At 67.9% G+C, this 56,341-nt stretch carries 51 protein-coding genes (1 of these 51 only partly in view); 32 read left to right on the forward strand and 19 right to left on the reverse strand.

Going from position 1 to position 56,341, the window contains the following annotated elements; all coding sequences use genetic code 11:
- The 3 genes in view from tamA to msrA are tightly spaced (at most 52 nt apart) and all read left to right on the forward strand, a layout consistent with a single transcriptional unit that may run on beyond the window.
- Positions 1 to 1,839, forward strand: partial view of an autotransporter assembly complex protein TamA gene (gene tamA, locus QLQ86_RS07000; protein WP_282816349.1) — the 3' portion only. It extends 15 nt beyond the left edge of the window; 1,839 of the gene's 1,854 nt are visible here — the last part of the coding sequence; the start codon falls outside the window, past its left edge; the stop codon is at positions 1,837 to 1,839.
- Positions 1,840 to 1,850: 11 nt separating this feature from the next.
- A complete protein-coding gene (tamB, locus tag QLQ86_RS07005) occupies positions 1,851 to 5,915 on the forward strand; it encodes an autotransporter assembly complex protein TamB (RefSeq protein ID WP_282735962.1) in 4,065 nt (1,354 codons plus the stop codon).
- Between the two features lie 52 nt (positions 5,916 to 5,967).
- Complete coding sequence (gene msrA / locus QLQ86_RS07010; RefSeq protein ID WP_282816350.1) at positions 5,968 to 6,582, forward strand: peptide-methionine (S)-S-oxide reductase MsrA; 615 nt, start codon at positions 5,968 to 5,970, stop codon at positions 6,580 to 6,582.
- Here msrA and QLQ86_RS07015 read toward each other — a convergent pair.
- The 9 genes from QLQ86_RS07015 to can all read right to left on the reverse strand — a co-directional run bounded on the left by QLQ86_RS07015 (position 6,563) and on the right by can (position 16,480).
- Positions 6,563 to 7,603: a hydrolase gene (locus QLQ86_RS07015; RefSeq protein WP_282816351.1), complete on the reverse strand. Its 1,041-nt coding sequence runs from the start codon at positions 7,601 to 7,603 to the stop codon at positions 6,563 to 6,565. The genes msrA and QLQ86_RS07015 overlap by 20 nt on opposite strands.
- A 7-nt stretch (positions 7,604 to 7,610) precedes the next feature.
- On the reverse strand, positions 7,611 to 8,930 hold the full coding sequence (gene pepQ, locus QLQ86_RS07020; protein WP_326521269.1) for a Xaa-Pro dipeptidase: 1,320 nt from the start codon (positions 8,928 to 8,930) through the stop codon (positions 7,611 to 7,613).
- The gene (locus QLQ86_RS07025) at positions 8,927 to 9,877 is read right to left on the reverse strand and encodes a LysR family transcriptional regulator (protein ID WP_282816352.1); all 951 of its coding nucleotides are present in this window, start codon (positions 9,875 to 9,877) and stop codon (positions 8,927 to 8,929) included. The genes pepQ and QLQ86_RS07025 overlap by 4 nt, the downstream gene beginning before the upstream one ends.
- A 64-nt stretch (positions 9,878 to 9,941) precedes the next feature.
- Positions 9,942 to 10,994, reverse strand: coding sequence for an ABC transporter ATP-binding protein (locus QLQ86_RS07030; protein WP_282816353.1), 1,053 nt, complete (start codon positions 10,992 to 10,994; stop codon positions 9,942 to 9,944).
- On the reverse strand, positions 10,994 to 12,013 hold the full coding sequence (locus tag QLQ86_RS07035; protein ID WP_282816354.1) for an ABC transporter ATP-binding protein: 1,020 nt from the start codon (positions 12,011 to 12,013) through the stop codon (positions 10,994 to 10,996). Before QLQ86_RS07035 ends, QLQ86_RS07030 begins: the two co-directional genes overlap by 1 nt.
- Positions 12,014 to 12,016: 3 nt before the next feature.
- On the reverse strand, positions 12,017 to 12,958 hold the full coding sequence (locus QLQ86_RS07040; protein WP_282816355.1) for an ABC transporter permease: 942 nt from the start codon (positions 12,956 to 12,958) through the stop codon (positions 12,017 to 12,019).
- On the reverse strand, positions 12,955 to 14,001 hold the full coding sequence (locus QLQ86_RS07045; RefSeq protein ID WP_282735955.1) for an ABC transporter permease: 1,047 nt from the start codon (positions 13,999 to 14,001) through the stop codon (positions 12,955 to 12,957). The genes QLQ86_RS07040 and QLQ86_RS07045 overlap by 4 nt, the downstream gene beginning before the upstream one ends.
- 105 nt (positions 14,002 to 14,106) lie before the next feature.
- Entirely contained in the window at positions 14,107 to 15,681 is a 1,575-nt protein-coding gene (locus QLQ86_RS07050) for an ABC transporter substrate-binding protein (RefSeq protein ID WP_282816356.1), read from the reverse strand.
- Between the two features lie 148 nt (positions 15,682 to 15,829).
- Positions 15,830 to 16,480: a carbonate dehydratase gene (gene can, locus QLQ86_RS07055; RefSeq protein WP_282735953.1), complete on the reverse strand. Its 651-nt coding sequence runs from the start codon at positions 16,478 to 16,480 to the stop codon at positions 15,830 to 15,832.
- Between the two features lie 163 nt (positions 16,481 to 16,643).
- Between can and gorA the strand changes: the two genes are divergently transcribed.
- From gorA to QLQ86_RS07075, 4 genes are all read left to right on the forward strand, one after another.
- Complete coding sequence (gorA, locus tag QLQ86_RS07060) at positions 16,644 to 18,005, forward strand: glutathione-disulfide reductase (protein WP_282816357.1); 1,362 nt, start codon at positions 16,644 to 16,646, stop codon at positions 18,003 to 18,005.
- Positions 18,006 to 18,246: 241 nt separating this feature from the next.
- Complete coding sequence (gene ectA / locus QLQ86_RS07065) at positions 18,247 to 18,825, forward strand: diaminobutyrate acetyltransferase (protein WP_282735951.1); 579 nt, start codon at positions 18,247 to 18,249, stop codon at positions 18,823 to 18,825.
- A 105-nt stretch (positions 18,826 to 18,930) separates the two neighbouring features.
- The gene (gene ectB, locus QLQ86_RS07070) at positions 18,931 to 20,196 is read left to right on the forward strand and encodes a diaminobutyrate--2-oxoglutarate transaminase (RefSeq protein WP_282816358.1); all 1,266 of its coding nucleotides are present in this window, start codon (positions 18,931 to 18,933) and stop codon (positions 20,194 to 20,196) included.
- Between the two features lie 91 nt (positions 20,197 to 20,287).
- The gene (locus QLQ86_RS07075; protein ID WP_282735949.1) at positions 20,288 to 20,698 is read left to right on the forward strand and encodes an ectoine synthase; all 411 of its coding nucleotides are present in this window, start codon (positions 20,288 to 20,290) and stop codon (positions 20,696 to 20,698) included.
- A gap of 65 nt (positions 20,699 to 20,763) precedes the next feature.
- On the opposite strand, the gene QLQ86_RS07080 is transcribed toward QLQ86_RS07075, so the two are convergent.
- From QLQ86_RS07080 to QLQ86_RS07095, 4 genes are all read right to left on the reverse strand, one after another.
- The gene (locus tag QLQ86_RS07080) at positions 20,764 to 21,306 is read right to left on the reverse strand and encodes a DUF3833 domain-containing protein (RefSeq protein ID WP_282816359.1); all 543 of its coding nucleotides are present in this window, start codon (positions 21,304 to 21,306) and stop codon (positions 20,764 to 20,766) included.
- A 162-nt stretch (positions 21,307 to 21,468) separates the two neighbouring features.
- A complete protein-coding gene (locus QLQ86_RS07085) occupies positions 21,469 to 21,930 on the reverse strand; it encodes a hypothetical protein (RefSeq protein ID WP_282816360.1) in 462 nt (153 codons plus the stop codon).
- A 72-nt stretch (positions 21,931 to 22,002) separates the two neighbouring features.
- A complete protein-coding gene (locus tag QLQ86_RS07090) occupies positions 22,003 to 23,253 on the reverse strand; it encodes a hypothetical protein (protein ID WP_282816361.1) in 1,251 nt (416 codons plus the stop codon).
- Between the two features lie 200 nt (positions 23,254 to 23,453).
- Positions 23,454 to 25,889 carry an outer membrane beta-barrel protein gene (locus tag QLQ86_RS07095; protein WP_282816362.1) on the reverse strand — a complete coding sequence of 812 codons (2,436 nt, stop codon included), beginning with the start codon at positions 25,887 to 25,889 and terminating at the stop codon, positions 23,454 to 23,456.
- Positions 25,890 to 26,200: 311 nt separating this feature from the next.
- On the opposite strand from QLQ86_RS07095, the gene QLQ86_RS07100 reads away from it, so the two are divergent.
- The 6 genes from QLQ86_RS07100 to yidD all read left to right on the forward strand — a co-directional run bounded on the left by QLQ86_RS07100 (position 26,201) and on the right by yidD (position 31,075).
- Complete coding sequence (locus QLQ86_RS07100; protein ID WP_282735946.1) at positions 26,201 to 27,058, forward strand: ATP-dependent zinc protease family protein; 858 nt, start codon at positions 26,201 to 26,203, stop codon at positions 27,056 to 27,058.
- 202 nt (positions 27,059 to 27,260) lie between these two features.
- Positions 27,261 to 28,766 carry a UUP1 family membrane protein gene (locus QLQ86_RS07105; RefSeq protein WP_282735945.1) on the forward strand — a complete coding sequence of 502 codons (1,506 nt, stop codon included), beginning with the start codon at positions 27,261 to 27,263 and terminating at the stop codon, positions 28,764 to 28,766.
- A 4-nt stretch (positions 28,767 to 28,770) separates the two neighbouring features.
- A complete protein-coding gene (locus QLQ86_RS07110) occupies positions 28,771 to 29,733 on the forward strand; it encodes an alpha-L-glutamate ligase-like protein (RefSeq protein WP_282816363.1) in 963 nt (320 codons plus the stop codon).
- 74 nt (positions 29,734 to 29,807) lie between these two features.
- Entirely contained in the window at positions 29,808 to 30,281 is a 474-nt protein-coding gene (locus QLQ86_RS07115) for a transcriptional repressor (protein WP_282816364.1), read from the forward strand.
- Complete coding sequence (gene hisI, locus QLQ86_RS07120) at positions 30,278 to 30,718, forward strand: phosphoribosyl-AMP cyclohydrolase (protein WP_282816365.1); 441 nt, start codon at positions 30,278 to 30,280, stop codon at positions 30,716 to 30,718. Before QLQ86_RS07115 ends, hisI begins: the two co-directional genes overlap by 4 nt.
- A gap of 69 nt (positions 30,719 to 30,787) precedes the next feature.
- Positions 30,788 to 31,075: a membrane protein insertion efficiency factor YidD gene (yidD, locus tag QLQ86_RS07125; protein ID WP_282816430.1), complete on the forward strand. Its 288-nt coding sequence runs from the start codon at positions 30,788 to 30,790 to the stop codon at positions 31,073 to 31,075.
- On the opposite strand, the gene QLQ86_RS07130 is transcribed toward yidD, so the two are convergent.
- Both QLQ86_RS07130 and QLQ86_RS07135 read right to left on the reverse strand, forming a co-directional pair.
- A complete protein-coding gene (locus tag QLQ86_RS07130; RefSeq protein ID WP_282816366.1) occupies positions 31,076 to 31,504 on the reverse strand; it encodes a SufE family protein in 429 nt (142 codons plus the stop codon).
- 27 nt (positions 31,505 to 31,531) lie between these two features.
- Positions 31,532 to 32,749, reverse strand: coding sequence for a tyrosine-type recombinase/integrase (locus QLQ86_RS07135; protein ID WP_282816367.1), 1,218 nt, complete (start codon positions 32,747 to 32,749; stop codon positions 31,532 to 31,534).
- A 343-nt stretch (positions 32,750 to 33,092) separates the two neighbouring features.
- On the opposite strand from QLQ86_RS07135, the gene QLQ86_RS07140 reads away from it, so the two are divergent.
- Entirely contained in the window at positions 33,093 to 34,133 is a 1,041-nt protein-coding gene (locus QLQ86_RS07140) for a DNA-binding protein (protein ID WP_282816368.1), read from the forward strand.
- Positions 34,134 to 34,183: 50 nt separating this feature from the next.
- Here QLQ86_RS07140 and nfuA read toward each other — a convergent pair whose 3' ends face one another.
- Positions 34,184 to 34,774, reverse strand: a complete 591-nt coding sequence (gene nfuA, locus QLQ86_RS07145) for a Fe-S biogenesis protein NfuA (RefSeq protein WP_282816369.1) — start codon at positions 34,772 to 34,774, stop codon at positions 34,184 to 34,186.
- A gap of 307 nt (positions 34,775 to 35,081) precedes the next feature.
- Between nfuA and metH the strand changes: the two genes are divergently transcribed.
- The 4 genes from metH (at position 35,082) to QLQ86_RS07165 (ending at position 42,457) form a co-directional block, all read left to right on the forward strand.
- Positions 35,082 to 38,783: a methionine synthase gene (gene metH / locus QLQ86_RS07150; RefSeq protein ID WP_282816370.1), complete on the forward strand. Its 3,702-nt coding sequence runs from the start codon at positions 35,082 to 35,084 to the stop codon at positions 38,781 to 38,783.
- A gap of 52 nt (positions 38,784 to 38,835) precedes the next feature.
- Entirely contained in the window at positions 38,836 to 40,164 is a 1,329-nt protein-coding gene (locus tag QLQ86_RS07155; RefSeq protein ID WP_282816371.1) for an MATE family efflux transporter, read from the forward strand.
- Positions 40,165 to 40,281: 117 nt separating this feature from the next.
- A complete protein-coding gene (locus QLQ86_RS07160) occupies positions 40,282 to 41,934 on the forward strand; it encodes a nitrite/sulfite reductase (RefSeq protein WP_282816372.1) in 1,653 nt (550 codons plus the stop codon).
- Complete coding sequence (locus QLQ86_RS07165) at positions 41,927 to 42,457, forward strand: DUF934 domain-containing protein (RefSeq protein ID WP_282816373.1); 531 nt, start codon at positions 41,927 to 41,929, stop codon at positions 42,455 to 42,457. Before QLQ86_RS07160 ends, QLQ86_RS07165 begins: the two co-directional genes overlap by 8 nt.
- Positions 42,458 to 42,522: 65 nt before the next feature.
- Here the strand turns inward: QLQ86_RS07165 and smrA are convergent, their stop codons facing one another.
- On the reverse strand, positions 42,523 to 43,116 hold the full coding sequence (gene smrA / locus QLQ86_RS07170) for a DNA endonuclease SmrA (protein ID WP_282735933.1): 594 nt from the start codon (positions 43,114 to 43,116) through the stop codon (positions 42,523 to 42,525).
- Between the two features lie 115 nt (positions 43,117 to 43,231).
- Here smrA and QLQ86_RS07175 point away from each other — a divergent pair, with 115 nt between their 5' ends.
- The 7 genes from QLQ86_RS07175 (at position 43,232) to pdxH (ending at position 46,975) form a co-directional block, all read left to right on the forward strand.
- Positions 43,232 to 43,675: a gamma-glutamylcyclotransferase family protein gene (locus QLQ86_RS07175; RefSeq protein ID WP_282816374.1), complete on the forward strand. Its 444-nt coding sequence runs from the start codon at positions 43,232 to 43,234 to the stop codon at positions 43,673 to 43,675.
- A gap of 69 nt (positions 43,676 to 43,744) precedes the next feature.
- Positions 43,745 to 44,092 carry an arsenate reductase family protein gene (locus QLQ86_RS07180; protein ID WP_282735931.1) on the forward strand — a complete coding sequence of 116 codons (348 nt, stop codon included), beginning with the start codon at positions 43,745 to 43,747 and terminating at the stop codon, positions 44,090 to 44,092.
- Positions 44,093 to 44,138: 46 nt separating this feature from the next.
- Positions 44,139 to 44,762 carry an NAD(P)H:quinone oxidoreductase gene (gene wrbA, locus QLQ86_RS07185; RefSeq protein ID WP_282816375.1) on the forward strand — a complete coding sequence of 208 codons (624 nt, stop codon included), beginning with the start codon at positions 44,139 to 44,141 and terminating at the stop codon, positions 44,760 to 44,762.
- On the forward strand, positions 44,759 to 45,151 hold the full coding sequence (locus tag QLQ86_RS07190; protein ID WP_282735929.1) for a DUF2069 domain-containing protein: 393 nt from the start codon (positions 44,759 to 44,761) through the stop codon (positions 45,149 to 45,151). Before wrbA ends, QLQ86_RS07190 begins: the two co-directional genes overlap by 4 nt.
- Before the next feature lie 43 nt (positions 45,152 to 45,194).
- On the forward strand, positions 45,195 to 45,896 hold the full coding sequence (locus tag QLQ86_RS07195; protein ID WP_282816376.1) for an AzlC family ABC transporter permease: 702 nt from the start codon (positions 45,195 to 45,197) through the stop codon (positions 45,894 to 45,896).
- Positions 45,893 to 46,240 (forward strand): branched-chain amino acid transporter permease, encoded by a 348-nt coding sequence (locus tag QLQ86_RS07200; protein ID WP_282816377.1) that lies wholly within the window; start codon positions 45,893 to 45,895, stop codon positions 46,238 to 46,240. The genes QLQ86_RS07195 and QLQ86_RS07200 overlap by 4 nt, the downstream gene beginning before the upstream one ends.
- A 93-nt stretch (positions 46,241 to 46,333) precedes the next feature.
- Entirely contained in the window at positions 46,334 to 46,975 is a 642-nt protein-coding gene (pdxH, locus tag QLQ86_RS07205) for a pyridoxamine 5'-phosphate oxidase (protein WP_282816378.1), read from the forward strand.
- 72 nt (positions 46,976 to 47,047) lie between these two features.
- Here the strand turns inward: pdxH and QLQ86_RS07210 are convergent, their stop codons facing one another.
- Entirely contained in the window at positions 47,048 to 49,795 is a 2,748-nt protein-coding gene (locus tag QLQ86_RS07210; protein ID WP_282816379.1) for a bifunctional acetate--CoA ligase family protein/GNAT family N-acetyltransferase, read from the reverse strand.
- A 110-nt stretch (positions 49,796 to 49,905) separates the two neighbouring features.
- Here QLQ86_RS07210 and QLQ86_RS07215 point away from each other — a divergent pair, with 110 nt between their 5' ends.
- Both QLQ86_RS07215 and QLQ86_RS07220 read left to right on the forward strand, forming a co-directional pair.
- Positions 49,906 to 50,841 (forward strand): histone deacetylase family protein, encoded by a 936-nt coding sequence (locus tag QLQ86_RS07215; RefSeq protein ID WP_282735924.1) that lies wholly within the window; start codon positions 49,906 to 49,908, stop codon positions 50,839 to 50,841.
- A 164-nt stretch (positions 50,842 to 51,005) separates the two neighbouring features.
- A complete protein-coding gene (locus QLQ86_RS07220; protein ID WP_282735923.1) occupies positions 51,006 to 51,641 on the forward strand; it encodes a helix-turn-helix domain-containing protein in 636 nt (211 codons plus the stop codon).
- Positions 51,642 to 51,644: 3 nt separating this feature from the next.
- Here the strand turns inward: QLQ86_RS07220 and QLQ86_RS07225 are convergent, their stop codons facing one another.
- Positions 51,645 to 52,490, reverse strand: a complete 846-nt coding sequence (locus tag QLQ86_RS07225; RefSeq protein WP_282816380.1) for a formate dehydrogenase accessory sulfurtransferase FdhD — start codon at positions 52,488 to 52,490, stop codon at positions 51,645 to 51,647.
- Between the two features lie 95 nt (positions 52,491 to 52,585).
- On the opposite strand from QLQ86_RS07225, the gene QLQ86_RS07230 reads away from it, so the two are divergent.
- The 5 genes from QLQ86_RS07230 (at position 52,586) to QLQ86_RS07250 (ending at position 56,325) form a co-directional block, all read left to right on the forward strand.
- Complete coding sequence (locus QLQ86_RS07230) at positions 52,586 to 53,017, forward strand: DUF3305 domain-containing protein (RefSeq protein ID WP_282816381.1); 432 nt, start codon at positions 52,586 to 52,588, stop codon at positions 53,015 to 53,017.
- Entirely contained in the window at positions 53,014 to 53,616 is a 603-nt protein-coding gene (locus tag QLQ86_RS07235; RefSeq protein WP_282735920.1) for a DUF3306 domain-containing protein, read from the forward strand. Before QLQ86_RS07230 ends, QLQ86_RS07235 begins: the two co-directional genes overlap by 4 nt.
- Before the next feature lie 103 nt (positions 53,617 to 53,719).
- Entirely contained in the window at positions 53,720 to 55,432 is a 1,713-nt protein-coding gene (locus QLQ86_RS07240; protein WP_282816382.1) for a 4Fe-4S binding protein, read from the forward strand.
- 4 nt (positions 55,433 to 55,436) lie between these two features.
- The gene (locus tag QLQ86_RS07245; protein WP_282816383.1) at positions 55,437 to 56,039 is read left to right on the forward strand and encodes a TorD/DmsD family molecular chaperone; all 603 of its coding nucleotides are present in this window, start codon (positions 55,437 to 55,439) and stop codon (positions 56,037 to 56,039) included.
- A gap of 82 nt (positions 56,040 to 56,121) precedes the next feature.
- Positions 56,122 to 56,325 (forward strand): twin-arginine translocation signal domain-containing protein, encoded by a 204-nt coding sequence (locus QLQ86_RS07250; protein WP_282735917.1) that lies wholly within the window; start codon positions 56,122 to 56,124, stop codon positions 56,323 to 56,325.
- Positions 56,326 to 56,341: the final 16 nt, after the last annotated feature.

A 56,341-nucleotide genomic window follows, 5' to 3' on the forward strand; every position in this document is an offset into this window, starting at 1 on the left:
TTCACACGCCTGGGGACGGCGGCATTCTGCCTGGGCCTGGCGCCCGGCGCCCTGGCCCTCGAGGCGACCATCGAGGGCATCGAGGACCCGCTGGCGGAGAACGTCCGCCTCTACCTCGACGGGCTTGAGGCCGAGCAGTACAGCCCCGAGCGCCTGGAGAGCGAGGTGCTGCGGCGCAGCAGCGAGGCGCTGCGGGTCTACGGCTACTACTCGCCCCGGATCGAGCCGCGTTTCGACGACCCCATGGACCCGACTCGGGTGACCCTGGCCATCAGCCCGGGGGAGCCGGTGCGGATCGAGGTCCTGGCACTCTCCGTGACCGGCGATGCTGCCGAGGATGCCCCCTTCACCGAGGCCATCGAGGCCTTCCCCCTGTCGGAAGGCGACCGCCTGCGCCATGCCCCCTTCGACAGCCTGCGCAGCCGGCTGGCAAATCTCGCCCTCGAACGCGGCTACTTCGACTGGCGCTTCGCCGACCGCCGGATGGAGGTCAGGCCCCATGCCAACAGCGCCCGGCTCTACCTGGCACTGGACAGCGGCCGGCGCCATCGCTTCGGCGACGTGACCTTCCAGGGCCATCATATCGAGACCTCGCGGCTGGAGGCCCTGGCTCCCTTCGCCAGCGGGGAGCCCTACCTGGCGAGCGAGGTGGCCAGGTTCAACCAGCGCCTGGGCCAGACCGAGTGGTTCGCCTCGGTGAACGTGCGGCCGCGCCTGGACCGGGAGCTGGCCCGACTGGCGCTGCCGGACGTCGAACCGGGCTGGTGGCAGTCCCTCGAGGTCGAGGGCGTGGAGTCCGTCGACCGTGGGCCGCGCATCGCTTCCGGGGCGCTGGTGGCGGCCGCCGGCCTGCAGCGTCCCGACGCTCCCGAGGTGCCCATCGACGTGGTGGTGACCCCCGCCGACCGCCACCAGTTCGAGGTGGGGGTCGGCTATGCCACCGACGTGGGCCCCCGGTTGCGCTTCTCGTGGGACCAGCCCTGGATCAACCGCTATGGCCACGGCCTGGATCACGACCTCTACATCTCGGGGCCCGAGCAGCAGTTCACCGGGGTCTACACCATGCCGCTGGAGGACCCGCTGCGTGACAGCTATCGCTTCCAGTATGGCCTTCGCAACAAGGACAACGAGGACACACGGACCCTGGAGAGCACGGTGGAGGCGGCCCGTCGCTGGACGTTCGACAACGACTGGGAGCAGACCCTCTACGTGCGCGGCACCTACGAGGACTTCACCCAGGCCGGTGTCTCCAACCAAGTGCTGCTGCTCTATCCCGGCATCAGCTGGTCGCGCACCCGTACCCGCAATCCCACCTTTCCCACCTGGGGCGATCGCCAGCGCCTGGCCGTGGAGTATTCCAGTGACTGGTGGGGCTCGTCCGCCGAGTTCCTGCGTCTCACCGGCGACAGCGAATGGATCCGTATGCTCGGCGACGACAACCGCTTCGTGGGCCGGGTCGGCGTCGGCAGCATCACCACCGACGACTTCGAGGATATCCCCCCCTCGCTGCGCTTCTTCACCGGTGGCGATCGCAGCGTGCGCGGCTACGGCTACGAGAGCCTCGCCCCCGAGGACGACGAGGGCCGGCTGGTCGGCGGCGAGCAGCTACTCACCGCCAGCCTCGAGGCCCAGCGTCGCATCACCGGCAAGTGGTGGGCGGCGAGCTTCATCGACACCGGCGATGCCTTCAGCGACTGGGGCCCGAGCGACCTGAAGACCGGTGCCGGCCTGGGGGTGCGCTGGATCTCGCCGGTCGGCCCGATTCGCCTCGATGTCGCCCATCCCTTCGACGACGATGATGCCTTCCGCATCCACTTCGCCATCGGTCCGGAATTCTGAGAGTCCACATTTTGAGAACCCGTGCATTGACCTGGGCCCTGGCCCGACTGCTGATCGTCCTGCCCCTCTGGCTGCTGGGTCTGGTGCTGCTGCTGCTGGGCCTGGCGCTCTCGCCCTGGGGGACCGGCGTGCTGCTCGAGCAGGGTGCCAAGCGCGGCTTCTACGAACTGGGCGCCGTGGAGGGCGCCCCGCTGGATCGCCTGGTGCTGCATGACCTTCGCCTGGAGGTCGGCGCGGCCCGCATTGCCCTGACGCGGTTCGAACTGGCCTGGTCCGAGGAGTGCGTCCTGCAGGGCCGGCTGTGTCTCGACCGGCTGGCCGTGGAAGGTGCCGATATCCGCCTGGCAGAAGCCGACGCCGGGCCGGAGGCCGAGTCGGAGGAGGGGGCCGGCGCGTCCCTCGAGGAGATCCGCCTGCCGTTCCCGGTGGAGCTGCGTGAGCTATCGCTGAGTGATGTGACCCTGCAACTCGCCGACGGGACCCGGCTGACCTGGGCTTCCTTCACCACCGGTGTCCAGGCCGAGGAGAGCACCTTGACCCTGCTGCCCACCCGGCTGGCCGGCACGCGCCTGACCCTGCCGCTCTCGGCGGGCACCCGCCTGGCCCTGAGCGAGGCCGAGCAGGACGGCCCCCGGCTCTCCGCGGCCGCCATCGACGCGGCCATCGCCGTGCGCTCGCCGCTGCCGGCCGGAGCCGCCGCTGAACTGGAAGGACTCGCCGACCTGCCCCTCGACGAGCGGCCGCGCCGCGTGCTCCCCGAGGTGACCCTGCCCATGGCGGTGGAGGTCCCGGAGCTCGCCATCGAGGATGTCGCGATCGACGGTTCGGTCGAGTATGGCGTGGAGCAGCTGCTGCTGCGCCTCAGCGCCCGCGGGCAGGAGGTCGAGATCGACACCTTGGCGGTCGCCACCGCCGATGCGGATGCCGAACTGATGGCTCGCGTGGCGCTTCGCGACGACTATCCCCTGGAGGCCCGGCTGGCCGCCGACCTCTACCTGCCGGAGCGGATGCCGGCGCTGGAGGGGGAGCGCGTCGAGCTCGCCTTGGCCGGCAGCCTGGCCGACCTCGAGGTCGACCTGGTCACCCGGGGGCCGGTCGAGGCCCACCTGGTGGCCCGACTCGACGCCCTCGACCCGACCCTGCCGTTCACTGCCTCGCTTCAGAGCGATGCCCTCCAGTGGCCGCTGCCCGGGGCAGAGGAGCCGCCGGTCGGCGAGGGGAAAGAAGCGCCGGCCGAGGCAGGAGATGAGGCGGACGAGGCGGGAGAAGACACGAGCGAAGCGCCCGCCGAGCCCTGGCAGGTCGAGGCGCTCGCGGTGCACCTGGAGGGTAGCCTGGTCGACTATCGCAGCCGAGTGTCGCTCAATGTCCAGGGCCCGTCGCTGCCGCCCACCGACCTGCTGGTCAGTGGCAGCGGTGACCTCGAGCACTTCCGCTGGTCACCACTGACGGTCAACCAGCAGGGCGCCGTGCTCCTCAGCCGAGGGCAGGCCGCCTGGCGCGACGGCCTCGACGTCGCGGCCACGCTCACGCTTGACAACCTGGACCCCGGCCGCTTCGTCGAGGGCCTCGACGGTCGCCTGGGCGGCGGCGCCGAGCTGGCCTTCGTCCAGGGCGACGCGGGCTGGCGACTCGAGGTGCCGGGCCTGGATATCCAGGGCGTGCTGGACGACCGGCCGCTGAGTCTCGAGGCCGTCCTCGCCGGGGACAGCGAGATGCGCTGGGACATCGAGACCCTCGACTTTCGCCAGGGCGCCAACCGGGTCAGCCTGGCCGGGCGTGTGACCCGCGAGGCCCTGGACCTGGCCGGCGACCTGGACATGCCCACCCTGGACACCCTCTATCCCGATCTCGGCGGCACCCTGGCCGGACGATTCACCACGGCCGGCAGCCTCGAGGCACCGGAGCTCGATCTCGCGCTGACCGGCCGCTCACTGGCCTTCGCCGGCAACGCCGTGGAGGCGCTCGACCTGACGGCCCGCGTCGCCGGCCTGGAGGACCCCGACCTGGCACTGGCCCTCGAGGTCAGCCGCCTCGAGGCCGGCGGACAGCGTCTCGATGCCCTCACCCTGGACCTCGACGGCCGCCTCTCGGAGCACCGCCTGCGTCTGGCCGCCGAGGGCGGCGACGAGATGCCGCTGTCGCGGCTGGTCCTGGCCCTGGAGGGCGGGCTCGACGGTGCCCGGGAGCGCTATCGCGGGGTCCTCTCACCGCTCGAGATCGACAGCGAGTTCGGTGATATCCGCCTCGCCGAGGCGCTGACCTTCGACGCCGACCTTCCCGCGGGGTCGGCCCGGGTGGCGCCCTTCTGCCTGACCCGCCGCCAGGGGGGCGAGGTGTGCCTGACCGATCCGTTGGAGGCCTCGGCAGAGGCCGGTCGGGCGGCGCTCGCGATCCGCGACCTGCCCATGGACCTGGCCGACGCCGCCATGCCGCCGGGGTGGCGTATCAGCGGCGAGAGCGGCGGCAACCTCGAGGCCGGCTGGTCCGCCGGCGGGACGCGCTGGCAGCTGGCCGCCGACCTCGACAGCCGCGCCGAGGTCACCGGCGAGGACGCCTATGGCCGGCCCTGGTCGGTCCCCGGCACCAGCCTGGGCCTGCAGGTCGATGCCAGCGAGACGCGAGCGGATCTCGACCTGCTGCTGGGGCTGGCGGACAGCGGTGAGCTACGCCTGGCCCTGGGCATCGACGAGCCGCTGGGAGAGGGGGGGCTCGACGGCCGGTTGCGCATCGAGGACCTGCGCCTGGCCCCCTATCGCCCCCTGGCCGCCGGTCTGGAGACGCTGGAAGGGGGGCTCGACGGCGATATCCGCATCGGCGGCACCCGCGAGACGCCCCGGCTCGACGGCCGGCTCGCCCTGTCGGGGCTGAGGGCCGGCGGCCTGGATCTGCCGCTGGACGTTCGCGACGGGGAACTGGTCGTGGAACTGGCCGGCGACCGGGCCGACATCGACGGTTTCCTGGCCGCCGACGAGGGGCGCCTGGAGATCGGGGGCAATGCCCGCTGGCCGGCATCGGGCAGCTGGCAGGCCGCCGTCGACCTGCAGGCCGTCGATGATCCCCTGCTGGCAGTACTGCCAGAGTTCGGGCGTCTGCGCCTGGCCCCCGACCTGAGAATCCGTGCCACCCCCGAGCGGCTGCAGGTACGCGGCACGGTCGACATCCCCTGGGCGAGGCTCGAGGCCGGGGAGGTGCCGGACTCGGCCATGGCGCCGAGCCCGGACGAGGTGATCATCACCGAGGAGCAGGACCGTCGCGCCGAAGAGGCCGCGGCCGAGCAGCGCGACGCCACGCAGGACGGGGAGACCGGCGAGTCCACCGCCGAGGCCATGGCCCGGGCCGGGATGGCCACCGATGTCCTGATTACCCTCTCCCTGGGGCCGGACATGCAGCTCGAAGCCTATGGCCTGGAGTCCGGACTCTCGGGCAACCTCGAGGTCCGACAGCAGAACGGGCCGGTCCAGCTGTTCGGCGACGTCAGCCTGGTCGATGGCCGCTTCCGGGCCTTCGGCCAGGACCTGCTGATCCGTGAGGGGATCATCTTCTTCAGCGGTCCCCCCGGGCAGCCGCTGCTCGACTTCGAGGCGATCCGCAACCCCGCGACCACCCAGGACGGGGTGATCGCCGGCATGCGCGTCACTGGCTCGGCGGATTCGCCGAGCCTGGAGATCTTCTCGGAGCCGGCCATGGACGAGGCCAGTGCGCTCTCCTACCTGCTGCGCGGGCGCGCTCCGGGCGGCAGCGGTGGCGCCGACGGCGCCCTGACTTCCGCGCTGATCGGCATTACCCTGGGACAGACCGGCGGCGCCGTGGGCGCCATCGGCGAGGCCTTCGGCATCGACGACCTGAGCCTCGACACCGCCGGGGCCGGGGAGGAGAGCCAGGTGGTGGTCACCGGCAACCTCACCGAGCGCCTGAGCATCGGCTACGGGGTGGGCGTCTTCTCGCCCATCGCCGAGCTCACCCTGCGCTACCAGCTGTGGCGCAGCCTCTATCTCGAGGCGGTCTCGGGGGCGGCCCAGGCGGTCGACCTGGTCTACAGTTTCAGCCTGCCGGGCGATCCCCCGAGCCCATGAGGCGACCCTGCCATGCCAGGCGAACATTCCACCGGACAATGGAGCCCATGCCATGCCACTGCATCCCGACCATGCGCCCGAGGGGCGCGACACGCCGCTGCCGATCAGCGGGACCCACCTGGTCAACGGCCACGCCATGCACCCCCCCTGGCCCGAGGGCATGGAAGAGATCGTGCTCGGGCTTGGCTGCTTCTGGGGGGCCGAGCGGCTCTTCTGGCAACTGCCCGGCGTGCACGTCACCGCGGTGGGCTATGCCGGCGGCGTGACCCCGAACCCCACCTATGAGCAGACCTGCAGCGGCCGGACCGGCCATGCCGAGGTGGTGCGGGTGGTCTTCGACCCCCGCCGGGTCGACCTGGAGTCCCTGCTGCGGGTGTTCTGGGAGGCCCATGACCCGACCCAGGGACACCGCCAGGGCAATGACGTCGGCAGCCAGTACCGCTCGATCATCCTCACCACCACCCCTGGCCAGCGTGAGCTGGCCGAGCGCAGCCGCGAGGCCTATGCCGCGGCGCTGGCGCGCAGCGGCAGGGGCCCCGTGACCACCGAGGTCGAGCCCCTCGAGGCCTTCTACTACGCCGAGGAGTACCACCAGCAGTACCTGGCGAAGAACCCCGGGGGCTACTGTGGCCTCAAGGGGACCGGCGTCAGCTGCCCGATCGGCTGATCACCCGCACGGGAGACCAGCCCGTCAGCCCGCCGGGGCGCCCCCAGGCGTCGAGCTGATGGGCGACTCGGCGGGCCAGCCAGGACTGCAGACGCCCCTCGCGCCACTCCACGAAGCCCACGTGGCCCCCCTGGCGGGCGAGTTCCACCCGCACCGACGGGGAGGGCGCCGGCAGCCTCGCGAACAGCGCCGGCGGCATGAAGGGGTCGTCGTCGGCATGCAGGATGAGCATCGGCAGCTCGACCTCGCCCAGCAGGGGGCCGGCGGAGGCACGGCGGTAGTAGTCCTCCGCGCCGACGAAGCCGTGCAGGGGGGCCGTCACGGCCTCGTCGTAGTCACGCAGGCTCTCCAGCGCGTGGAGATCTCGCGTCGTGAGCGTCAGTGGCAGCTCGCCGCGCGCGAGACGCGCGGTCATCTTGCGCTTGAGCGAGCCGAGCAGGTGGCGTTCATAGACCCGGGCAAAGCCGTGGCGCAGGGTATCGGCACAGGCCGAGAGCTCCAGCGGTGCGCTGATGACGATGGCGCCGGCCAGGTCGAGCCCGTCGCCACCCTGTTCCGCGACCAGCTTGACCAGCATGTTGCCCCCCAGGGAGACCCCGGCGGCGACCTTGAGGGCGCGGGGATAGCGATGGGCCAGCTGGCCGATCAGCCAGTAGGCATCCGCGGTGTCGCCGCTGTGGTAGGCCCGAGGCAGGCGATTGGGCATGGCCCCGCAGCCGCGGAAGTGCATGAGCAGGGCGCGCCAGCCGAGGCGGGCGGCGGCGTGCAGCAGGTGGCGGGCATAGGGCGATGCCAGCGAGCCCTCGAGCCCGTGTAAGAGCAGCAGGATGGGCGCGTCGGCCCGCTCGGGCTGCGGTCGCGCCCAGGCCAGCTCGACGAAGTCCCCGTCCGGCAGCTCGAGGATCTCGGTCTCGGCATCGACGGCCGGCCGAGGCAGGCAGCGGGGTAGCAGGGTCTGGACGTGCCGGTTGCCAAGCCCGGGCGGCGGTCGGAAGTCGGCAGCGTGCCAGGTCGCGTCCATCGGGGTGTCACTCCGCGGGGGTGAGGTTGCCGTGGCCGCTGGGCGTGATCACCAGGTTGTCCTCGATGCGGATGCCGCCGTGGTCGGCCAGGCGCTCGACGAGCGGCCAGTCGATGTCGCGGCCCGCCACGCGCTCCTTCAGCGGTGCCAGCAGCATGGGGATCACGTAGAGCCCGGGTTCCATGGTGACCACCATGCCGGTCTCCAGTTCCCGGGTCAGGCGCAGCGCGGGGTCGCTCTCGGGGGGCGGCAGGGGCCGGCCCGCCCCGTCCACCCGGCCGGCCACGTCGTGGACCTGCAGGCCCAGCGAATGGCCCAGGCCATGGGGGCAGAAGGCCCGGGTGATGCCCTGGTTGACCGCGGCCTCTGGCGTGCAGTGGACCAGCCCCTGCTCGGCCAGCAGCTGCCCCAGGGCCCGGTGCATGCGCTGGTGCAGTTCGACATAGTCGACCCCCGGCGCCAGCGCGTCGATGAGACGGCGCTGCAGCGCCGTGACGCCCTCGATCAGCGCCGCGAAGGTGGGATCGGCATCGGACCCGGCCCAGGTACGGGTGATATCGGCGCAATAGCCCCGGTGGCGATGGCCGGCGTCGAGCAGCAGACTGCGCCGCCTGGCGGGCGCGACGCTGTCGTAGTGCTGGTAGTGCAACACGCCGCCGTGGGCATTGCGCCCCACGATGCTGGCGTAGGGCAGGGCCGTCTCGCGCTGGCGGGAGGCGCCCAGGTAGGCGAGCTGGATATCGAGCTCGGCGCCACCCGCCAGGAACGCCTCGCGGGCGGCGCGATGGCCGGCCATGGCCTGTTGGTTGGCATCGCGCAGGCAGGCGATCTCGTAGTCGCTCTTGTGGACCCGGCACTCGTCCAGGGCCCCCACCAGAGCCGCCGGGTTGCCGTCGGCACCAAGCGACTCGGCGAGCGCCGCCGACACGTCGCCGAGCACGGCGAAGCGACCGGCCGGCAGGATGGGCGGGGCGTCGTCGTGGGCCATCTCGATGTCGAAGGCGTCCACCCAGGGCTCGTCGGGCAGGTGGGCCGGCAGGTGCCAGAAGTCATCCGGGGCATGGACCTTGAGCCTGGGTCGCTGGCCCGGGCGGATCAGCAGCCAGCTGCGCGCGAGGTCGGCCTGGCCGGTCCAGTGCATGAAGTGGCCATAGGCGGCGAAGCTCGCTTCCTGGTCATCGGCGAAGTGGAGGCGTGGCTGGCCGCTGTAGAGCAGCACCCCATCGAGACCCAGGCGTGTCAGCACCTCGCCGTAGGCCTGTTGCAGGGTCTCCAGATGGCGCAATTGCAGGGGGGCGAGCGGCGAGGGCATGGCAGGGACGGTCATGGGGACTCCGGTGAAGGGATCGGTGTGGGGCGACGGGGCACGGCGGGGTCGGGCAGGGCCTCCCAGAGGGCCTCGAGGGCGGGCTGGCCGCGATCGCGACGGCGATAGAGGCGGATTTCCAGGGGGACCTCCCAGCGCGCATCGCCGGCCCGCACCAGCCGGCCGGTGGCCAGGTCGCCACGCACGGTGCGTTCGGGCAGCCAGCCGAGGCCATAGCCCAGGCCGACCAGCTCGCGGATGTTGCCGCTCTGGATGCTCTCGTGGAGCACCCGGAAGCGCGGTGCCCCGGGCAACGCATCCAGGTGGCTGCGCAGGGCCAGGTCGATCAGCCCGCGGGGGTGGTAGGCGATCAGGGGCAGGGTGAAGCGGGCCCCGGCCTCAAGCGAGAAGCGGGGGCGGCCATCGGTCTCGGGCAGCGAGGTCGGGATCATCCGCTCGCTGCCCAGGCAGCGGTGCACCAGTCCTTCGGTCTCCGGCATCTGGGGGCAGGCGTCGGGCGGCCAGTAGCAGAGCACCAGGTCGCACTCGTCGCGGGCCAGGGCCTCGAAGAAGTCGCCGGCGAGCCAGCCGGTGGCGCGCAGGTAGGGCGTCAGCGGGGGGGGCGAGGCCCAGTTGGCCAGCCATGCGGGGAGGAAGTGCGCCAGCAGGCTCTGCGGTGCCGCAAGCCGCAGCTGTCCGGCCTGCTCCTCGGCCAGGTGGGCCAGTCGCTGCCGGGTCGCCGCCACCCGGCGGGTGACCTCCTGGCAGAGGCCAAGGAACTCCTCCCCGGCCGGGGTCAGCGACAGCGGGAGGGTCTGGCGGTTGATCAGGGTCGCGCCCATCTCCTCCTCGAGCAGCTTGATGCGTCGCGAGAAGGTCGGCTGGGTGACGTTCTGCTCCTCCGCCGCCCGGGAGAAGTGCTGGGTCCGGGCCAGGGCGATGAAGTCTTCCAGCCAGCGCAGTTCCATGTCGATCCTCGTGCGTGCCGCGGCCGTGTCTCGGCCCCGGCATTGTGCCATAGCGTGACGGGCCTCAGGCGATGCGCCCTTCCTCCACGGCGTGACAGGCCACCTGGCCGCCGTCGGCGGTGGCGATCAGGCCCGGGATCTCGCGCCGGCAGCGATCATTGGCGTGGGGGCAGCGGCCGTGGAAGACGCACCCCGAGGGCAGGTTGACCGGCGTGGGCACCTCGCCCTCCAGGCGGATGTGCTGTGGCCGGTCGTCCTCGAGGCGCGGGATCGCCGACATCAGGGCCTGGGTGTAGGGGTGTCGCGGCCGGGCGAAGAGCGTCGCCGTCGGGGCCACCTCGCAGACCCGGCCCAGGTACATCACCGCCACCCGGGTACCGAAGTGCTCGACCACGGCGAGGTCATGGGTGATGAAGAGGTAGGTCAGGTTGCGCTGCTGCTGTGCCTCCATCAGCAGGTTCAGCACCTGGGCCTGGATCGACACGTCCAGCGCCGAGATCGGCTCGTCGGCGACGATGAACTCGGGGTCCACCGCCAGGGCGCGGGCGATGGCGATGCGCTGACGCTGGCCGCCGGAGAACTCGTGGCCATAGCGGCCGCCCCAGTCGGCCGCGATGCCCACCGAGGTCATCACCTCGGCCACCTGCTCCTTGATGCGCTGCACCGACCACTCCGGGTGGTGCAGGCGGATCGGCTCCTCCAGGGTCTGCTGGATGGTCATCCGCGGATTGAGCGAGGCATAGGGGTTCTGGAAGATCATCTGCATGCGACGACGATAGGGCATCAGCGCCTTGTGGGAGAGGTCGTCGATGCGCTGGCCGTCATAGTGGATCTCGCCGGCACTGGGATGGAGCAGGCCCATCACGGTGCGGGCCACCGTGGACTTGCCGCAGCCGGACTCACCGACCACGCAGAGCGCCTCGCCACGCCGGATATCCAGGTCGACGCCGTTGATGGCATGCACGTGCTTCTGCTCGCGGACGATCCTGCCCTTCTTGAACTTCAGCTGCTCGAGGAAATCCCCGGAGAGCGAGAAGTGCTTCTCCAGTCCGCGGATCTCCAGCAGGGGGGAGGCCGTCTCTGGCGAAAGGGCCTGGGCCTGGGCGGTGGCACTCATCAGCGAATCTCCTCGGCCGGGATGCGTTCGCGCTCGAGCATCTCGGCGACCATGTGGCAGGCGACCCGGCAGTTGCCGGAGGTCACGAAGCCGGGGACCTCATCGATGCAGGCGCGTCGGGTGGTGCCGTCGGCGCGCTCGACGAAGCCGCAGCGGGGGTGGAAGGCGCAGCCGCTCGGCAGGTTGTCCAGCGACGGCATGCTGCCGGGGATCTGGTTCAGCCGGCTGCCCGGCGTGGCCATCTGGGGCAGGGCGTTGATCAGGCCCTGGGTGTAGGGATGCTGGGGATCGTTGATGATCTCCCGGGTCGGGCCCTGCTCGATCACCCGTCCGGCATACATCACCAGCATGCGCTGGGTGACCTGGCTGACCACGCCCAGGTCGTGGGTGATCAGGATCAGGCCGACGTTGTGCTTCTCGCAGAGCTCCAGCAGCAGCGCCATGATCTCGGCCTGGATGGTCACGTCCAGCGCGGTGGTGGGCTCGTCGGCGATGATGATGTCGGGGTCGAGCAGCAGCGCGATGGCGATGATCACCCGTTGGCGCATGCCGCCGGAGAGCTCGTGGGGATACTGGTCCAGGCGCGCGGTGGGCGAGGGGATCTGCACCTGCTCGAGCTTGCGCAGGGCGATCGCCCGGGCCTCGCGGGTCGAGATGCGCCGGTGGGCCTTGAGGCATTCGACCATCTGTTCGCCGATGGAGAGCACCGGGTTCAGGGTCATCATCGGATCCTGGAAGATCATCGACATGCGGTGGCCGCGGACATGGCGCAGCGCCCGGTCGCTCATCTGGGTCAGGTCGCGACCGTCGAAGTGGATGCTGCCGCCGGCGATATAGCCCGGCTTGGCGATCAGGTTGAGCAGGCTGAAGGCCGCCACCGACTTGCCGGCGCCGGACTCGCCCACGATCCCCAGGCGCTCGCCGCGCTCGAGGCTGAAGCTGACATCGCGCAGCGCCTGGACATCGCCGCGGCGAAGGGCGAAGCGCACGTCGAGATGGTTTACGTCGAGGAGTGCCATGGTTCAGCCCTTGTAGAGTCGCGGGTTGAGGACGTCACGCAGCCAGTCGCCGAGCAGGTTGATCACCAGCACCAGCAGCACCAGCACCAGGCCGGGGATCAGGGTGATCCACCAGGAGCCCGATTGCAGGTAGTCGAAGCCGGACTTGATCAGCGAGCCCAGCGACGGCTGCGTCTCGGGCATGCCCAGGCCGAGGAAGGAGAGCGCCGCCTCGGAGATGATGGCGTTGGCCACCTGGACCGTGGAGATGACGAAGATCGGCGACAGGGTATTGGGCAGGATATGGCGGAACATGATGCGTCGGCTGGTAAAGCCCATCACCCGGGCGGCATCGACATATTCCTTGTGGCGCTCGGCCAGCACCGAGGCGCGCACCGTGCGCGCGTACTGGGGCCATTCGGCCAGGCCGATGATCAGCACGAGCAGCGGCACCGCATAGGCGCTGAAGGTGGCGCCACCGAAGATCGCCTTGACCAGGGCGCCCACCACGATGGCCACCATCAGAGTGGAGAACGACAGCTGGATGTCGGCCAGGCGCATCAGGAAGGCATCCACGCGACCGCCCAGGTAGCCGGCGAGCAGCCCGAAGCTGACGCCCAGCAGCGCCTGGAGGGCCACCGCGCCGAAGCCGATGATCAGCGACACCCGGGCGCCATAGAGGATGGTGGAGAGCAGGTCGCGGCCCTGGGCGTCGGTGCCCATCAGGTAGGTCGGGTCGCTGCCCTCGACCCAGAAGGGCGGCAGTTCCGAGGCCATGATATCGATCTGCGCCAGATCATAGGGGTTCATGGGCGCCAGCCACGGGGCCAGCACCGCCACGGCGACCAGGGCGATGAAGACCACCAGGCTCAGCTGGGCGATCAGGTCACGCTTGAAGCTGTAGAGCAGGTAGGAGCCGCGAAAGCGTGACCAGCGGCTCGCCACCCGGGGTGTCGTGGTTGTCATGCGGGTTTCCCTGTCAGCTTGACGGTGGGGTTGACCAGGCCATAGATCAGGTCGACCAGGGTGTTGGTGATCACGAAGATCAGTCCCACGATCATCAGGTAGGTGATGATCAGCGGCACGTCGGAGCGCTGGATGGCGTTGAGGAACATCAGTCCCATGCCCGGCCACTGGAAGACCGTCTCGGTGAGGATGGTGTAGGCCACCAGGGTGCCGATCTGCACCCCGCCCATGGTGATCACCGGCAGCATGGTGTTCTTCAGGGCGTGCACGAAGTAGATGCGGCGCAGCGAGATGCCCTTGGCGCGGGCGAACTTCACGTACTCGGACTGCAGCACCTCGAGCATCTCGGCGCGGATCAGGCGGATGAACAGCGGCAGCATGATCGAGGCCAGCGAGATAGCCGGCAGCACCAGGTAGGTGAGGCCCTCCAGGGAGGCGAAGTTGGTGGCCCAGGTACCGAACACGGGCACCGGGTTGCCGCGGCCGTAGGCCGGCATGCCCCCCTCGGTGGTGATCAGGTCGTTGAGCCAGGCGCCCCAGCCGGTATCAGCGGGGAAGGGCGACCAGGAAACGCCGATGGCGAACAGCTGGATCAGCATGATGGCGGTGAGGAAGACCGGGATGGAGATGCCGATGATCGACACCCCCATGAAGAAGCGCGACAGCCACGCCCGTGGCCGGATCGCGCTATACACGCCGATCGGCACCGAGAACAGCACGATCAGCAGGGTCGTGGCGAAGACCAGCTCGAGGGTCGCCGGCAGGTGGCGCAGGATCACCTCGGTGGTGGGCTGGTTGAAGATGTAGGAGTAGCCGAAGTCCAGCTGCAGGGCATTGCCCGCGAAGCGCAGGTACTGGACCAGGAAGGGGTCGTTGAGGCCCAGCTGCTCGCGCAGGGCCTCGCGCTCGCTCTCAGGGACCGACTGGCCGACCATCTGCTGGATCGGGTCGCCCAGGTTGTCCTGGATCGCGAAGGCGATGATGCTGATGACGAACATCACCAGCAGGGCATGGAAGAGGCGCTTGATCAGGAAGGCGATCATGGCTGGCGTCCCGTGTGCAACACGCGGCGACGCACTCGGCTGGCGAGCGCGTCACAGGGGTCAGGTTTCGGATGGCCGGCCCGCGAGGGCCGGCGCGAGGGAGGCTTACTCGTCCTCGATGACCAGATCCCCGAGGTAGGGGAAGTTCATCACGTTGAGGATCGGCTCGATATCGACGTTGGCCGCCGAGGCCCAGGCCAGGTCCTGCCAGTGCAGGGGCACGACGGCCGCCTCGTCGTGCAGGGTCTGTTCGACCTGCTGCAGCATCTCGGCCCGTTTCTCGAGGTCGACCTCCAGGTTGGCCTCGGCCACCAGCTTGTCGAGCTCCGGGTTGCAGTAGTTGCCGGCGTTGTACTGGCCGGCACCGCTGTCGGCATCCGGGCAGGCCGTCAGGTACTCGTGGAAGTTGGCGCTGTCCTCGGTGTCGGCGTGCCAGCCGATCAGCATCATGTCGGCGGCGCGGTCGTCGTACTCGCCCCAGTACTGGGCCTTGGGCAGCGTCTTGAGGTCCACCGTGACGTTGATGCGTGCCAGCATGGCGGCCACCGCCTGGGCGATCTTGGCATCGTTCACGTAGCGGTTGTTGGGCGCCATCATGGAGATCTCGAAGCCGTCGGCGTAGCCGGCCTCTTCCATCAGCTGCTTGGCCTTCTCCAGGTCGTAGCGCGGCTCGAGGTCCGCCACGTGGCCGGCATAGCCCTCCGGCGAGAATTGCGCCGCCGGGGTGGCGAAGCCCTTCATCAGGCGGTCGGCGATGCCCTCCTGGTTGACGGCATAGGCGAAGGCCTGGCGGACCCGAGGGTCCTGGAAGGCCTCGACGCGCTCCTGGTTCATGTGGAAGAAGATGATACGGGTGCCGGACATGGTGACCAGCTGGACGTCCTCGTCCTCGCGCACGCGGTCCAGGTCGTTGGGCGGCACCGGGGCGATGAAGTCCACGTCCCCGGAGAGCAGGGCGGCCACACGGGTGGCGTTCTCGCTGATCGGGGTGAGCACGATGCGGTCCACGTTGCCCGGGGAGTCTTCATCCCAGTAGTCGTCGAAGCGGTCGAACTCCATGCGGTTGCCCTTCTGGTGTTCGACCACGGTGAAGGGACCGGTACCGGAGAGGTTGGCCGAGGCGAAGGAGTTGCCGTTCTTGACGATCTTGTCCTTGGGGTCGCCGTCCTCGTCGGTGCCGCTGTAGAACGCGCTGTCCAGCGGGAAGATGTAGGTGGCGAGGTTCAGCAACAGCGGGTAGGGGTCCCGAGTGGTGAACTCGACGGTGGTATCGTCGATGGCCGTGACGCTCTCGATCGGTTCGAAGATCGCCTTGAAGTCCGGGCTGCGCTTGAGGCGCTCGACGGTCCAGGCCACGTCCTCGGCGGTGAGGGTGTTGCCGCTGTGGAATTCGACTCCCTCGCGCAGGGTCATGCGCATGGTGGTGTCGTCGACCTGCTCCCAGTCGGTGGCCAGTCGCGGCTCGAACTCCAGGTCGCTGGTCCAGCGCACCAACGGGTCGAAGGTCATGTGGGAGAGCTGGAGGATCCCTCCGGAGAGCTGCTCGTGGATGTCCAGCGAGACCGGGTCGGCATCGTAGGCCATGCGCAGGGTGGTCTCGGCGCTGGCCATGGAGGGCAGCACGGCGGTGGTCATGGCGGCGCCGATCACGCTCGCCAGCAGGGTCTTCTTGAGAGTCATGTGTCGTTCCATGCCGGTAGACTTGTTGTTGATGTGATGACCACGAAGGTCCAGCCAACAACATAGTGAGCCTGGCCATGGAGGCACAATCGAAATTGTGAGAGGGCTCATGCGCCCGGCGAATGAGCCCCGCCGGCTGGGGCCTGGCTCAGTCCCCGGCGGGGGTGATGCGGTCGATGCGATACAGGGTGGCGACCTGGTCGAGGCCGTGGACACTGCAATCGAGGTCGGAGACCCGGCCGTCGCTCAGCCCGTAGACCCAGCCATGCACCGAGAGCGCCTGGCCGCGCTGCCAGGCGCGCTGGACGATCTTGGTCCGGCACAGGTTGTTGACCTGGGCCTCGACGTTGAGTTCGCACATGCGGTCGACCTGCTCCTCAAGGGACAGTGCTTCCAGGGCCCCCCGATGGCGGCTGTAGAGCTCGCGGACCGAATGCAGCCAGTAGTCGACCATGCCACACTCGCCGCCGGCGACGGCTGCCCGCACGCCACCGCAGCCGTAGTGGCCGACCACCATGATGTGGCGCACCTTGAGCACGTCCACGGCGAACTGCACCACCGAGAGGGCGTTCATGTCGTTGTGGTGGAGCAGGTTGGCGACATTGCGGTGGACAAAGACCTCGCCCGGCGGCAGGTCGATGATCTGGTTGGCCGGCACACGGGAGTCGGAGCAGCCGATCCACAGGTAGTCGGGAGTCTGCTGGCGGGCCAGGCGGGCGAAGTAGTCCGGGTCGTCCCGGCACATCTTCTCCGCCCAACTGCGGTTGTTGGCCAGCAGTCTCTCGATCTCTTGTTTCATGGCAGGCTCCGGAAGGGTTGGCGGGGAAGGTTGGTGCCCCCTTTTAACCTCGCCTGCCGGGGGGGTCAACCGCTCTCCCTGGGCGTCGCCTCGGCTGGTATGATCTCGCCTCGAGATACACCGGTGAGCCGAATGCGGCTCGACCCTTCGACAGGAGACTTGCGTGTCAGACTTCGACTATGACCTGTTCGTGATCGGGGCGGGCTCCGGCGGCGTTCGCGCCGCCCGCACCGCCGCCGCCACCGGCGCGCGGGTCGCCGTGGCGGAGGATCGCTACCTGGGCGGCACCTGTGTCAATGTGGGCTGCGTACCCAAGAAGCTCTACTCCTATGCGGCGCACTTCCACGAGGCCTTCGAGGATGCCGGCGGCTTCGGCTGGGACCTGCCCGAGGCCCCGCGTTTCGAGTGGGCCACGCTGCGCGACAACAAGATCGGCGAGATCAAGCGGCTCAACGACATCTACGGGCGCCTGCTCGACGCGGCCGGGGTGCGCCTGATCAACGGCCGCGCCAAGGTGCTTGACGAACACCATGTCAGCGTGAACGACGAGACCCTCAGCGCGGAGAAGATCCTGGTCGCCGTGGGGGGCTGGCCCTGGGTGCCGGACTTCCCGGGCAACGAGCACGTGGTCGATTCCAACCGGGTCTTTGATCTCGAGCGCTTTCCCGAGCGCTTCCTGGTCCTGGGCGGCGGCTATATCGCCGTGGAGTTCGCCAGTATCTTCAATGGCCTGGGCAGTGATGCCCACCTGGTCTATCGCGGCGAGCTGTTCCTGCGCGGCTTCGACCAGCAGGTGCGCGAATACACCCGCGACGAGATGGCCAAGAAGGGCGTCCAGCTGCATTTCGAGGCCAACATCGCCTCGATCGAGAAGGTCGAGCGAGGCCTGCTGGTGAACCTCACCAATGGCGAGCAGTTGGAGGTGGATGCGGTCCTGGCCGCCACCGGCCGCCGTCCCCACCTCGAGGGCCTGGGGCTTGATCGTCTCGGCATCGCGCTGACTGACAGCGGCTACCTGCGCGTCAACGAGCGCTTCGAGACGTCCGTGCCCTCGATCCTGGCCCTGGGGGACGTGTCCGGCGGCCCCGAGCTGACCCCGGTGGCCCTCGCCGAGGCCATGCAGATGGTCCGGCACCACTTCGACGAGGCCGAGCCGGCCCCCCTGGACTACCGCAACATCCCCACCGCGGTGTTCTGTCACCCCAACATCGGTACCGTGGGACTCTCCGAAGAGCAGGCCCGTGAGACGTGTGGCGAGATCCGCGTCTACGTCGCCAACTTCCGTCCCTTGAAGCACACCCTTTCCGGCAGCAGCGAGCGCTGCCTGATGAAACTGATCGTCGACGATGCGAGCGACGTGGTGGTGGGAGCCCACATGGTGGGCGAGGAGGCCGGTGAGGTGATTCAGGGCATCGCCGTGGCGGTGCGCGCGGGCCTCACCAAGGCAGATTTCGACGCCACCGTGGGCATCCATCCCACCGGCGCCGAAGAGTTCGTCACCATGCGCGCGCCGACACGGCGCTGAGCCCTTGCCCGCCTCGGGCATCGCAGCGGGCCATCCTCCGGGGTGGCCCGCTGCATTCTGGTCAGACGTCCCGACGTCCCGGAGTGGTCTATTATCCAAGACAAGCGGCGCGACTGGCGGGAGCGGGTCAGGGAGTATAATTTTCCATTATGGATCCGAGTCGACAGGATAAGCATCCTTTTGAATTGCCGATAAGCCGCTGTTATACTCCTTCCCAAATTCGCTACAGCGAACCACGACAATGAACGCAACCACCGAGCCCTTCACGCCTTCCGCCGACCTGGCCCGCCCCACCGTGGCGGATGCTGTTGTCGGTCACGAGACGTATCCGCTGTTTATCCGCAAGCCCAATCCCGATGACGGCTGGGGAATCTACGAGCTGGTCAAGTCCTGCCCCCCGCTGGATGTCAATTCCGCCTATGCCTATCTGCTGCTGGCGACCCAGTTCCGCGACAGCTGTGCCGTGGCCACCAACGAGGAGGGCGAGATCGTCGGTTTCGTATCCGGCTACGTGAAGAGCAATGCCCCGGACACCTACTTCCTGTGGCAGGTGGCGGTCGGCGAGAAGGCGCGCGGCACGGGCCTCGCCCGTCGCCTGGTGGAAGCCGTGATGACCCGCCCGGAGTTGGCCGAGGTCCACCACCTCGAGACCACCATCACGCCCGACAACCAGGCCTCCTGGGGTCTGTTCCGTCGGCTTGCCGACCGCTGGCAGGCGCCGCTCAACAGCCGCGAATACTTCTCCACCGACCAGCTCGGTGGTGAGCACGACCCGGAAAACCTCGTGCGCATCGGCCCTTTCCAGACCGATCGCATCTGAGCGCCCCGCTTCACTGCCTGCCGCTTCCGGGCGGCAGGCGACCCCACACCCTTCAGCCGCGCTCGCGCGTCTGATCCCTTTCTATTTGCCAACAGGAGGTCGCACATGCAGACCCAGATCCTCGAACGCATGGAGTCCGAAGTCCGGACCTATTCCCGCTCCTTTCCGGTGGTCTTCACCAAGGCCCGCAATGCCCGTCTGACCGACGAGGACGGCCGCGAGTACATCGACTTCCTGGCCGGTGCCGGCACCCTGAACTACGGCCACAACAACCCGCACATCAAGCAGGCACTGCTCGACTACCTGGCCGACGACAACATCATCCACGGCCTGGACTTCTGGACCGCCGCCAAGCGTGACTACCTCGAGGCTCTCGACGAGATGATCCTCAAGCCGCGCGGCCTGGACTACAAGGTCCAGTTCCCCGGGCCGACCGGTACCAATGCCGTCGAGGCGGCCATCCGTCTGGCCCGCAACGCCAAGGGTCGCCACAACATCGTCACCTTCACCAACGGCTTTCACGGCGTGACCATGGGGGCGCTGGCCACCACCGGTAACCGCAAGTTCCGCGAGGCCACCGGCGGGGTGCCGACGGTCGGCGGCAGCTTCATGCCCTTCGACGGCTACCTGGGCGACAGCGCCGACACCCTGGACTACTTCGAGAAGCTGCTCGGCGACAAGTCCGGCGGCCTGGACATCCCGGCCGGTGTCATCGTCGAGACCGTGCAGGGCGAGGGCGGCATCAACGTCGCCGGCCTCGACTGGCTCAAGCGCCTCGAGGGCATCTGTCGCGCCCATGACATCCTGCTGATCGTCGACGACATCCAGGCCGGCTGCGGCCGCACCGGCAAGTTCTTCAGCTTTGAGCATGCCGATGTCGTCCCCGACATCGTCACCAATTCCAAGTCGCTCTCCGGCCTTGGCCTGCCGTTCTCCCAGGTGCTGATGCGTCCTGAACTCGATGTCTGGAAGCCGGGCCAGTACAACGGCACCTTCCGCGGCTTCGCGCTGGCCTTCACCACCGCGGCCGCCGCCCTGCGCCACTATTGGAGCGACGACGCCCTGGCACAGGACGTGGCGCGCAAGGGCGAGGTGGTCGCCAAGCGTTTCCAGAAGATCGCCGGCATGCTCGGCGAACTGGGCATCGAGGCCTCCGAGCGTGGCCGCGGCCTGATGCGCGGGATCGACGTGGGTAGCGGTGACATCGCCGACAAGATCACCCACAAGGCCTTCGAGAACGGTCTGGTCATCGAGACCAGCGGCCAGGACGGCGAGGTCGTCAAGTGCCTCTGCCCGCTGACCATCACCGATGAGGAGCTGGACAAGGGCCTCGATATTCTCGAGACCAGCACCAAACAGGCGCTTAGCTGATAGTCTGAGGGTGTCGCCCCATGGGCGGCCCAGTCATCGACCGGTCGGCAGGGGCCGACCGGTCCGTCACTGATACCATTGGAGAGCATTCATGATCGTTCGCAATCTCGATGACGCCCGCAAGACCGACCGCCTGGTCAAGGCCGAAAACGGCAACTGGGACAGCACCCGCCTGAGTCTGGCCGATGATGGTGGCAACTGCTCCTTCCATATTACCCGCATCTACGAAGGCACCGAGACCCACATCCACTACAAGCATCACTTCGAGGCCGTTTTCTGCATCGAAGGCGAGGGCGAGGTGGAAACCCTGGCCGACGGCAAGATCTGGCCGATCAAGCCGGGTGACATCTACATCCTCGACCAGCACGACGAGCACCTGCTGCGCGCCAGCAAGACCATGCACCTGGCCTGCGTGTTTACGCCGGGCCTGACCGGCAACGAGGTGCACCGCGAGGATGGCTCCTACGCGCCGGCCGAGGCTGACGACAAGAAGCCGATCTGATCGACCACCGCCGGTCAAGAGGATCCTTCGACGCCCCCGGCTCCTGTGAGTCGGGGGCGTTGTCGTCAGGGCGACTGGTCGAAGACGATGGTGATCTCGGCGAGCGTGACCCCGAACTTGCGCATGGCGGTGCGGTTGATCAGCCGCCCGTCGGGCTGCAGGTACATCCAGTCGTCCAGGGTGAAGGTAATCTCGCGTCCCGAGACCTCGACGGGCAGGCGGTAGCGCATGGTGAAGGCGTGGCCGGCCTGGCGCGCTTCCACCGCGCCCTCGACGTCATTGGCGCGGCCGATCCAGCGATCCTCGCCCTGACGCTCGAAGGTCCAGATGCGCCGGTCGGTCTCGCCGTCGTCATAGGTGAAGCGTTCGTCCAGGGTCAGGGTGTCGCCCTCGAGCCGACCGTCGATCTCCACGGTGAAGCGGCGCTGCACCTCCCCGCTGTAGTCCTGCACCATGCCCCAGGCGCGAGTCTTGCCGTCGAAGTATTCTCCGATGTCGAGGCGCGGCGTGGTGCCTGCATAGCGCTCGATATCGACGCTGCTGCAGCCGGCCAGCAGCCCCAGGGAGAGCAGCAGCACGACCAGGCGAAAAAGCCATTTCCTGTACATTCTCAGTTCCAGTGATAGGGTTTTGTACAGGAAGGCTAGCGGATTTGCGATGTCGGCGCCATATCGCCCGAACGCGTCACCGGAAAGGGCGCCTTGCCACGGCACCGCCCGGAGGACGAGGCCCGCCGGGCGGTGACGTATCATCTGGTGAGGTGCAGTCCGTCACGCCTCGTGGTCGTGTTCCTCGCCATCCTCGTGCTCGCCGCGTCCCTCGGGCGGCCCGCCACCTGGCTCACCGTCCTCGTGGTCGTGGTCGTCTCCCTCCTCGTGGCTCCCTCCGCGGTCGGCAGGCGGGCCACCGCCACGCTCCGGGTTGCCGCGATCGAAGCCCTCGTCGCGAAAGATGTCGGATTCCGCCGAGTGGCTGCCACGGGCCTCGCCGGTGCCGGCGCCCTTGCCCAGGCGCTTGCCCTGACCCTGGCCGCCACCACCGTGCTTGCCGCCCGAGCCGTGGTCATCCCCCTCGGCATGGGAGTCCGTGTGGTCGGAGTGCTGAGCCAGCAGCCGCTGGTCGCTCGGCACCTGGGAGAACTCGCCGGCCTGAGCGAGGCCGGCGGCCAGGACCAGCGGCAGCAGGCCAGTCAGCATGAACCAGCGCAGGGCAGGGGAGTGCTGCTCTTTCATGGATGCCTCCTGTGAGACAAGAGCGGCCCCTCCAGGGGCCGCTTCATTCCTGTGTTCACGCCGTGGTCTGGGTCACTCGGTTTCCAGGCCGAAGTCATGGACATACTCCAGCACCTGGACAGAGTCATCGGCCTGCTGGGTGAAGGTATCGATGCCGTAGCCGTTGTCCTCGATGGTCGGGACGGTATTGAACACCACCTCGTCGAGCAGGCTTACCTCGGTCGGCTCATAATAGGTTGTGCCGTCGATCACGACCTCCTGGAGCACCGTGACCGTGATCCCGCCATAGAGGTCATCAGGGCTGTAGGAGTAGGTATCCGACGACACCAGCGCGGACAGCTCGTCGGCGACGCCCAGGAAGCCACTGATCCCCATCACCTCGTCGATGGTCAGGTCACCGTACTTGTCCGAGCTGGCGGCCAGCGCCGAGGCGGCAAGCGTCAGCAGGATATCCGCATCGACGGTCATCGAGTAGGACTCGGCCGGCTCGTCACCGTGGGGGTTGGTAGAGATGCTGAGGGTATAGAGCCCGTCGACGGGGTCCTCGTTGGTCGCCTCGAGCAGTGCGATATAGAAGGCGAGGTTTTCCAGCGGCGAGTCGATGGTGGCACCGTCCGGGGTGATCAGGCGACCGGATGCGTCGGTCATCTCGGCCAGGGTCTCGGCGGTGATTTCCAGGCCGTCCATCTTGCTGAGCAGTTCGGCCAGGGAGTGATCGGTGACAGTCTCCGGCGAGCGGGCGACATTGAGACGGCCGAACTCGACCGGGATCACCTGGTCGGCATATTCTGCCGGGATCTCCCACTTCCCGTCCTCTTCCTGGACCAGCTGGATCACCTCCTCACAGGCGGCGTCCAGGCAGGGTTGGACTTGACCAGTTTCCTCGTTTAAATCCGGTGTGCCGTCGTCGTTGCGCAGGATGATGACGATATCGCCATAGTCGCCGCCCTTGCCGCTGTCCGGGCCGCCACCGCTGCCGGCGCCATCCGGCTGGCCACCGCGATCACTGCCGCTCCCGCCCTGGCCCTGACCCTTCTCCTCGGGCGGGCCGCCGGCGGCGTCATCGCGGAAGATGTCGGTCTCAAGCGAGCGCCCCTGGCCACCGGCGCCGAAGCCATTGCCCTTGCCGCGTCCGATGTTGAGCAGGTCGTCGCGACCGCCACCATGGCCCTGGCCCTGCTGGGCCTCGGCGCTCTGGATGAAGAAGCCCGCCTCGGGCACGACGGCCGTGCCGAGCATGGCGGTACCCACCAGCGGCAGGACGGCCGCACCGGTCAGGGTGGCGAGGCGGGTGAGGGAGGGGGTCTTGCACAAGGTCTTCATGTGTAGCTCCTGGAATCTCAGTTCGACGTGCCGTGAACTGGTAGAGCCGTAGTTGCGGAGTGCCAGTAATCAAAGTATGGGCGCATCAGTATCAAATGCAATTGACGTATAACAATATCCGATTTGGTCATTAAAGGTGGCGTCGTAAAGGTCGGACGGGGCCTCGGGGCCGCGTCCGACATGGCCGCTCTCCAGGCCTCTCAGAAGCGGATGCTCATGCCCAGCCGCATCTGGTTCTCCTCGCTGTCCAGGGTGTCGACGCCGGAGCCATAGTCGACCTCGATGTCGTCGTAGCGGGTATGGCTGACGTCCATGCGCAGGCGCAGGCGCTCGCGCAGGGGTACCTCGATCCCGCCACCGAACTGCCAGCCCTGCTCGGTCTCGTCCAGCTGGACACGCTGCTCGCCACGCGCGTAGCGGGTCCCGAAGGCCGTCCAGGCCGGACCGCCGCGCAGGTAGAGCAGGGCACCGCTGTCGATCACGTAGCCGGCGCGCAGGGCCAGGCCGAGGCTCGACTCGCGGTCCACCGAGTAGGTGCGGCCGGTGGGTTCGCGTTCGTGGTTCCAGGTCACGTCGCTGACCTCGACCGCCAGTTCGCCCCCCAGGTAGAGCCGCTGGAAGGTCTGGCCATAGCCGACATGCAGGCCCGCCAGTGCACCTGAGTCACCGAAGCGTGCCTCGAGCACCGAGGGTTCGGTGCGCGGCCCCTCGAGATCGGTGATCAGGCTCCCGTAGCCGACCTGGCCGCCGACATAGAGGCCGTCATGGGCCTCGGGTGCGACCGGGGTCCGCCGGCCGGCCTGGCGCCAGGGGTGCCAGGCCAGTCCCAGGCGCATCCGGCTCTCCTCCTGGGCGAAGTCGTCGGTCTCGCCGCCGACCCCGATGTCGAGGTCCTCGTAGTCGGTGTAGCTGTAGTCCATGCGCAGTCCCAGGGCGGTGGTCAGCGGCACCTCCAGGCCGCCGCCCAGGCGGCGTCCATCCAGCCACTCCCTGCGGTCGTCGTTCTCGCCCCCCTCGGCGAAGGCCAGGTCGAAGCGGCCGCGGACCAGCCCCAGGCGACCGTACACCTCATTGTCGCCGGCCAGCAGGCGGCCGATGCGCAGCCCGGCACCGAACTCGCGCTGCTTCTCCACCGAGAAGAGGCGTCCCCCGGTACGTTCGTGGGACCATTCGGTATCGGCGTCCTCGGCCTCGAGCTCCAGGGCCAGCCGCCAGTCACCCAGCGACAGCGCAGGGCCACCGAACAGGCCCAGGCTGCCGCCGGCATCGCGGAAGTCGGCGAGCAGGGTGCCGCCGGAGCCGCGCGGCCCGGCCTGGGCCGTGCCGACCTCGCCGTAGCCCGCCTGGAGCCCCAGGTAGAGGCCGTCCAAGAGATCGGTATCACGGGCCGCGGCCAGCAGTTCGGCGTCCTCGTAGCCCCGGGAGAGCTGGGTGCCGAGGCTGGCCGTCAGGCGGTTGTTGTCGAAGTCCTCGGCGGGGAGGCTGGAGTCGCGCTGCAGGAAGTCGTAGTCCATGCCGACGAAGAGGTGCGCGTTGAGGTAGTGGCGCAGGCCGAGTCCCAGGCCCAGCAGGTTGTCGTTGCGCGCCACGCCCTGGTAGTCGTGGTCGCTGTAGCTCGCCCGGGCGTTGAAGGTCAGGTCGGGGCGGATCGCGGTAGTCAGCTGGGCCCCCATGCCGGTGCGCAGGTTGGCCGAGGCCCCGCGCACGGTGGTCTCTTCCACGCTGCGGTCGAGCCGGGCATTGACGCGCGTCGGCGAACCGGCGGGGCGCCAGGAAAGCTCGCCCCCCAGGTCCCAGGTGCCGACGTCCTCGAGGGCGGGGTCGTCGTAGTCCTGCTCCAGCCAGCCGGCCAGCAGCTCGACGTCGAGCGCCGGGGACGGCTGGAGGAGCAGGCCCACGGCGGCGTTGCCCCCCTCGGAGTCGCGATCGAAGCCGTCGATATCGACGGCCCGGTCGTAGTCGCGCAGGTCCGCCGCGACCTGGAAGAAGGGTTCCAGGGACGCGTTGACGCGGTAGCCGAAACGCCCGCCGAAGGTGGCCTGGTCACGGTCGCGGTCGTCGTTCTCGATGGTCTGGCCATCCAGGGCGTCGACGTCCTTGAAGTCCAGGGTCTCGAAGGTGCCGCCGACGCGGCTGGTGATGCGCCCGAACCGGTGGTTGACCCCGGCGAAGGTGCCCAGGCGATCATAGAGGGTCGGTTCCTCGCCATTCGCGGCGTCCGGCGAGGAGCGCTCCTCGTGGCCACGGGCCAGGTTGACGCCGCCAAACAGGCTGCCGGCCTCGCTATAGGCATAGCGACCCTCGCCGCCGAGGCGCCAGTCGGTATAGTTCTCGTCCTGGTATTCGTGGTACTTGCCGCGCTCGGCGCTGCCGAAGGCGCGTATCTCGTGGCGTTGCCCCTTGCCGACAAGTTCGGCGCGGGGCGAGACGGTGGTGATGGTGTCGGAGAGGCGATTCTCGCGCTCGTAGAAGATGTTGTCGTGGTACTCGTTGCCCACCGTGACGCCGGCATCATGGGTCCAGTCGGTCCCGCCGGTCCCGCCGGCGTCTTCCTGGGCCTGGGTGTGGCTGGCCGCCGACACCGCCAGCACCAGCGGCAGCAGGACGAACGCGGGTTGCCGGTTCCTTGTCTGCATCGTGATCCCCTTGCGTGATCCTTTCGAAGCCCTGACGACGATCGTCAGGCAAACTTCACAGGCGAAGGGTAGTCCAGTCATTACCTTATGAATGAGTAGTTTCACACGATTCGGCAAGCGTCTTGACCGGCATCAAAGGGCCCAGGTAAGTGCACCTCCAAGAGTTCGTATAATGTATATTATGTTAAATGAAGACCATGGGTAATGCGCTCTGGTCGACTATAATCATGCTGTCGCGTCCCGTCGACGTTGGACAAGGCTGGAGGCGACTCCTTATCATCACGCATCACCCTGCTGCTCGAGCCCTGTACATGCGCCATTGCCTGCCGTTTGCCAGCACCCTGATCGTTGCCACCCTGCTGCTGAGCGGCTGCACCCTGCTGCCCGACCGTGAGCCTCCGCCGCCGCTCGTCACCAGCGGAGAATTCCAGGCGCGACTCGATCAGCTGGAAGGCGCCGTCACCTCCAGCTGCGTTACCGCTCAGCAGGGCCGGCTCGATCAGCAGCTGCAACAGCAGCAGGCGCTGTCGGCGGACGTTCGTGAGGTCGGCAGCTTGCTGCGGCAACTACGTGGCGAGGTGGCACGTCTCGACCGCGATGACGACGTGCCCCAGGTGGCCAGTCAGTGCAGCGACAGCCCGACGCGCCTGGACAACAAGGAGATCCTGGGTCGCACCGAGTGGATCGGTTTGCCCGGTGTCGGCACCTACCTGAAGGCCCGTATCGACTCTGGGGCCACCACCTCGTCGCTGTCGGCTACCGAGATTACCCGCTTCGAGCGCGACGGCGAGAACTGGGTCCGCTTCAAGCTTGGGCTCAACGAAGCCGATAGCGTGGTCGACAGCGTGCGTGACGAATGGATCGAGGCCCCGGTGGAACGCCGGGTGCGCATCATCCAGGCCTCCGGGGAGGATTCGCGTCCAGTGATCAGCCTGCTGATGACCCTGGGGCCGCTGCGCGAGACGGTGCAGTTCACCCTCAACGACCGCACCCACCTGGACCATCCGGTACTGCTGGGTCGTCGTTTCCTGATGGACATCGCCATCATCGACGTGGCCGAGCAGTACCTTCATGATCGCCCAGAGTTCCCGGGCGGGCGTCCGGCAGAGGAAGCCGGCACCGACGAGGCCGCTGATCGCGATGAAGACGAAGCCGAAACCGAAGAGTGACGTCGGGCTTGTCTGAATTGTCGGCGAGCGACGGCAAGACAAGACAATCATCGGCGATGATACGGACTGGGCTTGCACGCGAGTTTGCAGGGTGTAAATGAGTACTTCGAGCCGATTTTGTAACGCCGTATGGCCGAGTGCAGCCAGTTTTGGGACAAAGCCAAGTTCCTTCGCCTGACTCAAGCCCCATCAAGGAAGACCCATGTCACGACTGCCCTTCTACCTGATCGTCGCCTTCCTGCTGGTGGCCGGTGTCGCTCTGAGCATTCACCGCCATGTGCAGTTCGAGGTGCCCTGGACACCGGGCGAGCAGCGCCAGGTCTGGGAGATCGAGGCCCAGGTCAACTTTACCGCCGATGGCGGCTCGGCCAAGGTCAACATGGCGCTGCCCTCGAGCCAGCAGGGGTATCGCATCCTGACCGAACACACTGCCTCGCCCGGCTACGGGCTGGCCTTTCTCGAGGAGAACGGCGGCCGCCGCGCAGAATGGTCCACGCGCGAGGCGACGGGCGACCAGCAGCTCTATTACAGCGTCCAGGCACTGGTCGCCCCGGAGTCGAAGAGCCCGGAGATCGAACCCCCTCCCCTGCGGCGTGACATCGTCTGGGAAACGCCCTACGACACCGCGGCCAGCCAGGTGATCGAGCGGGCCTGGTCACGCAGCTCCGACCCCTACACCTTCGCACGCGAGCTGATCACTGACTTCACCGAGGAGCGCCAGGGGGAAAATGCGCGCCTCCTGCTGACCCAGTTCGACCGCACACCGCTGCTGGTACGCCTGCTCAACCAGGCCGGCGTACCGGCCCGCGAGGTCAGCGGCTTGCTGCTCGACCATGGCCGCCGGCGGCAGAGCCTGACGCCCTGGATCCAGGTCTTCGATGAACAGGAGTGGGCGCTGTTCGATCCGCGTACGGGCACCCGAGGCCGCCCGGATAACCTGCTCCTCTGGGAGTCCGCCGGACAGGCGGTGCTCGAGGTCCAGGGCGGCAGCGACTCGCGGGTCGGTTTCTCGATGCTCTCCCGCAACCAGCCGGCGGCGGCGGCGGTGCGCAGCCAGCTAGCCGATGACACCCTGCTCAACTTCTCGATCCACAGCCTGCCGCTCGAGGATCAGGCGTTGTTCCAGACCATCCTGCTGATCCCCATCGGCGCACTGATGGTCGTGATCCTCCGGGTGCTGGTCGGCATCAAGACCTCGGGCACCTTCATGCCCGTGCTTATCGCGCTGGCCTTCATCCAGACCACCCTGGTTACCGGGCTGGTCGGGTTCCTGCTCGTGGTGGCCGTGGGACTGGTCATCCGTAATTACCTCTCCTACCTGAACCTGCTGCTGGTGGCGCGAGTGACGGCGGTGATCATCACGGTCATCGCCATCATCTCGGTGTTCTCGGTGCTCTCCTACCGTTTCGGCCTCAATGCCGGCCTGACCATCACCTTCTTCCCGATGATCATCCTTTCCTGGACCATCGAGCGGATGTCGATCCTCTGGGAGGAGGAAGGCCCCAAGCAGGTACTGATCCAGGGCGGCGGCAGTCTCATCACCGCGGTACTGGCCTATCTGGCGATGAACAACCCCTGGGTCCGTCACATCACCTTCAATTTCCTCGGCGTCCAGCTGATCCTGATGGCGCTGATCCTGCTGCTCGGCAACTACACCGGCTATCGCCTGCTCGAGCTGCGCCGCTTCAAGCCGGTCACGGAGGACTGACACCATGTGGACGACCCCTGCCCGCCTGCATGCCAAGGGAATCATCGGCATGAACCGGCGCAACATCCGCTACATCGGCCGCTACAACAATCGCCGGCTCTACCCGCTGGTGGACGACAAGCTCAAGACCAAGCTGCTGGCCCAGGAATACGGTATCACCACGCCGGCGCTGATCGGCACCGTGACCACCCAGTTCGGTGTCAAGCATATCCTTGCCATGCTCGTGGGCCATCAAGGGTTCGTGATCAAGCCGGCCAAGGGCAGCGGCGGCAAGGGCATCCTCGTCATCGAGCGGATCGATGGCGATCGCTACGTCAAGCCGAGTGGCGCCCAGCTGACCCTTGGCGACGTGGAGCGCCACGTCTCCAACATCCTCTCCGGGCTCTATTCGCTGGGGGGCTCCCCGGATGTGGCGCTGATCGAGGCGCTGATCAACTTCGACGAATCCTTCTCCGAGTACACCTATGAGGGGGTGCCGGATATCCGGGTCATCGTCTTCAAGGGCTATCCGGTGATGGCAATGATGCGCCTCTCCACCGCCGCCTCGGATGGCAAGGCCAACCTGCACCAGGGAGCCGTAGGCGTGGGCATCGATATCGCCAGCGGCACCGCGATCCGGGGGGTACAGTTCGACCGCAGGCGTCACGACCATCCCGATACCGGCCACGAGCTCGCCAGCCTGCGCATCAGCGACTGGGCCACGTTGCTGCGCCTGGCCGCCGGCTGCTTCGAGATGACAGGGCTCGGGTATCTCGGCACCGACATGGTGCTCGACCGAGACCATGGCCCCATGCTGCTGGAGCTCAACGCCCGCCCGGGGCTGGCGATCCAGATGGCCAACGGCGAGGGGCTGCGCTCCCGGCTGGACCTGATCGAACGCCAGCCCGAGGGTGTCGCTCCCGAGGAGAGGGTCGCCTTCTCGCAGCATCATTTTGCCCGCTCCAGCGAGCTGCTCGAGACGGCCTGATAGCGACCGCAGCTGGTCCCTCGCCGGCCCGGCGCGTAGAATATCGCTTCCTCCCAGCCATCGCCCCGGGTGCCATGACCGATCCCAGCGACATGATCCGACAGGCCGAACGGCAGTGCCAGCAGCGCGGCGCTCGCTTCACGCCGATCCGTCGGCGGGTGCTGGAGATGATCGCCGATGCCCCCGGCAGCCTGAAGGCCTATGACCTGCTCGACCGCCTGGCGGCGGAACACGCCGCGGCACGGCCCCCTACCGTCTATCGCGCCCTGGAGTTTCTCATCGACCAGGGGCTGGTGCATCGCATCGAGTCACTCAATGCCTACGTGGCCTGCCCCTGCCCCGAGCACGCCCACGGCTTCCAGCTGCTGATCTGTCGCCTCTGTGGTCGTGTCGAGGAGCTGCACCTGGACGAGATCAACGACCACCTCGCGCGTCGCGCCAGGGAGCTGGGCTTCGAGGTCCAGCGCCAGACCATCGAGCTGCTGGGCCAGTGTGACGCCTGCCGACAGGCGTCCGAGCGCCCTGCCGCCCCTGCGGAGTTTCCATGAGCGACACCTTCAAGACCCTCGAGCGGGCCGCCGGCGACAGCCGCTTCCCGCTGGCCGGAATCCTCGACGCCATCCGCTTCAATGTCGACGGCCTGATCCCGGCCATCGCCCAGCAGCACGACAGCGGCGAAGTACTGATGATGGCCTGGATGAACCGCGAGGCCCTGGAAGAGACCCTGCGGACCGGCCGCGTCTGCTACTGGTCGCGCTCGCGGGGCAAGCTGTGGCGCAAGGGCGAGAGCTCCGGCCAGCAGCAGCACCTGAAGAGCGCAGCGCTGGACTGCGACGGTGACACCCTGCTGCTGCAGGTGGCGCAGACGGGGCCCGCCTGCCACAGCGGCAGGCGCAGCTGCTTCTACGTGGCGCTGGAGGGCGACGAGGCACGCATCGCCAGTGACCCCCTGATCGACCCCTACACCCTCTACGGCAAGGGTTGAGACGTGTCCTGCCTGGCCGCCGGGATCCATCGCCTGCTGCGCCTACTGGGGCAGGCACTCGGTTGGCTGATGATCGCTGCGGTGAGGCTCTACCAGCTCACGCTGAGCCCGCTGCTGGGGCCGCGCTGCCGCTACTGGCCAAGCTGCTCGAGCTATACGGTGGAGGCGCTGCAGGTGCATGGCCCGCTCAGGGGCGGGATCATGGCGGTGAGGCGGGTCGTTCGCTGCCACCCGGGCTGTGAGGGCGGCATCGACCCGGTACCGGGAGGACCCAGCGAGCGGCTCTGTCGGGAAGACCCGGAGTTGGACGAGCAGTTCCGCTGCCGGACGGATGACCGGCAGCCACGCAACCGCTGATCAGGCGGCCGCTTCCGCCTCGGCCACTCGGTAGATCCGCTCCAGCATGGCGTTCAGTCCGTTGCTGCGGGTCGGCGATAGGTGCTTGTCGAGCCCCAGGTCCCGCATGAAATGGGGGTTGGTAGCGCGGATGTCCGCCGGACGACGGTCGTTGTAGATGCGCATCAGTACGGCAATCAGCCCGGAGACGATGGCCGCATCTGAGACTGCATCGAAGTGCAGGGTCTCGCCCTCGAGACGGTGGTGCATCCAGACATTGGACTGGCAGCCCTGGATCTTCAGCTCATCGACCTTCCACTCATCGGGAAAGGCCGGCAACTGCTTGCCCATGTCGATGATGTACTGGTAACGATCCATCCAGTTGTCGAACATCTCGAACTCGTCGAGAAGCTCCTGCTGGGCCTGTTCGGCGGTGGTCTCGGTAGTCATGGTCTCTCCTGGAAGTGGCTTCCGCCATTATAACGGCTCATGCCCGCCATCTCGATCATCGGCAAGCACTGCCCTCTCCCCTTCGCCCCACAGGCCATGACGCGCCTGCTGGCGATGCCACTCCTCATCCTCGGCGTGCAGGTAGCGCGCCGTGGTGTCGAGACGCGAGTGGCGTGCCGTCGCGGCCAGATAGCGTAGCTCTACCCCGGCTTGCGCCTGGTGGGTCAGGGCCGTGTGGCGAAGCCAGTGCGGTGTCGCCCGACGCAGCCGCCCCACTTCTGCCTGCGCCGTGTAGCCCGCCTCCCGTTCGAGCGCCTCCGCCGACTCCCGGAAGCCATCACGGACCAGCCGATAGAGGCGGTTTTCGCCCAGTCCCCGGGAGCCGTCCAGTGTTCGCAGCAGGGGTGAGGCGTCATCCGGCGGCGGTTCTGCCGCCAGGCCCAGTGTCCTGCGCCACTCGGCCAGCAGCGCCATCATGTCCGGCGGCACCGGGATGCGCGCCACCTTGTCGCCCTTCCCCACCACGCTCCACCACCATCGCCCCTCGCGGCGCTGGAAGTCGTTCATGCGCGCCGCACTCATCTCGCTGACCCGCGGGGCCAGCAGGTAGGCAAAGCCGAAGACCAGACGGCGCCGGGTCAGCTCGTAACACCGGCGGGGCGAGGCGTCCTCCTCCCCCGGCCGGTTCAGCCAGTCCCATAGCCAGTCCCACAGGGGGCGCTCCAGGTAGCGTTCGATGCCGCCCCGGCGGTTGTCCAGGCGGCGGCGCTTGTCGCGCATCAGGCGGAAGGGATTGTGGCGGACCCAGCCTGCCTCCACCAGCCAGGCGAACATGCCCTGCAGGATCACCAGGCTCTGACGGCGGCTGGCGGGCGACAGCGGCCCGCGGAAGGGACGCCAGCGCGGGTCCTGACGCGGGCGCACCGGCCCGATCCAGCGCTCGACGGGTCGCGGATCGGCCAGGAAGGCCTCGAAGCGGTCCAGATCTTCCCGGCGCAGCTCATCGAGCCCCCTGCCCTGCTCCACCAGCCACAGCAGCAGGCGCTGCGCCTCGCGGCGATAGGCACGCCGGGTCCGGGGGCTGGCCCGGTATTCGTCGAGCCACTGCGCCACGGCCTCGGCATCGCTGCCGGCGGTGATGTGCAGGCCTTGCCGCTGTCCCGCCGCTTCGGGCAGTCGCTCGCGTGCCGTCGATGTCACGCTCAGCACCTCATCGGGTGCTGCCTGCCTGGTTTCCCTATCCATATCCGCTCCTTGCGCCCCCACCGTCATGGCCCTTGCTCCTTGCTCCTTGCTCCTTGCTCCTTGCTCCTTGCTCCTTGCTCCTTGCTCCTTGCTCCTTGCTCCTTGCTCCTTGCTCCTTGCTCCTTGCTCCTTGCTCCTTGCTCCTTGCTCCTTGCTGGTCAGTATCCGGCTTATCTGGCGATAAAATCAAGATAAGCCGCGTAATCTTGATTTTATCTGTCATTTCGTAAATATAATTACGTAGTACGTAATATGTAATTATCTTCAATATCGCACCGCCAACGGGTACACTGCCTTCGATAGCCAAGGGGCGGACCCGGCAGACAACCACGAGGAGATGGCCATGGCGCGCAGCGGCGTGCGTTACGAGGATGTCCAGCGGGCCATCGATGCCCTGCTGGAGAAGGGAGAGGCGCCCAGCGTGCACAAGGTGCGTGAGGTGCTGGGGACCGGCAGCTTCACGACCATCAGCGAGCACCTGAGGGAGTGGCGGACGCGGCGAGAGGAGAACCGCGACCTGCCGCCACCGCGTGGCATGCCCGAGGCCCTCCAGGAGCTCGCCGAGGCGCTCTGGGAGAAGGCCCAGGCATCCGCCAATGAGGCCCTCGCCCACTACCGGCAGGAGGCAGAGGGCCGCGTGGAGACGGCGCGGGAGGAAGCCGGCGAGGCCGCGCGCCGAGCCGAGGACGCCGAGCAACGCGAGTCGGCGCTGGCCGCCCACCTGGCGCGCACCGAGCAGCGCCTCGAGGAGCAGAGCGGCGAGCTGGCGCGCCGCGAGTCCGAGCGCGATGTCCTGGCGGAGCGCGAGGCGAAGCTCGCCAACCGGCAGGCGCGTCTCGAGTCGCAGCTGGCGAGCCTGCAGCAGGAAAACGAGCGGCAGGCTCGCGAACAGCAGCAGGCCCTGACCGAGCAGGCTGCGCGTCACCAGGAGCGCCTGGCGCGGGAGGAAAAGCGTCACGAGAGCAGCGAGGCGCGCCTGATGGGGCTGCTCGACGAGGCACGCCAGGAGCGACAGGCCGCCGACAAGGGGCATGCCCAGCGGCTGCAGCAGCTCGAGGCGAGGCTGGAGCGGGCACAGCAGCTGGTGCAGGAGGCGCGCGCTGCCCTGGCCGAGGAGGAGAAGCGCCACCGCGAGACCGAGTGGTCACGCCACCAGGCCGAGGAGCGAACCCGGACGCTGCAGCACGAGCAGGCCCTGATGCAGGCGCGCATCGACGAACAGAAGCAGCTGCTGGAGGAGCAGGTGCGCCGCCTGCGCGACCTGGAGACCCAGCTCCATCGCTGCCTCTGGCAGGCACCGTTGCCTGACCGGCCCCGCGAGGAGGTGTCGCAGAACGGCGAAGGCCCCGCGGGGGCGGGGCCTTCGAGAGCGGAGTCTGAGTGAGGCGCGGGAAGCCTGGCGGCTTCCCCGGGGCATCGCCCCTCGTCGCTTGCCTAACGGTAGTAGGCGTTGGTGGTATCCGTGTGGTCGGTCACGTCGCGGATGCCGGCGAGCTCCGGGATGCGCTCCAGCAGGGTCTTCTCCACGCCGTCCTTGAGGGTGAGGTCCACCGCGGCGCAGCCCTGGCAGCCGCCACCGAAGGCCAGCACGGCCACCTGGTCCTCGGTCAGCTCGACCAGCTTTATCTCGCCACCGTGGGAAGCCAGTCCCGGGTTGATCTCGCTGTAGAGGATATAGTTGACGCGATCCTCGAGCGGGCTGTCGGCATTGACCTTGGGCATCTTGGCGTTGGGCGCCTTGATGGTCAGCTGCCCGCCCATGCGGTCGGCGTTGAAGTCGACCACGGCCTCCTCGAGGAAGGGCAGGCTGTTCTTGTCCAGGTAGACACGGAGCTTCTGGAGTTCCAGCAGCTCGTCGCTGGGCTCCTCCTCGCCTGGCCGGCAGTAGGCCAGGCAGGTCTCGGCGTAGGGGGTCCCCGGCTGGGTGATGAAGATGCGGACCGCGATGCCCTCGACGTTCTGCTTCTCGAGCAGTTCGGCAAGGTAATCCTGGGCGCTGTCGGTAATCTGGATGCTGTCGCTCATGGTGCTCTCGCTATCGCGTCATGCCGCGCCGAGGTGGCGTCGCGACATGTACTGAACGTGTGTTGCCCTCAATGGTAAGCGACCCGCGCGGCCGACACAATCCCGACTGAATTGCTGGGTTTTTGCCTGCCCCCTGCCGCGGCGCCGAGGCTTTTGCTAAGATGAGCGCCTTTCCCGGCGGTCTGCCGATGTCCCGCAGTCCGGCAGGTCTGCCCCTTGCCGCAGCGTAACCCCTCGACAAGACGCCCCAGGCGCCCCGCTGCCGGCTCGCCCCCTGATGTCCCTTCGCTGGAGATTGATTCGACCCATGGCCGCCGTTCCCACAGCCCTGACCGCCACCCTCCATGACAGCCTTTCGCGACGCATCCTGATGCTCGATGGGGGCATGGGGACCATGCTGCAGAATGCCGGGCTCTCCGAGCAGGAGTTTCGTGGCGAGCGTTTCACCGACTGGCCGAGCGACCTCAAGGGCAACAATGACCTGCTGGCCCTGACCTGCCCCGACCTGGTGACGCGGATCCACCGCCAGTATCTGGAAGCCGGCGCCGACATCGTCGAGACCAACACCTTCAACAGCACGCGTCTCTCCCAGTCCGACTACGGCATGGAAGCGCTGGTGCCCGAGCTCAACCGGGAGTCGGCGCGCCTGGCCCGTGCGGTCTGTGATGCCGTGGCCGAGGAAACCGGCGTGCCGCGCTACGTGGCCGGCGTGCTGGGCCCCACCTCGCGCACGGCCTCCCTGTCGCCGGACGTGAATGATCCGTCCAAGCGCAATGTCACCTTCGACGCCCTGCGCGAGAACTACTACGAGGCTGCCGAGGCGCTGATCGAGGGCGGCTCCGACCTCATCCTGATCGAGACCATCTTCGACACCCTCAATGCCAAGGCGGCGATCTACGCCCTGGAGGAGCTGTTCGAGGCGCTCGGCGAACGGCTGCCGGTGATGATCTCCGGGACCATCACCGACGCCTCGGGACGCACCCTTTCAGGCCAGACCACCGAGGCGTTCTGGAACTCGGTACGCCATGCCCGCCCGCTCTCCATCGGGCTCAACTGCGCCCTGGGGGCAGCGGAGCTGCGGCCCTATGTCGAGGAGCTCGCCACCAAGGCGGATACCTTCGTCTCGGCCCACCCCAACGCTGGCCTGCCCAACGAGTTCGGCGAGTACGACCAGACCCCGGAGGAGATGGCAGCGATCGTCGCCGAGTTCGCCGAGAGCGGCCTGGTCAACATCATCGGCGGCTGCTGCGGTTCCACCCCCGAGCACATCTCGGCGATCCACGACGCCATCCAGGGGATGGCGCCGCGTCGGGTGCCCGAGCGGGCGCGCGCCTGCCGGCTCTCCGGGCTCGAGCCCTTCAACATCGAGGCCGACTCGCTGTTCGTCAACGTCGGCGAGCGCACCAATGTCACCGGCTCGGCGCGCTTCAAGCGGCTGATCGTCGAGGAGGACTACACCACCGCGCTGGAAGTGGCCCTGGAGCAGGTAGAGAACGGCGCCCAGGTCATCGACATCAACATGGACGAGGGGATGCTCGAGTCCGAGGAGGCCATGGTGCGCTTCCTCAACCTGATCGCCGGCGAGCCGGACATCGCCCGGGTGCCGATCATGATCGACTCCTCGAAGTGGGCGATCATCGAGGCGGGACTCAAGTGCGTGCAGGGCAAGGCGGTGGTCAACTCCATCTCGATGAAGGAGGGCGAGGACGCCTTCCGCGAGCAGGCCACGGCCTGTCGTCGCTTCGGGGCCGCCGTCGTGGTGATGGCCTTCGACGAGGCCGGCCAGGCCGACACCTTCGCCCGCAAGACCGAGATCTGCCAGCGCGCCTACCGGATCCTGGTCGACGAGCTCGACTTCCCGCCGGAAGACATCATCTTCGACCCCAACATCTTCGCCATCGCCACCGGCATCGAGGAACACGACAACTATGCCGTGGACTTCATCGAGGCCACCCGCTGGATCCGCGAGCACCTGCCCCACGCCCTGGTGTCCGGCGGGGTCTCCAACGTGTCGTTCTCCTTCCGCGGCAACAACCCGGTGCGCGAGGCGATCCACTCGGTGTTCCTCTACCATGCGATCCGCGCGGGCCTGACCATGGGCATCGTCAACGCCGGCCAGCTCGCCGTCTACGACGACCTGCCGGCGGAGCTGCGCGAGGCCGTGGAGGACGTGGTACTCAATCGCCGCAGCGACAGCACCGAACGGCTGCTGGACCTGGCCGACAAGTACAAGGGCGATGGCAGCGGCCCGGCCAAGAAGGAGGACCTGGAGTGGCGCTCCTGGGAGGTCGAGAAGCGCATCGCCCACTCCCTGGTCAAGGGGATCACCGCCTACATCGAGGAAGACACCGAGCTCGCCCGGCAGCGGGCCGACCGGCCCATCGAGGTGATCGAGGGGCCGCTGATGGACGGCATGAACGTGGTCGGCGACCTGTTCGGCGCCGGCAAGATGTTCCTGCCCCAGGTGGTCAAGTCGGCCCGTGTCATGAAGCAGGCGGTGGCCTACCTGATCCCCTACATCGAGGCCGAGAAGAGTGCCGACACCCAGGCCAAGGGCAAGATCGTCATGGCCACGGTCAAGGGCGACGTCCACGACATCGGCAAGAACATCGTCGGCGTGGTCCTCCAGTGCAACAACTACGAGGTCATCGACCTCGGCGTGATGGTGCCTGCCGAGAAGATCCTGCAGACGGCCCGTGACGAGAACGCCGACATCATTGGCCTCTCCGGACTGATCACTCCGTCGCTGGACGAGATGGTCCACGTGGCCAGGGAGATGCAGCGCCAGGGCTTCGATCTGCCGCTGCTGATCGGTGGCGCCACCACCTCCAAGGCCCACACCGCGGTGAAGATCGAGCCAGGCTATGAGCATCCGGTGATCTACGTCACCGATGCTTCGCGCGCCGTCGGCGTGGCCGGCAAGTTGCTCTCCCCCGCCCTGAAGCCGGCCTACATCGACGAGATCCGTGCCGAGTACGAGACGGTGCGCGAACGCAATGCCAAGCGTCGCCCCAAGGCCGCTGACCTCTCCTACGCCGAGGCCCGCCAGCGCAAGCCGGCCATGGACTGGGACGGCTACACGCCGCCGCGGCCGGCGATCACCGGCCTCAAGGTGTTCGACGACTATGACATCGAGGAGCTGGTCGAGCGCATCGACTGGACACCCTTCTTCATGAGCTGGCAGCTGGCCGGCAAGTACCCGAAGATCCTCGACGATGCCAAGGTCGGCGAGGCCGCTCGCAGCCTGTTCGCCGATGCCCAGGCGATGCTGCGCAAGCTGATCGACGAGAAACGCATCCAGGCTCGCGGCGTGATCGGCCTGTGGCCGGCCAACAGCGTCGATGACGACGTCATCGAGGTCTATGCCGACGAGTCGCGCCGCGAGGTGATCGAACGGCTGCATCATATTCGCCAGCAGACCACCAAGAACCGCGACGGTGTCTGCCACAGCCTGGCCGACTTCATCGCGCCCAGGGAGAGCGGGAAGCCCGACTGGATCGGCGGTTTCGCCGTCACCACCGGGCATGGCGTGGAGGCCCTCGCCGAGCAGTACAAGGCCGCCGGCGACGACTACAACGCCATCCTGGTCCAGTCGCTCACCGACCGGCTGGCCGAGGCCTTCGCCGAGCGCCTCCACGAACGGGTCCGCAAGGAGTTCTGGGGCTATGTGCCGAACGAGACGCTGGACAATGATGCCCTGATCGCCGAGAAGTACCAGGGCATCCGCCCGGCACCGGGCTACCCGGCCTGCCCCGACCACACCGAGAAGGCGACCCTGTTCCGCCTGCTCCAGGCTACCGACAACGCCGGACTCGATCTCACCGAGAACTTCGCCATGTGGCCTGCCGCTGCGGTGGCCGGCTGGTACTTCTCTCACCCGCGCTCGAAGTACTTCTCCACCGGCAAGATCACTCGGGACCAGGTCGAGGCGCTGGCCGAGCGCAAGGGCATGGCCATCGAGGAACTCGAGCGCTGGCTCGCGCCGGTGCTCTCCTACGACCCGGCCTGACCCTTCGGGCCCGCCACGGCGGGCCGCCTGCCCTCACCTGCCCGGAAGACGGATGCTGCCCGAGCCCACCCGCCGCCAGACGATCCTGCGCCTCGCCCTGCCGATCATCGCCGGCATGCTCACCCAGAGCCTGCTCAACCTGATCGACGCGGCCCTGGTGGGATCGCTCGGCGAGGTGCCGCTGGCCGGCGTGGGCATCGGCGGCTATGCCATGTTCCTGATCACCGCCGTGGTCTTCGGGCTCTCCTCCGGCGTCCAGGCCCAGACGGCGCGTCGCCACGGCGAGCAGGAGTGGGAGCGGCGCGCGATGGCGCTCAACGCCGGCCTGGTGATCGCGCTGGCGGCAGCCTTGCCCCTGACCCTGCTCTGCCTGTGGCAGGCGCCGCGCCTGCTGGGGCTGATCAACCAGGACCCGGCGGTCACTGCCGAGGCGGTGGGTTACTTCCGCTGGCGTGTCGTCTCGCTGATCCCGGTGGCAATGATCTTCTGCTTCCGAGGCTACTGGAACGGCATCCAGCAGACCGGCATCTATCTGCGCATCATCCTGGTGATGCATGCCATCAACGTGGTGGCGAGCGTCGGGCTGATCTTCGGACATCTCGGTCTGCCGGCCATGGGCGCGGCCGGGGCCGGGGCCGGCACGACACTATCGCTCTTTGCCGGGCTCGCCGTCTGGGCCGGGCTGAGCCTTCGCCACGCCACCGCCAGCGGTTTCCTCGCCGGCCTGCCCCAGCGCCCTACGCTGGTCACCACCCTGCGCCTGGCCATGCCCCACTCCTTTCAGCAGCTGTGGTTCGCCGCCGGCTATGCCGTGCTGTTCTGGATCCTGGGCCAGATCGGTACCGCCAGCGTTGCGGTGGGCCATGTACTGGTCAACCTCTCGCTGTTGCTGATCCTGCCCGGCGTCGGGCTGGGGATGGCGGCGATGAGCCTGGTCGGCCAGGCCCTGGGCCGCCAGGCCCATGGCGAGGCCCACCGCTGGGGCTGGGACGTGGTGCGGCTGGCCTGGCTCTGCCTGGCGGTGCTGGCCGTGCCGATGGTGCTGTTCCCCGAGGCAGTGCTCGCGCTCTTTCTCCGCGACCCGGACCTTATCGCCATGGGCCGGGTGCCGCTGCAGCTCACCGCGCTGATGATCGTGCTGGATGCCGCGGCGCTGGTGTTCGCCCAGGCCCTGCTCGGTGCCGGCGCCCACCGCACCGTGATGGCGACCACCCTTACCCTGCAGTGGTTGGTCTTCCTGCCGCTGGCCTGGTGGGTAGGGGTCGTGCTCGACCAGGGGCTGGTCGGCATCTGGTGGGTGCAACTGGGCTACCGCTGCCTGAACTCGGCCGGGTTCGTGCTGATCTGGCAGCGGCGGCGCTGGCAGGCGCTGGTCATCTGAGACCGTCGTCATTCCATTTTGCATATAAACTATAAACATTTATTCTTTTCTAGAATAAACCTCAGGCGGTAAGGTAGCGGCATTGTCCGCCACTTCCCAGCATCAGGAATGCGCTGAATGTATCGTTACGACACCCACGATCAGACGCTGGTCGATGAACGCGTCACCCAGTTCCGCGACCAGATGCGCCGCTATCTCGCGGGGCGGATCAGCGAGGAGGAGTTCCTGCCGCTGCGCGTGCAGAATGGCCTCTATATCCAGCGCTATGCCCCCATGCTGCGCATCGCCATTCCCTACGGCATGCTGGCGTCCTATCAGCTGCGCAAGCTGGGCGAAATCGCCGCCCGCTATGACCGCGGCTATGGCCACTTCACCACCCGCACCAACCTGCAGCTGAACTGGCCGAAGCTCGAGGATGTGCCGGATATCCTCGCCGATCTCGCCAGCGTGCAGATGCACGCCATCCAGACCAGCGGCAACGATATCCGCAATACCACCACCGACCAGTTCTCCGGCGTGGCCGCCGACGAGGAGGTCGATCCACGCCCCTGGTGCGAGCTGATTCGCCAGTGGTCGACCTTCCACCCCGAGTTCGCCTACCTGCCGCGCAAGTTCAAGATCGCCGTGACCGGCGCCGTCGAGGATCGCGCCGCCATCCAGGTCCACGACGTGGGCCTGCGCCTGTGGCGTGATCGCGACGGCGAGGTGCGCGTCAGGGTGCTGGCCGGCGGGGGCCTGGGCCGTACGCCGATGATCGGCGAGGTGGTCCGCGAGGACCTGCCCTGGCAGCACCTGCTGACCTACCTGGAAGCCCTGGTCCGGGTCTACAACCAGTTCGGCCGGCGTGACAACAAGTTCAAGGCGCGCATCAAGATCCTGGTCAAGGCGCTGGGGGTCGACGAGTTCCGTCGCCGCGTGGAGGAGGAGTGGGCCCACCTCAAGGATGGTCCCCAGACCCTGACCACCGGCGCCGTCGAGGCCGTGGCGGCGCACTTCGTCGAGCCGCCGCGCCGTGAGGTGCCGGCCGAGGCCATCGCGGCCTTCGAGCGGCTGCGCGGCGAGAACCGTGCCTTCGCGCGGTTCGTCACCAACAACGTCACCGACCACAAGGTGGCCGGCTACAAGGCCGTGACCCTGTCACTCAAGCGTCGCGAGCACTCCCCCGGGGACGTCACCTCGGAGCAGATGGCGGCCATCGCCGACCTGGCCGACGAGTTCGGCCACGGCGAGCTCCGGGTCACCCACGAGCAGAACCTGGTGCTTACCGACGTGCCGGTGGATCGCCTCGAGGCGCTCTGGCAGCGGCTGGAGGCCCTGGGCATGGCCAACCCCACCGTGGGCACCCTGGCCGACCTGATCTGCTGCCCCGGTGGCGACTACTGCGGCCTGGCCAATGCCAAGTCGATCCCGGTCGCCCACGCCATCCAGGAACGCTTCGAGGACCTAGACTTCCTCTATGACCTGGGGCCGCTGGAACTCAATATCTCCGGCTGCATGAATGCCTGCGGCCATCACCATGTCGGCCATATCGGCATCCTCGGCGTCGACAAGAAGGGCGAGGAGTATTACCAGATCTCGCTGGGCGGCAGCCAGGGCAATGGCACCTCCCTGGGCAAGATACTGGGGCCCTCGTTCTTCCGCGAGGACGTGCCGGAGGTGATCGACAAGCTGCTGCAGGTCTATGTCGGCAGCCGCCAGCCCGACGAGACCTTCCTCGATACCTATCGCCGCATCGGCCTCAAACCCTTCAAGGAGCGTGTCTATGCCTGAGCAGACCGTCACCCGCCCGCTGATCGTCAATCGCCGCCTTGTCGAGGATAACTGGGCTCGCCACGACGAGGAGACTGCCCCGGCGCAGGGTCGCGCCCTGGTTCACCTGGAGGTATGGCAGGCCGCAGGCCGTCGCGACGACCTGGCCCCCTGGCTGCCCAGCGACACCGAGCTCACGCCGGCGCTCGCCGAAGAGCTGATGGCGGCCCCGCTGATCGGCATCGACTTCCCGAAGTTCACCGATGGCCGGGGCTACAGCCTCGCCCGGCTGCTGCGCGAGCGGCACGGCTATCGGGGCCAGATCCGCGCCCTGGGTGATGTGCTGATCGACCAGCTGTTCTACATGTCCCGCTGCGGCTTCGATGCCTTCTCGCTGCGCGAGGACCAGGTCGTCGAGGATGCCCTCCGCGCCCTGGATACCTTCAGTCGCGGCTACCAGCCGGGCACCGACAACCCCGAACCGCTGTTCCGTCGTCGCCTGCGCGAACTCGCGCAGCGGCGCGCGCAACCCGCCCTGGCCTGACGCCCCCTGCCTGTGCAGGGCACGCTGCCGGCCCTCGGGTCGGCAGCGTCGTTTTCCCGCGCGCCTCAGCCGCGTCGCTTCTGCTGTCGCTCCCGGTTCGCCGATCTTGCCCGCTCGCTCTTGCGCAGCATCACCCAGGTCGCGCCCAGGCCGCCGTCTGCCTGGCCCGCCGAGACATAGGCCTGCACCTCGTCGAAGGCGCCGAGCCACTTCGCCAGGTAGGAACGCAGCACATTGGGCGGGCTGTCGATCTCGCGCCCCCTGCCGTGGACGATCAATACCGAGCGCAGGTCGTGGGCGTAGGCCTCGCGGATGAAGGGCGGCAGCAGGCGCCGGCACTCCTCCAGGGGCCGACGCAGCAGGTTCAGGCTGGCCTGCACCGGGTAGCCGCCGTGGCGCAGGCGGTCGACCACCGCCTGCTGGATGCCGTCCCGCTGGAAGGACAAGGGGTCGAAGGGCGGCACCAGGTCGACGAAGTCGTCGGAGAGAAAGTCGCGGCCCGCCGTCTCGGCCGCGGCACTCTCGCGCCTGGCCAGCTGGGCCTCGCTGGGCGCGCGGCGTGCTCGCCCGGGATCGGCGCGGTTGGTGGCGCTGCGCAGGGGACGCACATCCTCCATCAGTGCCCGGAAGTCCACGTCGTCGCGATTCGCTTGGCTCATGGGGCACCTCCTGGACGTCATGGGGAAATGCCATCCTAGCAGAGCCGCTCCGGCGGCTTAAGTCGCCGGCCCGATCATGGCAGGATGACTCTCTGCCCCATGACAAGGATGCCCCATGCGATCCCTCAAGTGGCTGGGGGCCCTGGCCCTCGTCGGGCCGTTGGCCCTGGCCGGCTGGCTGTGGCTCTCCCTGCTCAGTCCCTGGACCTACGACCGCCCCGACCACCTGCCCCCCGTCCAGGAGGGGCCCCATCGGGTCTTCGTCTATGGCACCCTCACCCACGCGCCGGTCCGCTGGCTGGTCTACGGGCGTGTCGGCGACCCCGAGCCCGCCGTGCTGACGGGCTTCGAGCGCACGGGGCTCGACCTGTCGCCGTCCCCCGGCGCACGGGTCGAGGGGCTGCTGCTGCGCGTCGAGGCCGAGGAACTCGCGCGGCTCGATCGCTACGAGCGCCTCGGCATCCGCTACGAACGGGTGCGCCAGACGCTTGTCGATGGGCGGAAGGCCTGGGTCTACCGGCGGCTGCCGACCGAGGGCGACGAGGGAACGGCGGAGTGACGCCGGGGTGGTCCTGCCGTACCCCGCTGATACAATGACCGCCACCTATCTCGGGTCCGAGGAGCTTCCATGGCCAGCATCACTCTCTACCACAACCCGCGCTGTTCCAAGTCACGCCAGGCCCTGGCCCTGCTCGAGGAGGCCGGTGCCGAGGTGACTATCCGCCGCTACCTTGACGAACCACTGGATGGCGATGAGCTCCAGGCCCTGATCCGACGCCTGGAAGGGCATCTCTCGGCGCTGGTGCGGTGCAACGAGACCGAGTGGAAGCAACTGGGGGCCGATGCCGACGATTCCCGCCAGGTGATCGATGCCATCGTCACCTACCCGCGCATCCTGCAGCGCCCCATCGCCGACGATGGGCGACGGGCGATCATCGGCCGTCCACCCGAGGCGGTCTGCACCCTTCTCGACTGATCCCGTCCTCGTGCGACCCTGTCTCTTCAGTCCCTCAGGAACCCCCATGACCGACAACCGCCCCTATGTGCTGATCCTGTTCTACTCTCGCCATGGCGCCACCCGCGCCATGGCCGAGCGCCTCGCCGCCGGCGTCGAGTCCTGCCCGGGCATCGAAGCCCGTCTGCGTACCGTGCCACCGGTCTCGGCCACCTGCGAGGCCGTCGACCCCGAGATTCCCGACGCAGGCGCCGTCTATGCCAGCCTCGATGACCTGCGCCACTGCGCCGGCCTGGCCATCGGCAGCCCGACCCGCTTCGGCAACATGGCCGCCCCCCTCAAGTACTTCATCGACGGCACCAGCGAGCTATGGCTCGGCGGTGCCCTGGTCGACAAGCCGGCCACCGCCTTCACCTCGACCTCGAGCCTCCATGGTGGCCAGGAGACCACCCTGGTCTCGATGCTGCTGCCGCTGCTGCACCACGGCATGGTCTATGCCGGCCTGCCCTACAGCGAGATCGAGCTGATGGAGACCACCGCCGGCGGCACGCCTTACGGGGCGAGTCACCTCGCCGGCAAGCGCAGCGACCGCCCACTGGACGAACATGAGCGCCACCTGGCCTTCGCCCAGGGCAAGCGGGTGGCCCGGCTGGCCCTGGCCCTCGCGGCCTCGCGCCGGGAGGCCTCATGAGACAGTGGCTGGAAGGACTGGAAACCCGCAAGGGACTCGATCGACTGACTGATGGGTCGCGCCGGCTGGTGCTGGGCAGCTACGGCCTGCTGCTGGTGCTGATGGTCTATCGTGGCGTGATCGTCACCACCGACGGCAATCCCCTGGTGCCCCTGCTGGCCTTCGTGCTGCCGCTCGCACTGTTCCTGCCCTCGATCCTCACGCGTCGTCCTCGCGGCCACGCCTGGCTGGCCTTCGTCAGCCTGCTCTACTTCACCCAGGGAGTGATGGTGGCCACGCTTCCCGGCCAGGGGCTCCGCGGCAGTGCCGAGGCCCTGGTCGCCCTGGCCCTGTTTGTCGGCTGCACGGCCTACGCCCGTTTCCGCAGCCGGCAGCAGCGGGCCGGCTAGCGGAGTGTCACCGTTATCGCCCAGGGGGACAGGGAGGTCCACGGTGCTCAAGCGTCACGCCTGGCAGGAAGCCGGTGTCACCACCCTGCCGGTCATGTTCGGCTACCTGCCGCTGGGGGCGGCCTTCGGCATCCTCGCCATCGAGGTGGGCGTCCCGGCCTGGGGGGCGATGCTGATGTCGCTGCTCATCTATGCCGGGGCCGGGCAGTTCCTGGCCGTCGCGCTGCTCGCCGCCGGGGCGGGCCTGGTGGAGGTGGCGGTGGCCACCCTGATGCTGAACTCCCGCCATCTCTTCTATGGCCTGTCCCTGCTGCGCCGCTTCCAGGGTGCCGGCTGGCGCAAGCCGTACCTGGTCTTCGCGCTTACCGACGAGACCTATTCGCTGCTGACCACTCACGCCGGTGATGCCGGCCTGGACCATGCCCAGGCCTTTCGCGTCAGCCTGCTCAATCAGCTCTGGTGGGTGCTGGGCTCGATGGCGGGGGTGCTGATCGGCACGACCCTGACATTCGACAGCCGCGGCATCGAGTTCGCCCTGACGGCGTTGTTCATCGTCCTGACCCTGGAGCAGGCCCGGCGACTGCGCCAGTGGCTGCCCTTCGCCATCGCCCTGGCCACCGGTCTCGGGGCCATGCTGCTGCTACCGGAGCGCCATCTGCTGCTGGGGGCCATCGGGACGGCGAGCCTGGTGCTGCTGGCCGACTACCGCCGTCGGCAGGACCGACAGCCTGGAGGCTCAGCATGAACAACCTTGACCTGCTGGGTTTCATCATGGTCTGTGCCGTGGCGACCTTCGCCACTCGGGTGCTGCCCTTCGTGGCGCTGGCGCGCCAGGCGGAGCACCCGCTGATCCTGCACCTGGGGCGTTATCTGCCACCGGCGGTGATGATGATCCTGGTGTTCTACGCCCTGCGTGACTTCCGTCCGTTGGTCGACGGCCACCTCAATGCCGCGGCCGATGGCTGGCCGATGATCCTCGCCTCGCTGGCGGTGGTCGGCCTGCACCTGTGGCAGCGCAACGCTCTGCTGTCGATCATCGGTGGCACCGGCGCCTACATGGCGATGGTGCAGCTGGGGTGGGCACCATAAGCTTAGCCGAAAATATCTACCGCCCGGCTCGCACGGGGTATTGAGCTCGACCCGGCGAGCGGCGACCATGGCACAAAATCCGAGGAGAAGGTCATGACACGCAAGATTGCCGATATACGGCGCGACTATGAAGGCGGCCAGCTCGACGAGTCCGCTACCCCCGATGAGCCCATGGTGCTGTTCGACGAGTGGCTGACTCTGGCGCTGGAGGCCGAGGGGGACGACGGCAATGCCATGACCCTGGCCACCGCCGACAGCCAGGGCCGCCCCCATGCCCGCATCGTGCTGCTCAAGGGCATCGACGACCAGGGGCTGGTCTTCTACACCAACTACCACAGCCACAAGGGCAGTGAACTGACCAACGTGCCCCACGCGGCCCTGGTCTTCTGGTGGCCCGCGCTCTCCCGCCAGGTACGGGTCGAGGGGCGTGTGGAGCAGGTCGCCCCAGAGGAGTCGGATACCTACTTCGCCTCGCGCCCTCGTGCCAGCCAGCTGGGCGCCTGGGTGGCCACCCAGAGCGTGGTGATCCCGGATCGCACCTGGCTCGCGGAGCGCGAACTCCGCTTCGAGCGCGCCTACGAGGGGCAGGAGATTCCCCGTCCCATCCACTGGGGCGGCTACCGGGTGATCCCCGACATGCTCGAGTTCTGGCAGGGCCAGCCGAGCCGACTCCACGACCGCATCCGCTACGAGCGGCGAGACGGCAGCTGGCACCGCTTCCGCCTGGCGCCCTGAGCCGCCGCCCATTATCCCGATTGCACGGTCCCCCCCACTCGGCGGGGACCGTCGTCCTTCCCGGCGCCCGGCTCAGTCCGGCAGGCTCTCGAGGCGGTGCCTCTGCCAGTCGCTTTCCGGCTCGTTGAGCCGCAGTACTGCATCCACCACCTGCTCCTCCATGTTGTAGCGCTGCTTGAAACCCAGGTGCTTCATCAGCGCCCGCATCGGGTGGTTGTCGACCATGATCTTGCCGATCATCTCCAGGGTGCCCACGCTCCTGCAATAGCTGATCATCTTCTTCATCAGCAGGCTACCGATGCCCAGCCCTTGAAGGTCGTCGCGGATGATGACAGAGAACTCGGTGCGGATATTGTCCGGGTCGTTCCATACGCGGACCACCCCGAGCATCTCCTTGCTGCCGTCATCGCGAAGGTGCTCGGCGATGAAGGCCATCTGCCGGTCGTAATTGATGTGCGAGAGATTCGACAGGTCGCGCTGGGTCAGGTCGGCCTTGTTGTGGAAATAGCGAAAGCGAATGCTCTCCTCGGAGAGCTGCTCGTGGAAACGGGTGATCAGCGGCGCATCCTCAGCCCGGATCGGGCGAACCTCGACCTGCCAGCCGTTCTTGAGCGTCACCCACTCCCGCAGCTCCTCGGGATAGGGCATGATCGCGAAGCGCGCGGGGGGGCCGAGGTCCATGGCGAAGTCCACCGCCACCACGCCATCGCGGTTGAGCAGCAGCGGGTTGAGCTCCAGGCCGCGCAGCTGAGGCAGGTCGCTGGCCATCTGTGACAGCTTGACCAGCAGCTCGCAGAGCCGCTCCAGGTCACGCTCGGGATGGCTGGAGTGTTCGCGGATCAGTCGGGCCGCATGGGTGCGCCCCACCACGTCCGCGGCCAGGCTCATGTTGAGCGGGGGCAGCGCCACCTGGCGGTCAGCCAGGATATTGACCTTGTAGCCGCCGATGCCGAACACGATCACTGGGCCGAAGATCGGATCCCGGGTGATGCCGGCGCACAGCTGCATCGAGTGCTTGCCGCGCTGCATGGCCTGCAGGCAGTACTCGCGGATCGCGAAGTCCGGAAACTTCTCCTTCACCTTGTCGTGCAGGCGACCCACGGCCTCGGCGACCTGCTCAGGACTCGCCAGGTCCTGGACCAGGCCGGCGGAGATCTTGTGCGGGTGCTGGCGATAGCGGAAGGGGCGGCAGTTGCCCTCGTGGACCACCTTGAGGGCCATGGGGCCCTCGAAGGCGGTGGCTGCCTCGGCGGCCTCATCGGGAGTCTGCGGATAGCGGCTCGTCGCCACCGGGAGCCCGTAGGCTTCCAGCACCCGGGAGGTCTCGGAGTGCGACAGGCACTCGCGCCCCTCGTCGCGGGCCTCCTCGATCAGCGACCGGCAGCGCCGCCGGATCTCGGGGGTGGTGGCGAAGGGCAGGCTCGGGGGAATCTCCTGGAGCAGCGCCTGCACCCGCTGATAGTCGACCATGTGCATGAAGGCCTTCACCGCCTTCTCCGGGGAGATGTAGGTGGGAATGCCGGCCAGATTGCACTCGTGGCGCGCCGACAGTGCCTCCTCCAGCCCCATCCAGCTGGTCAGCAGGTTGCGACGGAAGCGCTTGCGTGCGGCGATGATTGCCTGGGCGGTGGCCTTCGAGGGGGCCTGGCGGGTCGGGGCATGGACGACCAGCACGGCATCCGCCCCGGGATCGGCCGCCACGATCTCCAGGGCCTCGACGAGTCGCTCCGGGGTGGCATTGCCGCCCAGATCCACCGGGTTCTCGCCGGGCTTGCTCATATCGAAGGAGCCGCGGCGCAGGGCCTCTCGGGTCTCCTCGCTGAAGCGTGCCAGCTTGCCCCCGGCGTTGATCAGCTTGTCGATGGCCAGCATCGCCGGCCCCAGGCCATTGGACACGATGGCCAGGCGATCCCCTTTGAGGGGTTTCATGCGCGAGAGCGTCTCCAGGGCATCGAACAGTTCGTCGGAATCATCGACTCTCACGACCCCCGCCCGCGCGAAGGCCGCATCGAAGATCTGGTCACGATTCGCGACACCTGGCGTCGGTGGCAGGCCAGAAATGTCGGACTCCGCGGTCCGGCCGCTCTTGATGGCCAGCACCAGGCGATTGCGCGAGGCATCGCGCAGCGCGGTCATGAAGTGCTGAGAATCCATGATGCGCTCGAGGTGGAGCAGGATCGCCTGGGCAGGCGAGAACTGGTTGATGTAGTCCATCAGATCGGGCAGCAGGACGTCGACGCTATCCCCCACCGTGAGCAGGTGTGAGAAGCCGATGCCGCGGCCGGCGGCCCAGTCGATCATGGCATTACCGAGCATGCCCGACTGGCCGAGATAGGCCACGCGACCGGCCTTCACAGGCTGGCTGGCATAGGAGGCGTTGAGCTTGCGTCCCGGGACGATCAGCCCCATGCATTCGGGCCCGAGAACACGGATGCCCGATTTCCTGGCGGCGCCGAGCATGCGACTGCGAATCGAGCCCTTGTCGCCATGCTCATCGTCGAGATGGGCACCGCCCGACAGCACCAGCGCCGCCTTGACGCCGAAGCGCCCGAGCCTTTCGATCAGGCCCGGTACCGTCTCCACCGGTGAGCAGATCACCGCCAGGTCCGGCACCTCGGGCAGCTGCGATACCCGACTGACACAGGGCATCGAGAAGACCGCGTCGTAGCCCTTGGGATTGACTGCCCAGATGCTGCCGGCAAAGCCGCCTTCCCGGAGGTTTCGAATCACCAGCCCGCCCATGGAGTGGGGCTTCTCGGATGCCCCGATTACCGCGATGGACGCGGGCTCAAAGAAGTGTCGCAGGAAGCGGGTACTCAAGCGGAATCCTCCCTGAAGGTAGGTGGCCCTTCATTGTGTAAGACTTATTGACACTGTCCTGCAAGCGGGCGTCACGATTAAGGTGACCTCAGTCACTTCGGAGCCAGTGCATGATTACCGCCTACATTACTCACCCCGACTGCCACTTGCACCATATGGGCCCCGAACATCCCGAGAGCCCGCTGCGGCTCGATGCCATTCGGGCGAGGCTGATGCTGTCTGGCGTGCTGCAGCAGACCATGCAGTCCGAAGCCCGGGAAGCGACCGAGGAACAGCTCGCCCGGGTACACCCCCTTCGCCACCTGCGGGCCCTGGACAAGTGTGTGCCGGAACATGGCATCGTCACGCTCGACAGTGACACCATGATGAACCCGGACAGCCTCAAGGCGGCAAGGGTGGCCGCAGGGGCGGTGGTGCGAGGCGTCGACCAGGTGTTTCGCCACCAGGCCGACAATGTCTTCTGCGCGGTGCGCCCCCCGGGACACCATGCCGAGGCCACCGATGCCATGGGCTTCTGCTTCTATAACAACGTGGCGGTGGGTGCGGCCCATGCCAGGGCCAAGTACGGGGCTCGCAGGATCGCCATCCTCGATTTCGACGTACACCAGTGCAACGGCACCATCGACATCTTCAAGGGTGACCCCGAGGTGCTGGTCTGCACCAGCTTCCAGTTCCCGTTCTACCCCTGGCGCTACCTGCGCAGCGAGTGGCAGAACGTGGTCAACACGCCGTTGCCCGCCGGAACCGACAGCGCCGCCTTCCGCCAGGCGATCGAGGACGACTGGCTCCCTGCCCTGCATGCCTTCAAGCCGGAGATCGTGCTGCTCTCGACGGGGTTCGATGCTCACCGTGAGGACCCCATGGCGGAGCTCTGCCTGGAGGACGAGGACTATCACTGGATCACCCACATGGCGCTGGAGATCGCTGCACTCTACTCGGATGGCCGGCTGGTATCGGTACTGGAAGGCGGCTATGACCTGGACTCCCTGGGCCGTTGTGCGGAGGCGCACCTCAAGGCCCTGCTCGGGCTGCCTTTCGGCGATTGACCCGGCTGTTTCCCTGTCCCGGGAAACAGCCGGGAAACTCACCTTCGTCCTTGCTTTCCCGTCGATCGCCGTCGCCCTCTGGCATGACGGGGTCGCGGGCGTGGGGCCGCAAGCAGCGACTGTGGTAGGCTTGGGGAAACCTCGTTTCCGATAGTGAACAGCGCATGACCGCCACCACCGATCAGGACGCCGCCCTGCGCATCGCCGCCGGCCGCAAGCCCTTCGTCGAACCGCTGCGCCTCGGCGAGCGCCTCAAGGAGATCCGCCTGGCGCACCACTGGACCCTGGAGGACGTCAGCCAGCGTACCGGCCTGGCTCGCTCCACCCTCTCCAAGATCGAGAACGATCAGATTTCTCCCACTTTCACGGCGGTGCAGAAGCTGATCAATGGCCTGGGCATCGACTTGCCCCAGTTGCTCTCGCCACCCAGGGTCCAGCCCCGCACCATGGGACGACGCGACCTTACTCGCCGGGGCGAGGGTCAGCGCCACCCCACCCCGACCTACGAGCACGAGCTGCTCAGCTGCGAGCTCGCGCAGAAGCGCATGATTCCCTTCAAGACCATCGTTCGGGCTCGCGCATTCGACGAGTTCAGTGAATGGGTGCGCCACGACGGCGAGGAGTTCCTGATGGTGCTCGACGGCGAGATCCTGCTCTACACCGAGTACTACGAGCCGCTGGCGCTGGTCAGCGGCGACAGCATCTACTTCGACAGCGCCATGGGCCATGCCCTGGTCTCCGTGAGCGACGCCGATGCCGTGGTGCTGTCGGTCTGCACGCGGGGCGAGGGCAGCGCCTGAGGCTCAGGCCCGTACCCGATCCCCGGGGCGCCGGGCGGGGACGGCATCGAGCTCGAGCCGGCCCTTGCCATGGATCGCCTGGAAGTGGCGCCCCTTGGCGCGGGCGATCAGCAGCACGCCGAAGCGCTCGGCCAGCTCCACCCCCTTCTGGGTCACGCCCGACCGCGACACCAGCACCCCGATTCCCATCTGCGCCACCTTGAGCACCATCTCCGAGGTCAGCCGGCCGGTGGTGTAGAAGATGTCGGCATCGGCACTCTCCGATGCCAGCAGCCACTGGCGGCCGGCCAGGGTGTCCACGGCATTGTGCCGCCCCACGTCCTCGACGAAGTCCAGCACCGCCTCCTGCCGGCACAGCGCGCAGCCGTGCACGGCACCGGCACTGCGGTAGGTCTCGTTGTAGGCACCGAGGTTGTCGAGCAGCTGGTAGAGCACCGACTGGCGCAGCACGGTGGCTGGCAACGGGCGCAGCGAGGTCGCCTCGAGCAGCCGGCCGAAGACCGTCCCCTGGCCGCAGCCGGTGGTCACGGTGCGCTGGCCCAGCCGCTCCTCAAGGTCCTCCGGCAGGTGGCGGGTGACCACCGCGGCCGCCTCCACCTCCCAGTCCACGTGCACCACCTGGAGGTCCCGCCGGTCGGCCAGCAGCCCCTGGTTGCGCAGGTAGCCGACCACCAGGGCCTCGGGGTCGGCGCCCAGGGTCATCAGGGTAACGATCTCCCGCTTGTTCAGGTAGATGGTCAGGGCCCGTTCCGCGGCGATGGCCTGCTGCTTGGCCTCGCCGAACTCGTCGAGCACCTCGATCTCCAGGGTGGCAGGCAGGCGTGCCCGGCTCAGGCTGATGTCGTGCATCCACGGCTCCTCGACAGAACGTTGATTGACGATGATGGCATTGTCTCTGCCTACTGTCTTTACTACCTAGAGACAAGGCTGGAGCAATACATCCCATGTCCTCAATCAGCAGCTCTCGCTCCCTCAGTTTCGATGTCGCAGGCGAGTCGCTCACCATCAAGGGCTTCACCACGACCCGCTGGGGGATCATCGACCTCTCACCCGGACACGCCGGGCCTTTTACCCTGAACCTGCAACTCTACATGACAGAGCGGGCCGCCTACCGTTTCAACTTGACCAGCGCCACCCCTCGCCTGTTCGTGCAGGCCGGTGAGGCCGGTGCCAGACCCACCCCCACGGCCATTTCCGCCAGCCAGGATGTGGCCGCCGGCTGGCTCGATGGCGAGCATCGGGTGCTGGAAGCCGACATGCCGCTGGCGATACAGGCCTGGATCGAGGCCTACCTCGCCCATCATGGCGAGGCCCCTGCGGAGGGGCGCAAGAAGAGGCGCAAGGGTGCCGGGCGTGCCCGGGAGATCGAGGCATGAGCCGGTTCGAGAGATGGTCCCGCCTGAAGCGAGGCGAGCTAGCGTCATCGGAGACTCCACTGCCACCGAGGGGGGCCGAGGCACGGGAGGACGATGCGCCAGACCGCGAGCCGCTGGAATCCGATCATACCGAACGAGATACCGCTCCGTCCGGTTCGCCTGCCCCCGGCAGCCTTGATCACACCCTGCCCGACCCGGAGGCCCTCCCCCCCGGCAGCGACATCAAGGCCTATCTCGCCTCCGGGGTCAGCAGCGGCCTGCGCAAGCGCGCCCTGCGGCGCCTCTTTGCCGCGGACCATTACGGCATCCGTGACGGCCTCGATGACTACGACCATGACTACCGGGAGAAGCTCCAGCCCCTGGCCGGCGAGGTGGCCGAGCGGTTGCGCAACTGGACCCGGCGGCAGCTGGACGAGGACGAGGCCCCGCAAGAGCATGCCTCGGAAGTCAGCGAAGCGTCACCCCCCGACACCGAGTCGGCAGCCACCGGACAGGTGAATGCCGATGACGATACGGCCATGGCCTCACGAGAGCAGGACGAGGACGAGGTTCGCGAGAATCTGACGAAAGAGGCCGGTCGCCCGAGCGGCGCACCTTAGACCAAGGGAGCGTATGCAGGCGGCACCGATTCGACCAACACTGATAAATTAGCACTTAACAACAAAAACAAGTTCAACCTACGCAACCCGACCGTGAGACTGCATGAACCAGCGAATCGATATCATGCCGGTGGATGACGACCGCAACCGGCAGGCGCGGGAGGCGGCACGCCAGCGTGTCTCCTGGCCGGTCAATCTCACCCCGGCCAGCGTCGGCTACCACAGCGAGGGGCATGCCCTGGTGCTCGGCAACGAGCGCGACGTCCGGCGAGCCGCCCGTGCCCTGCACGACCGGGGCCTTCCTCTTCCGACCCTGCTCTTCACCGAGCCGATGGCCGACGGCGAGACGCACGAGGAAGACGAGTCGCTGCTGGCCGACACCGCCGGCATGACCAGCCAGCGGCTATCCCGGGCCCAGACCCGTGCGCTCGGCATCGATGGCTACCTGGGACACTTCTCGGTCCGCCTGGCCGGCGAGGACGGTACGCTCGACCTGGCTCGGGCACTGGCCGACCGCGAGCATTTCGACCTCGTCCTCGACCTGGGCGAGACCCCGGTGCTCGCCCTCGAACTGCCCCCGCCCGGCTATGTCGCCCTCTCCTGGCATGCCCCGCAGCGCGACGACCAACTGGAGGCGCTTGCCGGTCTGGTCGGCGAGTTCGACAAGCCGCGCTACTTCCAGATCGACAATGCCCTCTGCGCCCATTCCGCCAGCGGTAACACGGGCTGCACCCGCTGCCTGGAAGTCTGCCCGGCCGATGCCGTCCACAGTCACCAGGGCCGTATCGATGCCTGGATCGAGATCGACCCCTTCCGCTGTCATGGCGTCGGCAGCTGCAGCAGCGCCTGCCCTACCGGGGCGATCCAGTTCCGTCTCCCGGAGACCGCCCGCCAGCAGGAGACGCTGCTGGCCTGGCTCGCTGCCTACCGCGAAGCCGGCGGCGCGGCACCGGTGGTGCGCTTCGCCGAGGCCGGCGACCTGGCAGGGGAAGACGCCGCCGCGGGCCATGTCCTCGATATTCCCCTCGAGGAGCTGGGGGCCGCCGGTCACGACCAGTGGCTGACCGCCCTGGCCGGCGGTGCCGCCGAGGTGCGCATCCAGTGCCGAGCTGGAATGCCCGAGCGCCTCACGGCCTTCATCGACGACCAGCTCGCCCAGACACATGCCCTGCTCCACGCCCTCGGCCACTCGCCGTCACGGGTGGTCCGCCTGATGGCCGGTGACGAGGCCGCCCGAGACGCCCTGCCGGGCGAGGCGCCGCTGGAAGGCGAACCCCTCGTGTTCACTGAGCACAACAAGCGCGATCGCCTCGATAGCGTGCTGGCCCACCTGGAGCGTCTCGGCCATCCCGATGGCCATCGCCACGCGATGCCGGCCGGCGCCGCCTATGGCGGCCTGGCGGTCAACGGCGAGGCCTGCACCCTGTGCCTCTCCTGCGTGTCCAACTGCCCCACTCCGGCACTGGCCGCCGGCGACGACCGCCCCCTGCTTAGCTTCCGCGAGGCGGACTGCATCCAGTGCGGGCTCTGCGCCGAAGCCTGTCCGGAGGATGCCATCACCCTGGTGCCCGGCTTCCTGGCCGACGCCGGGCGACGCGAACGCCGGGTCCAGCACGAGGAGGCCGCCTTCCCGTGCATTCGCTGCGGCAAGCCCTTCGCCACCGCGAGCACCGTCGCGACCCTCAAGGCCAAGCTCGCCGACCACCCCTACTTCGCCGGCGATGCCCTGGCGCGCCTGGAGATGTGCGAGGACTGCCGGGTCAAGGATGTCTGGCAGGCCATGGCCCGCGACCCCGAATCGCAGCTGAAGGTATGACGCCATGAACGAGTTGAACGAGCGCGACGCCCTGCGGGCCGATGTCTACCGGCTGCTGGCCCGGCTGCTGCGCGAGGCGCCCGATGCCTCGCTGCTCGAATGGCTGGCCGGGCTGGAGGTCGAGCAGGACGGCACCCTGCTCGCCGAGCGCTGGGCATCGCTGGTCGCCGCCGCGGGCGCGAGCACGGCCGATGACCTCGCGCGGGCCCACTTCCGCCACCTGATCGGGGTGGTGCAGGGCGACATCACGCCCTACGCCTCCTGGTACCGCAACGGCGAGCTGATGGACGCGGCGCTCGTCGCCCTGCGCCGCGATCTCAAGGCACTGGGCTTCCAGCGTGCCGAGCACAGTCGTGACCCGGAGGACCACCTGGCCGCCCTGTGCGAGGTGATGGCCATGCTGATCGAGGCCCGATCCGCGGCCGAGGCGCGCTTCTTCATGACGCACCTCGCCCCCTGGGCGTCGCACTGCCTGGCGGATCTCGGCCGGGTCGACACCCCCTTCCATGCGCACCTGGGCCAGCTCGGCCAGGCCTTCATCGAAGAGGAGTCCCGGCGACTCGAGGCCGAGTCGCTAGAGGATCCCGTCAGGATCGTCGAACCCTGACGCCTCACACCGGACCGTGATGCCACAACCATAACAGGGCCCGGCAAGGGCCGCAGACAGCATGAGTAGAGGAGACATCCCCATGCCCACCACACGCAACCCGCAGCGCCGGCGCTTCCTCAAGACGCTAGGCATCGGCACCGCCGCCGCCGGAGCCGCAGCAGCGGTCGGCCACGTCACCCTGGCCCAGGCCGACGCCAAGCCGGCGGCGAAGGAGGCCGAGCCCTCCCGCGAGTACCGGGAAACCCCCCACATCCGTGCCTTCTACGCCACCCTGCGTGACTGACGGCCCCGAGCCAGGA

Source organism: Halomonas rhizosphaerae (genome assembly GCF_030012485.1).
Taxonomy (GTDB): Bacteria; Pseudomonadota; Gammaproteobacteria; order Pseudomonadales; family Halomonadaceae; genus Halomonas; species Halomonas rhizosphaerae.

Coding starts and splice junctions, on each gene's coding strand:
- msrA (WP_282816350.1), top strand. CDS start 5,968: ATGCCACTGCATCCCGACCATGCGCCCGAGGGGCGCGACACGCCGCTG.
- QLQ86_RS07015 (WP_282816351.1), bottom strand. CDS start 7,603: ATGGACGCGACCTGGCACGCTGCCGACTTCCGACCGCCGCCCGGGCTT.
- pepQ (WP_326521269.1), bottom strand. CDS start 8,930: ATGACCGTCCCTGCCATGCCCTCGCCGCTCGCCCCCCTGCAATTGCGC.
- QLQ86_RS07025 (WP_282816352.1), bottom strand. CDS start 9,877: ATGGAACTGCGCTGGCTGGAAGACTTCATCGCCCTGGCCCGGACCCAG.
- QLQ86_RS07030 (WP_282816353.1), bottom strand. CDS start 10,994: ATGAGTGCCACCGCCCAGGCCCAGGCCCTTTCGCCAGAGACGGCCTCC.
- QLQ86_RS07035 (WP_282816354.1), bottom strand. CDS start 12,013: ATGGCACTCCTCGACGTAAACCATCTCGACGTGCGCTTCGCCCTTCGC.
- QLQ86_RS07040 (WP_282816355.1), bottom strand. CDS start 12,958: ATGACAACCACGACACCCCGGGTGGCGAGCCGCTGGTCACGCTTTCGC.
- QLQ86_RS07045 (WP_282735955.1), bottom strand. CDS start 14,001: ATGATCGCCTTCCTGATCAAGCGCCTCTTCCATGCCCTGCTGGTGATG.
- QLQ86_RS07050 (WP_282816356.1), bottom strand. CDS start 15,681: ATGACTCTCAAGAAGACCCTGCTGGCGAGCGTGATCGGCGCCGCCATG.
- can (WP_282735953.1), bottom strand. CDS start 16,480: ATGAAACAAGAGATCGAGAGACTGCTGGCCAACAACCGCAGTTGGGCG.
- ectA (WP_282735951.1), top strand. CDS start 18,247: ATGAACGCAACCACCGAGCCCTTCACGCCTTCCGCCGACCTGGCCCGC.
- ectB (WP_282816358.1), top strand. CDS start 18,931: ATGCAGACCCAGATCCTCGAACGCATGGAGTCCGAAGTCCGGACCTAT.
- QLQ86_RS07075 (WP_282735949.1), top strand. CDS start 20,288: ATGATCGTTCGCAATCTCGATGACGCCCGCAAGACCGACCGCCTGGTC.
- QLQ86_RS07080 (WP_282816359.1), bottom strand. CDS start 21,306: ATGTACAGGAAATGGCTTTTTCGCCTGGTCGTGCTGCTGCTCTCCCTG.
- QLQ86_RS07085 (WP_282816360.1), bottom strand. CDS start 21,930: ATGAAAGAGCAGCACTCCCCTGCCCTGCGCTGGTTCATGCTGACTGGC.
- QLQ86_RS07090 (WP_282816361.1), bottom strand. CDS start 23,253: ATGAAGACCTTGTGCAAGACCCCCTCCCTCACCCGCCTCGCCACCCTG.
- QLQ86_RS07095 (WP_282816362.1), bottom strand. CDS start 25,889: ATGCAGACAAGGAACCGGCAACCCGCGTTCGTCCTGCTGCCGCTGGTG.
- QLQ86_RS07100 (WP_282735946.1), top strand. CDS start 26,201: ATGCGCCATTGCCTGCCGTTTGCCAGCACCCTGATCGTTGCCACCCTG.
- QLQ86_RS07105 (WP_282735945.1), top strand. CDS start 27,261: ATGTCACGACTGCCCTTCTACCTGATCGTCGCCTTCCTGCTGGTGGCC.
- QLQ86_RS07110 (WP_282816363.1), top strand. CDS start 28,771: ATGTGGACGACCCCTGCCCGCCTGCATGCCAAGGGAATCATCGGCATG.
- QLQ86_RS07115 (WP_282816364.1), top strand. CDS start 29,808: ATGACCGATCCCAGCGACATGATCCGACAGGCCGAACGGCAGTGCCAG.
- hisI (WP_282816365.1), top strand. CDS start 30,278: ATGAGCGACACCTTCAAGACCCTCGAGCGGGCCGCCGGCGACAGCCGC.
- yidD (WP_282816430.1), top strand. CDS start 30,788: ATGATCGCTGCGGTGAGGCTCTACCAGCTCACGCTGAGCCCGCTGCTG.
- QLQ86_RS07130 (WP_282816366.1), bottom strand. CDS start 31,504: ATGACTACCGAGACCACCGCCGAACAGGCCCAGCAGGAGCTTCTCGAC.
- QLQ86_RS07135 (WP_282816367.1), bottom strand. CDS start 32,749: ATGGATAGGGAAACCAGGCAGGCAGCACCCGATGAGGTGCTGAGCGTG.
- QLQ86_RS07140 (WP_282816368.1), top strand. CDS start 33,093: ATGGCGCGCAGCGGCGTGCGTTACGAGGATGTCCAGCGGGCCATCGAT.
- nfuA (WP_282816369.1), bottom strand. CDS start 34,774: ATGAGCGACAGCATCCAGATTACCGACAGCGCCCAGGATTACCTTGCC.
- metH (WP_282816370.1), top strand. CDS start 35,082: ATGGCCGCCGTTCCCACAGCCCTGACCGCCACCCTCCATGACAGCCTT.
- QLQ86_RS07155 (WP_282816371.1), top strand. CDS start 38,836: ATGCTGCCCGAGCCCACCCGCCGCCAGACGATCCTGCGCCTCGCCCTG.
- QLQ86_RS07160 (WP_282816372.1), top strand. CDS start 40,282: ATGTATCGTTACGACACCCACGATCAGACGCTGGTCGATGAACGCGTC.
- QLQ86_RS07165 (WP_282816373.1), top strand. CDS start 41,927: ATGCCTGAGCAGACCGTCACCCGCCCGCTGATCGTCAATCGCCGCCTT.
- smrA (WP_282735933.1), bottom strand. CDS start 43,116: ATGAGCCAAGCGAATCGCGACGACGTGGACTTCCGGGCACTGATGGAG.
- QLQ86_RS07175 (WP_282816374.1), top strand. CDS start 43,232: ATGCGATCCCTCAAGTGGCTGGGGGCCCTGGCCCTCGTCGGGCCGTTG.
- QLQ86_RS07180 (WP_282735931.1), top strand. CDS start 43,745: ATGGCCAGCATCACTCTCTACCACAACCCGCGCTGTTCCAAGTCACGC.
- wrbA (WP_282816375.1), top strand. CDS start 44,139: ATGACCGACAACCGCCCCTATGTGCTGATCCTGTTCTACTCTCGCCAT.
- QLQ86_RS07190 (WP_282735929.1), top strand. CDS start 44,759: ATGAGACAGTGGCTGGAAGGACTGGAAACCCGCAAGGGACTCGATCGA.
- QLQ86_RS07200 (WP_282816377.1), top strand. CDS start 45,893: ATGAACAACCTTGACCTGCTGGGTTTCATCATGGTCTGTGCCGTGGCG.
- pdxH (WP_282816378.1), top strand. CDS start 46,334: ATGACACGCAAGATTGCCGATATACGGCGCGACTATGAAGGCGGCCAG.
- QLQ86_RS07215 (WP_282735924.1), top strand. CDS start 49,906: ATGATTACCGCCTACATTACTCACCCCGACTGCCACTTGCACCATATG.
- QLQ86_RS07220 (WP_282735923.1), top strand. CDS start 51,006: ATGACCGCCACCACCGATCAGGACGCCGCCCTGCGCATCGCCGCCGGC.
- QLQ86_RS07225 (WP_282816380.1), bottom strand. CDS start 52,490: ATGCACGACATCAGCCTGAGCCGGGCACGCCTGCCTGCCACCCTGGAG.
- QLQ86_RS07230 (WP_282816381.1), top strand. CDS start 52,586: ATGTCCTCAATCAGCAGCTCTCGCTCCCTCAGTTTCGATGTCGCAGGC.
- QLQ86_RS07235 (WP_282735920.1), top strand. CDS start 53,014: ATGAGCCGGTTCGAGAGATGGTCCCGCCTGAAGCGAGGCGAGCTAGCG.
- QLQ86_RS07240 (WP_282816382.1), top strand. CDS start 53,720: ATGAACCAGCGAATCGATATCATGCCGGTGGATGACGACCGCAACCGG.
- QLQ86_RS07245 (WP_282816383.1), top strand. CDS start 55,437: ATGAACGAGTTGAACGAGCGCGACGCCCTGCGGGCCGATGTCTACCGG.
- QLQ86_RS07250 (WP_282735917.1), top strand. CDS start 56,122: ATGCCCACCACACGCAACCCGCAGCGCCGGCGCTTCCTCAAGACGCTA.